This window comes from Burkholderia sp. RF7-non_BP4 (assembly GCF_001521935.1).
GTDB classification, from domain to species: domain Bacteria; phylum Pseudomonadota; class Gammaproteobacteria; order Burkholderiales; family Burkholderiaceae; genus Burkholderia; species Burkholderia diffusa.
In genome coordinates this window covers 1-57,671 of sequence record NZ_LOTA01000055.1, presented here as the reverse complement: position 1 = coordinate 57,671, position 57,671 = coordinate 1, and the positions used below count along the sequence as shown (strand labels likewise).

The window sequence follows — 57,671 nt, the reverse complement described above, 5'->3', positions numbered from 1 at the left end:
ACGCCGGCTCGATTTCGGCCCGCCTCGATCGCCTGCCGCCGACCCGCAGCGTCTGGAAGCTCGTCGTGCTGCTGAGCCTCGGCTTCTTCTTCGAACTCTACGATCTGCTGTACAGCGGCTACGTTGCGCCGGGCCTCGTGAAGAGCGGGATCCTGTCCGCGACGACGCACGGCCTGTTCGGCACCACGGGCGTCGCGAGCTTCATCGCCGCGCTGTTTTCCGGCCTCTTCATCGGCACGATCGCATGCGGCTTCCTCGCGGACCGCTTCGGCCGCCGCGCGATCTTCACGTGGTCGCTGTTGTGGTACACGGCCGCCAACGTCGTGATGGCGTTCCAGGACACGGCGGGCGGCTTGAACTTCTGGCGCTTCGTCGTCGGTCTCGGCCTCGGCGTCGAGATGGTGACGATCGGCACGTACATCTCCGAACTCGTGCCGAAGCAGATCCGCGGCCGCGCGTTCGCGTGCGAGCAGGCGGTCGGCTTCGTCGCGGTGCCGGTGGTCGCGTTCCTCGCGTACCTGCTCGTGCCGCACGCACCGCTCGGCCTCGACGGCTGGCGCTGGGTCGTGCTGATCGGCGCGCACGGCGCGCTGTTCGTGTGGTGGATTCGCCGCGAGTTGCCCGAGAGCCCGCGCTGGCTCGCGCAGCAGGGGCGCGTCGACGAAGCCGATCGCATCATGCGCGCGCTCGAGGCGAAGGTCGAAGCCGAATATGGCCGGCCGCTGCCGCCGCCCTCGCCGGCCGAGCCGGTGCCGCCGCGCGGCAGCTTCCGCGACATGTGGGTGCCGCCGTATCGCAGCCGCACGATCATGATGACGATCTTCAACGTGTTCCAGACGGTCGGTTTCTACGGCTTCGCGAACTGGGTGCCGACGCTGCTGATCAAGCAGGGCATCACGATCACGTCGAGTCTCATGTATTCGAGCGTGATCGCGCTCGCGGCGCCGCTCGGCCCGCTGATCGGCCTCGTGATCGCCGACCGCTTCGAGCGCAAGTCGGTGATCGTCGCGATGGCGGCGGCGATCGTCGTCTGCGGGCTGCTGTTCAGCCAGACGACGGCGGGCGCATTCCTGATCGTGCTCGGCATCGGCCTCACGCTCGCGAGCAACATCATGTCGTACAGCTTCCACGCATATCAGGCCGAGCTGTTCCCGACGTCGATCCGCGCGCGCGCGGTGGGCTTCGTCTACTCGTGGAGCCGCTTCTCGGCGATCTTCTCGTCGTTCGTGATCGCGGCCGTGCTGAAGGGCTTCGGCACGTTCGGCGTGTTCGCGTTCATTGCCGGCGCGATGGTGATCGTGATGGCCGCGATCGGGTTCATGGGGCCGCGCACCAAAGGCATCGCGCTCGAAACCATTTCGAAGTAGACGCCGGTTGCGCACTCGCGTGTCGCGTGCGGCACGCGGGTGACAAGCAAGCGGCAACGAGTTGAAACAAAGCGTGACGAAGCGCAACACCGCCGCGAAACCGGGGGTTCGGCCCTGCCGATTCGTGTCCGCGCGGGTAGAATGAAAGACCTGACGACTCATTAGCCGCCATTGGACCGAACGCGTTGTACTGCGAACGACTCCACCGCGAAGAGGCGTCGGCGCCGGGCACATGCGTGCCGCAGGCGTGTCGATGGCTCGCGCGGGAGATGCGCCGTTCGCCACGTGCGATGGCCGGATCGGCCGATGGCTTCGACCGCATGATGCTCTCCGACCTGACGCGGCGGTTATCCAGGCCGCGTTGCCGTACCCTCGCGTTCGCCACGTATGTGTGGCTCGCGGCCGCTGTCCCGATCTCCGTTCTTGTCGCGCGGCCAGCCGTTGCCGCGTCCGACGTGCCGTCGGCCACTGCTACGTCATCCTCATCAAATGCTTCGGCCGCGCATCCGGCTTCGCCGGCACATGTGTCGTCGGAGGCGGCGCCGGCATCCGCGGCATCCGCCGCGTCCGCGGCCTCTCCGGCATCGGCAGCATCCGCCACACCGGCAAGCGAAGCCGAAGCACCCGCACCGACGCCGCCGCGCCGGCACCCGCCGCTGTCGGCCGAGGAGGCGAGGAGCGCAACCGCGCGTGCGATCGACATGCGCAAGCGCTTCACGCAGGAAGTCACGCGACGCCTGAACGTGCCCGCGAGCGAGCAGCGCGCGTATGGAGATCGTCTTCAGAACGTGCTCGCCGATGCGGATCTCGGCGATCTGGCCGGCGAATACGTTGTGCTCGTCGACCGTGCGCCGAACGTTCAGGCGCTGTTCATCTACTTCCGCGCGACGTCGTCCAATGCGTGGTTGATGATCGGCGCGTCGCCGGTCGGCACCGGCTGGCCCGGCAAATACGATCACTTCCTGACGCCGCTCGGCGTGTTCCACCACTCGCCCGACAACATGGATTTCCGCGCGGAAGGCACGACGAACGACAACGGCATTCGCGGCTACGGCAAGCGCGACATGCGCATCTACGACTTCGGCTGGGTGGACGGCGAGCGGGGGTGGGGCAAGGGCGGCAAGTCGCCGATGCGCTTCCAGATGCACGCAACCGACCCCGATCGCCTCGAACCGCTGCTCGGCATCCGGCATTCGAAAGGCTGCGTGCGGATTCCTGCGTCGCTGAACACGTTCCTCGACACGCACGGCATCCTCGACGACGACTATCAGGCGCGCGTCGAGGCAGGCAAGTCGTTGTGGGTGTTGCGCCGCGATCGCGACATCACGCCGATCGCCGGCCGCTACCTGGCCGTGATCGACAGCGCGCGCAAGACGCGTCCGGCATGGTCGCCGGCGCCGGGGCGCAACGCATGGTCGAAGCTGCCGAAGAACGGCGACACGGCGGACTGACGACAGCCGGTCCGACGAGGGCGATACGGCAGGTGCGTCAGTTCGATGCACTGGCCGCGACGCTGGCCGCGACGCTCGCGGCGGCCTGAGCGCGTTGTCGGCCGTATCCGCCGGCCGGCGCATCGTTCGGGTGCTGACGCAGGTCGCCCGCGAAATCGTACGGCGTGTAGTCGCGGAACGCGAAACGCCACGAGCCGGTGACGCGCTCGAACGCGTCGACGATGCGCGGTGCGAGCCCGGATCGCTTCGTCAAGGATGGCGAAGCATCGTTGCCGAGCAGTGCTCAGCGGAAGATTTTCAGCCAGTCGAACAGGCCGGGGTGCGGATGTCGCTTCGGCACCGGTGCCGGCGCACTGCGCGGCCGGAAGTCGGGCGAGAACTGCGCACGCGGATCGATCGCACGCGCACGCAACGCCGCATCGTAGAACGAGCCGACGATCGGCAGCGCGCTGTGTGCGCCCGCGCCCCAGTAGTCGCTGCGCAGCGTCACGCTACCGTCGTCGAAGCCGACCCACGCACCGGCCACCAGTTGCGGATGCATCAGGATGAACCAGCCGTCCGTGTTGTCCTGCGTCGTGCCGGTCTTGCCCGCGACGTCGACGCGAATCCCGTAGCGCGAGCGGATGTCGGCGCCGGTCCCGTAATCGACGACGCCGCGCATCACGTCGACCAGCGTCTGTGCCGCGGCCACCGGCAGCGCGCGTTCGGGCGGAGCGCTGCCGAACGCGGCGAGCACCTTGCCGTCGCGGTCCTCGATGCGCGTGATCATCTGCGGCGCGACGTATACGCCGCGGTTCGCGATCGTCCCGTACGCCGACACCATTTCCTTCAGCGTGACGGGGCTCGTGCCGAGCGCGAGCGACGGCACCGCGTCGAGCGCGCTGTCGCGCACGCCCATCGCGCGCGCGAGCTGCGCGACCCTGGCCGCGCCTTCGCGCTGCATCACCTGCGCGGTGATGCGATTGCGCGACAGCGCAAGCGCGTCGCGCAACGTCATCGGCGCGTCTGTCGGCGGCTCGGCATCGGTCGGGTGCCACACCGCGTGCGCGCCGATCGGAATCGCGACGGGGCGATCGACGAACGTATCGCCCGGCCGCATGCCGTCCGCGAACGCGGCGCCATAGACGAACGGCTTGAACGTCGAGCCCGGCTGGCGTCGCGCCTGCACGACGTGATCGAACGGCTCGCTGCCGAAATCGGGGCTGCCGACCCACGCTCGAATCGCGCCGTTACGCGGATCGATCGCGACGAAGCCTGCCTGCACCTGCGTCTTGCGCTCGCACAACGCGCGGATGAACGCGCGATTCGCGCCGAGCTGCTTCAGCGCCGCCGCATCGGCGAGCCCCGCGTCGCGCGCGGCGCGATAGTCGGGCGTCTGCCGGATGAAGCCGCGGAACAGGTCGTTGCGCAGCCCGCAGCCGGACGGGTTGTGCCACGCGCTATCGGCGATCGCCTGCAGGCGATCGGTCTGCTGCGTCAGCGCTTGCGTCGCCATGTCCTGCAGTTGCGCATCGAGCGTCGTGCGCACGACGAGGCCGTCGGCGTAAAGATCGTAGTTGTTGCGGTCGGCCCATGCGATCAGCCACTTGCGCAGCTGCACCGCGAAGTGCGGGGCGGGGCCGGGCTGCGCGGTTTGCGGCTCGAAGTCGACGCGCAGCGGCCGGCGCTGCAGTTGCGCGAGCTGCCGCGGCGACAGCATGCCCATCGCCGCCATCCGGGCGAGCACGATGTTGCGGCGCTGTTCCGCGCGCTCGGGGTTCAGCACCGGGTTGTAATAGCTGTTGCCCTTGAGCATCCCGACGAGCGTCGCGCTTTCGACGATGTCGAGCTGGTCCGCCGACTTGCCGAAATAGGTGCGCGCGGCCATCTCGACGCCATACGCGTTGTACAGGAACGGCACCGTGTTCAGGTAGGTCTCGAGAATCTCGTCCTTGCTGTACACCGTCTCGATCTTGAACGCGGTGATCAGCTCCTTCACCTTGCGCGTGAGCGTCGGCGCGCGGCCGACTTCGTCCGGATACAGGTTGCGCGCGAGCTGCTGCGTGATCGTCGAGCCGCCCTGGCGGCTGCCCGAGAACGTGTGCAGCCCGGCCGCGAGCGTGCGGCGCCAGTCGATGCCGTGATGCGCGTAGAAGCGGTGGTCCTCGGTCGCGATCAACGCGTCGACCATGTGCGGCGAGATCTGCTTGAGCGGCACCCATTCGCGATTGACGGGCCGGAATTCGGCGATCAGCTGACCGTCGGCCGACAGCACGCGCGCGGGGCGGTCGATGCGCGCCTTGCGGATGTCGCCGATGCTCGGCGTGAACGGCACGAACGCGAGCAGGACCAGCAAGCCGAGCACCGGTATCGCGGCGAGCGTCAGCGCGACACCGCGGCGCGTCGGATGGCGCAGGCGATGCCAAGCGCCGGCGCCCAGCACGCGGGCGCCGGTGCGGCAGCGAAGCCACAGGTCACGAAGAAACGGCACGAAGCGATTCACGACGGCAGGAGCGCGAGCGGAAAAGGCGCGATCCTAGCAAACCGCGCAGCGTTGCCGGCGGCCAAACAGCCCGTTTTCTTGCAGGATTTACAGACGATTACGTTTGTTTCCCGCGGACAACCTTTGGTCGTGTGCGCTGCCGCGATTCTTCCGATGAAACGGTGCCGGCCGCTTCGCCGACCACATCCGCGAGCCGCTGCGCGGCCGCTTCCATCCGCGCGCGATCGAACCCGCCGAAGCCGAGCACGAGGCCCGGACGCGCGGTGCCCGGCGCGAACATCGGCGACACCGCGCGCACCGCGACGCCCGCTTGCGCGGCGCGCGCCACCACGTCGAGATCGTCGATCCCTTGCGCGAGCCACAGCACGACGTGCATCCCCTGATCGCCCGGCTGCACCCACGCGCGCTCGCGCGGCAGCCGCGCGCCGAGCGTGTCGATCAGCAACGCGCGCTGTTCCGCGTAGACGCCGCGCACCCGGCGAATGTGGCGGTCGAGATGCCCTTCCGCGATGAAGGCGGCGAGCACGTGCTGATCGGCGGTCGGCGCGTGCCGATCCATCAGCGCGCGCGCACCGCAGAACGCGGGCACGAGATCGTCGGGCGCGATCACGTAGCCGAGCCGCAGCGACGGGAACAGGATCTTGCTGAACGTGCCGAGATAGATCACGTGTTCCGGATCCAGACCTTGCAGCGACGGAAACGGATAGCCTTCGTAGCGCAGCTCGCTGTCGTAATCGTCCTCGACCACCCACGCGCGATGCGCGCGCGCCCAGCCGAGCAATGCGTTGCGTCGCGCCATGCTCATCGGCATCCCGAGCGGGTACTGATGCGACGGCGTGACGAATGCCGCGCGTGCGTTCGGCGCGAGACGGATGCCGGCGTCGACGTCGATGCCGTCCGCGTCGACCGGCACGCGGACCATCGCGTCGCTCCGGCCGGTGCTCTCGAGCAGCGCGGTGATGCCGCGATAGGCGGGATTCTCGACCCACGCGCGATCGTTCGGGCCGAGCAGGACCTGGCTCGCGAGGTGCAGCCCCTGTTGCGTGCCGCTCGTGATCACGACCTGATCGGCGCTGCAGCGCACCGAGCGTGAGCGGCGCACGTAATCGGCGATCGCTTCGCGCAGCGGCAGCGCGCCTTGCGGATCCGCGTAACCGGACGGCGCACCGGCGCCGCGGGCGCGCAGGCGGTTGCCGAGCCGGCGCCAGATGTCGTCGGGCGCGGTGAGCCCGACCGGCACCGAGATCGCGAACGGCACGGCCGGCAACGGCCGGAATTCGCGAGCGATCCGCGCGAACGTCGCGGCCGGTTCGGGCAGCCCGGCGGGTGCGGCACGCCGCCGGGCGGCGGGCGGTTCACCGGCCGGCGGAGCGGGCTCGGCCAGCGCGTTCGCGACCCGCGTGCCGGCGCCGCCGCGCGACTCCAGGAAGCCTTCGGCGACGAGCTGCGCATACGCGTCGACGACGGTGCCGCGCGCGATCTGGAGCGACGTCGCGAGCAGCCGCGTGGACGGCAGCGTGTCGCCGGGCCGCATGTCGCCGCGCCGCACCGCGTCCCGCAACGCCTGCGCGAGCTGGCGGCTCAGGTCGCCGGCCGCGCGATCGAGCACGCCGAGCGACGGGATTTCGACGATCCGGGCGGTTCTGGCCATGATTCTGGTCTGCTGAAATTGTTCGAAACCGGCTCTACAGCATAAACCAGTTAGCGATCACAATCTGCGCATGACGGGCCGGTTGCGCCTGTTCCGTCCGAACCCTTTTCGACCGTGGAGCCGCCATGTATGTCCCTGCCGATTTCGCCGAATCCCGCCCCGATGCGCTGCGCGAACTGATCGTCGATCATCCGTTCGGCAGCCTGGTCACGCACGGGAAGGGCGGGCTCGACGCGAACCACCTCCCGTTCGAATTGCTGCCGGGCGACGGCGGCCTCGGCGAGTTGCATGCGCACGTCGCGCGGGCGAATCCGGTCTGGCAGGAGGTCGCGAACGGCGACGAGGTGCTCGTGATCTTCCGCGCCGGCGACGCGTACATCTCGCCGAACTGGTACCCGAGCAAGCATGCGGCGCATCGACAGGTGCCGACGTGGAACTACGTGGTCGTGCATGCATACGGCCGCATCACGGTGCGCGACGACGAGAAGTTCGTGCGCGGCGTGGTCGCGCGGCTGACGCGCACGCACGAGGCGTCGCAGCCGGCGCCGTGGAAGATGACCGACGCGCCGAAGGACTATCTCGACACGATGCTGCAGTCGATCGTCGGGCTGCAGATCGAGATCACGCGGCTCGTCGGCAAGCGCAAGCTCGGGCAGAACAAGGCGGTCGACGATATCCGCGGCGCGGGCGACGCGCTGATCGCGGACGGGAATCTCGCGATCGGGGAGGCGATGCTGGCGGAGGCGGACCGCAAGAAAGAATAGTCTCGCGATCGCGAGGCGCGGCGTCCGTCGCCGAGATCACAGTGTCGTGCGAAGGTCGTTTGCGGTCGGGCAGATTGTTCTCGACGGTTCTCGCACCTTCTCGTATGGCGCAATGCACATGTCGGTGAAGGTAGCTGGCACGTGTCGTGCAGGTCACGTGGTTTACTTCATGACGGAATCGACCATATAAAGCGTGGCGGTCACGATGAGAATGGCGACACTCCACAGTGCCCACTTTCTGGCGGACCACCGCTTCCAGGCAACGGCGTTGAGTGTGCCGAAAGCGATAGCGGGACCAAAAAAATACGAAACCAATACGGGTAAAACCCACCACGGCGTAGGACATTTACCGAGTTCATGGCAGCCCGTTGCGATATGGTCAGGTTTGAACCAGTGAACACGGCTGAGCGTGTACATGAATACCCATGCGACGAGCAACCCGTAAAAGAAGCCGCAGAGTGATATTGCAAACCGTTTCACTTGATTTCCCAAAATAGGATTTGCTTAGCCCCTCCCAGATCGGAATACGATGCGCTGGCCAGTATGGACGCGCCTTGACGGATGGACCCGATGCCAAGATAACGCCCCCATGTCGCGAACCCATTCCAAAATCCGCTGACCGTCAGTCGCGATCCGTTCCACAAATCTATGTGACCACCGCTAGCGTTTTCAGTCGATTCGCCATCGCGCGTCCAGTACCTTGAAAACTGGATGATACCGGTGCGGCCTTTGACCTTCGATGCCCAATCCTCCCCAGTGATGTTTTCGGCTTTGGGAAGACCGGCGAACGGCTGTAGCTGCAACCATGCGCCCAACTCATCGGCACGGGTCGCGGTGGGTTTCCCGTCAAGCAAGATACGGCCGATCGTCTTTGCACCCAACATCGGCCTGACGTTCCTCGCATTGAACGATTTCATTCCGACACCGACACGGTGCAGCGCAACGCTAAGGCGAATGGCGCATTGATTGGTATACGCTGGGTCGTCGTACGGATTGCCGGACGGGAAATTATCCCAAAGTTCCTTGAAGGTGACCCCTGCTAACGGCACCACCTTCTCGGAACCTTTCGTGTTGATAGTACGAACTCTTGTGGGCTCGGTGTGTGGCATCAGTTACTCCCCGTTTTGCTTGGAGAGCGCGTCATCGCCCCAATAGACCATGTAATCGCTTGCCCCGTCTCCGGTATGGATACGGGGCAGTTTTCCGCTTGAATCGAGACGCCCAAAATGCATGCGACCGTCGGAGGTTTCGATATAGTAGGGAAACCCTTCCGTTACCTCCTTGGTCGCCCTTACCCGCTCGTCGAAAGCGCCTTTCCTGATCGATGCGATCTCGCCCGTTAGCGTGCGGCTCGAGATGACTTCTCCGAGACCCTTTATCCCATCATTGCACCAAACTTCTCCGGCAAGCAGTGCAACGATGTGCGGTGGAGTCGTGCAGCCGCACAGGACGATATCGTTGTCCAGAGCGACCTCTCCTTGGAATTTGATTCGGTATGGGCCACCGGATTTTGCGATGGTGCCGAGGCTTTGGCACGCGGTGCAGAATGCGTTACCTCCAATCAGGGCTGCTTGATACCCGTGTACAAGGAACGGCGGACCGCGGTATGGTTCAATTGTCCCGCCGCTTGAAAGACTATCGCCAACGACTGCAATTCTTCTTTTCATTGATCAGCCCTCTCGGAAAGCCGTCATCGTAGCCGCGTGGTGCGATAGCGCATCTCGATATTGAGAGGTTTACTTGGAATGGCAAGTTTGAACCAGCAACAATCACGGGGAAACCGCCCGCTGGGGCATGAATCCGGAGTGCGTGCGTTCGCTGTTTCCGAATCGGTTTCCCTGCGGCCGCACGCGTCATCTATTGCGATCGCTTTTCGCCTTCCCCCGCCTGCGCCAGCGCCCCCCGAATCGCCGCTTCCGTCTTGTCATACCCGCCCTCGCCGTACCGCGTATAGACGACCTTCCCGTTCGCGTCGATCAGGTACAGCGCGGGCCAGTACTGGTTCCCGTACGCACGCCACGTGTCGTAGCGGTTGTCCTGCGCGACCGGATACTGGATGCCGAAGCGCTTGACCGCATCGGCGACGTTCTTCGCGTCGCGTTCGAACGGATACTCGGGCGTATGCACGCCGACCACGACGAGCCCCTGGTCGCGATACTTCCGGTACCAGTCGTTCACGTACGGAATCGTATGGATGCAGTTGATGCACGAGTACGTCCAGAAATCGACCAGCACGACCTTGCCGCGCAACTGGTCGAGCTTGAGCGGCGCGCTGTTGTGCCAGCGCTCGATGCCGGTGAAGTCGGGCGCCGGCGTGCCGGCCAGCGAGGCGGTCATGCCCGCGTCGTCGCGGGTGCCGGCAAACGCGGCGAGCCCGGCCGTGGCGGCGAGGGCGATCACGAGGGCGGCGGTCTTGAATCTGGGCAGCATGGCGGTTCTCCGGTTCGGCCGGCCGCCGCGCGAGTGCGCGGGCCGGACAGGTTTCGACAGTCGTCATTGGGCCGCGCCGACGTATCTGCGGTGTGTCCGGCAAGCCGCGCGTGTGCAATGTTGTGTGTCGTCACGGCGGCGCGATACATTGGGATACAAACGCGCGCCCGCGGTGCGGTATAAAAGCGGACATCACCAGCCGGAACATCACGCCAACGACATCGACTCATGGACAAGATCGACCACGTACTGATCGTCGACGACGATCGCGCGATCCGCGAACTGATCGCGGACTATCTGGAGAAGAACGGCATGCGCGTGTCGCTCGCCGCGAACGGCCGCGAGATGCGCAACGCGCTCGACGACGGCGCGCCGGACCTGATCGTGCTCGATCTGATGATGCCCGGCGAGGACGGCCTCACGCTGTGCCGCGACCTGCGCGCGGGCAAGTTCCGGACGGTGCCGGTGCTGATGCTGACCGCGCGCGGCGAGGAAACCGACCGCATCATCGGCCTCGAGATGGGCGCCGACGACTATCTCGCGAAGCCGTTCGCGGTGCGCGAACTGCTCGCGCGGATCCGCTCTGTGCTGCGCCGCGCGCGCATGCTGCCGCCCGGCATGCAGGTGACGGAGACGGCCGCGATGCTCGCGTTCGGCGAATGGCGGCTCGATACGACGGGGCGTCACCTGCTCGACACCGAAGGCACGCTGGTCGCGTTGAGCGGCGCCGAGTACCGGCTGCTGCGGGTGTTCCTCGACAATCCGCAGCGCGTGCTGACGCGCGACCAGTTGCTCAACCTCACGCAGGGCCGGCAGTCCGATCCGTTCGACCGGTCGATCGACCTGCTCGTGAGCCGGCTGCGGCAGCGTCTGCGCGACGGCGCGCGCGAGCCGCGCTACATCAAGACGCTGCGCAACGAGGGCTACGTGTTCTCGTCGGCGGTGACCGCGGTCGAAGGCGACGCATGAACACGCGCACCCTGTGGCACTGGCCGCGCTCGCTGTTCGCGCGGCTCGCGCTGATCCTGTGCGTGGGCCTCGCGCTCGCGCAGACGCTGTCGTTCTGGCTCACCGTGACCGAGCGCGACCAGGCGACCACCAACCTGATGATGGGCTACATCGAGCGCGAGGTCGCGAGCTCGGTCGCGCTGCTCGACCACCTGCCGCCCGATCAGCGCGCCGCGTGGCTGCCGCGTCTCGCGCGGCGCAGCTACGCGTTCATCCTCGGGCCGGGCGAGACGGGCACGCCGCCGGAGGCGCGGCTCTCGGCGCGCGTCGAGCGTTCGATCTCGGACGGCATCGGCGGCGATTACCCGCTGACCGCGAACGCGCTCCCCGGCGATCGCGAGCATCTGCAAGTGCATCTGCGCCTGACCGACGGCTCGCCGCTGACGATCGACATCCATCCGATGTCGACGGTGCCGCTGTCGGGCTGGCTGCCGGTCGTGCTCGCGCTGCAACTCGCGGTGCTGGCCGCATGCTGCTGGCTCGCGGTGCGGCTCGCGACGCGGCCGCTGAAGCAGCTCGCGCAGGCGGCCGACGCGCTCGGCCCCGACCTGAAGGGCGAACGCCTGAATGAGGACGGCCCGTCCGAAGTCGCGCGCGCGGCCCGCGCGTTCAACGCGATGCAGGACCGCATCGCGCAGTACATGGCCGAGCGCATGCAGATCCTCGCGTCGATCTCGCACGACTTGCAGACGCCGATCACGCGGATGCGCCTGCGCGTCGACGTGATGGACGACGACGCGCAGGGCGCGAAGCTGCGCCAGGACCTGCTCGAGATGGAGCATCTGGTGAAGGAAGGCGTCGCGTATGCGCGCACGCTGCACGGCACGGAAGAGGCCGCGCGCCGCATCGATCTCGACGCGCTGCTCGACAGCATCGTGTGCGACTACACGGATGCGGGGCAGGACGTCGCGCTCCACAGCGGCGGCCCGCTCGCGCTCGTCACGCGGCCGAAGGCGCTGCGCCGGATCGTCGGCAACCTCGTCGACAACGCGCTGAAGTTCGCGGGCGCGGCCGAGATCGACGTGCAGGCGGCACCGGGCGGCGGCGCGGTCATCGCGGTGCGCGATCGCGGGCCCGGCATTCCGGACGATCAGCTCGACGCGGTGTTCGAACCGTTCCGGCGCGTGGAGACGTCGCGCAACCGGGAGACGGGCGGCACGGGGCTCGGCCTCGCGATCGCGCGTCAGCTCGCGCTCGCGATGGGCGGCACGCTCACGTTGCGCAACCGGCCAGACGGCGGCGGGCTCGAAGCGCGGTTGATGCTGGCGAACGCTGCGTGATCGGACGCCGCGTGATGCGGCGTCAAGGGCATTGCGGGCTGCGAGTCGAAGCGGCCCGCGTCACACGCGCTGCAAATGCGCGTCGACAAGCGGTGCAAGCGTATCCGCATGCACCGCCGCGAGATCGTGGCGGCCGCCCGGCACCACATGCAGCTGCGCATCGGGCAGCCGTTCGAGCAGGCGCCGCCCGGCCGCGACCGGACTGATCGGATCGTCGTCACCCCACAGCAGGAGCGTCGGCTGCGCGATGCGGCCGAGGTCATGCGACAGGTCCGCGCGAAACGTCAGGAACCAGTCGGGCAACTGCGGGTTCGCTTCCGCGAAGCCGGCGCGCCAGTCGTGCGCGCCGAGCCCCTGCATGTCGAGGCCGCCGGACGTGACCGTCAGCACCAGATGCGTGACGAGCGGCGCACGTTCGAGCGCCGCGCGCATCGCGATCACGCCGCCCATCGATTGCGCGATCACGGCGGTCGGCCGGTCGATCGCGGTCAGCACATGGCGCACGAGGCCGTCGAAGTCGTCGACGGCCGGATCGCGCGGCGTGTCGCCGAAGCCCGGATAGGCGACGATCCGTCGCGCGGCCGGATGCGCGAGGCGGCTCGCGAGCGGTTGCCAGAACGCGGTGCTGCCCGACGCACCGGGCAGGAAAAGCAGTTGCGATGGAACGGGCATGACGGGTTGGTTTTCCGGGGAGCGAAGCGGGTTGAACGAGGCGTGAAACTGCGTCAGCACCGGCCGGTGCGCAGCGCGACGGTCCAGTCGTCGCGGCCGCGCGATGCCGCGGTGGCGGCGGCCGTATGCCAGTCGTATTCGACCGCATGGAACTCGGCATGCCAGCCGGCCGGCGTGCGCGACACCATCGCATAGCGCGCATGTGGCGAACCGGTTTCGATCCGGTGCGGATGCGGAAGATCGTCCATGTAAGCCTGCAGTCCGACGCTGCCCGGGTTGACGATCACACGTCCGTCGTCGAGCTTCGCGATGCGCGGCACATGCGTGTGGCCGCACAGGATCAGCGACGCCGGCGCGTCGCCCGCGCGCTGCGCGATTTCATCGGGCGTCGCCGCGCGGCAGCCGTCGGGCGTCACCGTTTCGAGGAAATAGACGAGGTCGCTGGCGGGCGTGCCGTGCACCATCAGCACGTCGTCGCCGAGCGTCAGGCGCTCGGGCAGCGCGGCGATCCACGCGCGATGGTCGTCGCGCAGCGTGTCGTGCGCCCAGCGATCGGACAGCCGCATCGCGTCGCGATCGCCGGTCAGCAGTTGCCGTTCATGATTGCCCTTGATGGTCGGCAGGTCGAGCGCGATCAGGCGGTCGGCCGTGTCGGCGGGATGGAGCGCGCCCGACACGATGTCGCCGAGGTTGACGATCACGTCGGCGCCGCGGCGTCGCACGTCGTCGAGCACCGCGTCGAGCGCGGCGAGGTTGCCGTGGATGTCGGACAGCGCGGCGATTTTCATGGTGAGCAAGTCGAGGCGGGGAACGGCGATTGTCGCGAATTCGACGCGGATCGTCCAATCGCATCGATGGCGGGACACGCGTGACGCGCGGCGAGTTTCAGTCGGTCGCGATGCGCGCGTACATCGCGAAATCGCCCGGTACGCCGCGCACCATCCGGAACGCGCGCAACAATCCTTCGTAGCGGTAGCCGCATTTCTGCAGGACGCGCACGGAGCCGGCGTTGCTGGTCAGCACGACGCCCTGGATGCGCATGAAGCCACCTTCGGCGAACGCCCATGCGGTGACGCTCGCGCACAGCGCGCTCGCGATGCCGCGCCCCCAGTGCGATGGCGCGAGGTCGTACGCGATCTCGGCCGAGCGGTTCGCGGTGGACACCGTATGCAGTCCGATCGTCCCCGCAAGCGCGCCCGACGCGTCGTCGACGATCGCGAGACGGCGGATCGAATCCGGATGAGTCGACTCGATGCCGTCGAACAGCGGCAGCAGATCGTCGCGCGCATGCAGGTTCCAGCTCGTGTGGCGGACGACGTCGTGATTCGACAGGTACGCGTACCACGCATCGAGATCCGTGCGGTCGAGCTGCCGGAGCGACAGGCCGGGGAAACCGGAGCGGGGCGGCGCGGCGATCCTCATCGCGCACCCGCCACGCACGCTGCGGCGCGCATGCCGTCGCGCCTACGCGGCATGACGCCGGTACAGCGCGAGCGAACCGGCCAGGGCGAGCAGCATCGCGCCGCACGTGCGTTCGAGCCACAGCGCGCCCGAGCGCTTCAGCAGCCGCACCGCGCGAGCGCCGAGCAGCGCGTAGCCGAACATCACTGCTCCGTCGAGCAGCGCGAACGTGACTGCGAGCGCGACGTATTGCGGCGCGAGCGGCGCGGACGGATCGAGGAACTGCGGCAGGAATGCGGAGAAGAACAGATAGCCCTTGGGATTGGTCACCGCGGTCAGGAAGCTCTTCGCGAAGATCGACGCGTTGCGGCCGTGCGCCGCGCCGCCATGCGCGACGGCGACGTCGAGCGAGCCCTTCGACGTGAGCAGCCGGATGCCGACATACGCGAGATAGGCGGCGCCCAGCCATTTCACCACCGAGAACCAGAATGCCGACGCCATCAGCAGCGCGCCGAGGCCGAGCGCGACCGCGACGATCAGCGCGAAGTCGGACAGCATCGCGCCGGCGAAACCGTAGGCCGCGCGGCGCACGCCGTAGCGCGAGCCGTTGGTCAGTGCGAGCAGCACGGTCGGGCCGGGCGTCGCGATTCCGACGAACGCGACGGCGGCGAAGATCAGCAAGGTCGTTTGATGCATGCCGAAGGCTCCCTGTGCAAGGCGGGTGCTCGATTATCGGGCGCACGTCGTCGCGCTGTACAGCGGCGTTCGATGCGCGAGCGATTATCTCGATTCTCGCAAGAAATTGTTTTCATCATTGCGCTGTCGACGGGAACCGGTTCCAACTACCATGGCGGCCGTGGCGGGCATGCTCGCCGCGACGTCGCGCGCGCGTATCGCACGCGCGCGTTCCCGTATGCGGCCGCGGCCGGCCTCGCATGCCGGCGGATCTCCCTGCCGCACACGCTACTCGCATAGAACAACGGGTTCACCGCCCGGAGACGCTAACAACCATGAACAAGCAACTGATCGCAGCCCCGCTGCTGCTCTCGCTCGCGGGCATCGCATCCGCGCAAAGCTCCGTCACGCTGTACGGCATCGTCGACGCGGGCGTCACCTATCGCAGCAACGACCGGGTCGGCTCGCCGGGCGCCTATACCGGACATTCGAACGTCGGCCTGACCACCGGCAACCTGTCCGGCAGCCGCTGGGGCATCAAGGGTTCCGAGGATCTCGGCGGCGGGATGCGCGCGCTGTTCGTGCTCGAGAACGGCTTCGACATCACCAACGGCACATCGGGCCAGGGCGGTCGCCAGTTCGGCCGGCAGGCCTTCGTCGGCGTCGGCAGCACCCGTTACGGCACGGTCACGCTCGGCCGCCAGTACACGTCGCTCGACGACTTCGTGAGCCCGGTCGGCCCGTCGTCGTTCATCGGCGGCTTCGGCGCGCACCCGGGCGACATCGACGATCTCGACCAGACCGCGCGCGTCGACAGTTCGATCAAGTACACGAGCGCGAACTACTCGGGCTTCACGTTCGGCGCGCTGTACGGCTTCGGCGGCCAGCCGGGCAGCATGAAGCAGCGCAACACATGGAGCGTCGGCGCGGCATACGCGGCGGGGCCGCTGCGCGTGGGTGTCGGCTACGAGCGTTCGGACAACAGCAAGACGGGCGCGACCGACCCGACGGCCGGCAAGTGGCGAAGCACCGACGACGGCCTGTTCAACTCGTCGATCAACGAAGGCTATGCGAGCGCGCAGTCGCAGCAGATCATCGCGACCGGCGCGACGTACGACTTCGGCCCGGCCGTGGTCGGCGTGAACTACAGCAACGTGCAGTACCGCAGCGGTGCGCAGTCGCTGTTCAACGGCCACGCGACCTTCAACGTCGCGGGCGTGTTCACGCGCTGGAACGTGCAGCCGCAGACGCAGCTGTTCGCGGGCTACAGCTACACGCGCGGCAGCGACGTCGACGGCATCGACAACCGCGCGCAGTATCACAACGTCACGCTCGGCGCGGTCTACGACCTGTCGAAGCGCACCAGCGTGTACCTGCTCGGCGCGTACCAGCATGCGTCCGGCACGACGCTCGACGCGCTCGGCCGGCCGGTGGCCGCGACCGCGTCGGTGTCGGACAAGGCGAACGGCCACTCGTCCGACTCGCGGTCGCAGGCGATCGTCAGCCTCGGCCTGCGCCAGAAGTTCTGACGGCACGCGCATGACCGGCGGCCCGCGTTCGATGCGGGCCGCCGGTTGCGTGGCCCGTTGCTTGTCGATGTCTGTTCCGCCGGCAGCGCGCGATCGACATCGTCGATGCGCTGCCATCGCTGCGCGCATCGCTCGTCGCCGCACGCGCGGGACATCTCTCTCCTCATCCGCATCTTCATCGGCAACGGCATTCCGCCGCACATCGCTTTATTTCATATATTCACGACTTTCCCGGCAATGCGGCGTGCGCCGCATAATATTTTTTCTCTTTCATTTTAATTTCGATTTGTAATTATTGAATTGCTTTGTCGGAAATGGGAATTCAATGCATGTAAATCAGAAAAAATGACGCGTCCGTATTGGGTGATTCGGAATTTAGTGCCGGAAAGCGCGCATTGCGAGAGCGCCGCCGGGGCGCGGATCTGCGATATGACACCCGCAGCGGCGTGCCTTCAGTCAGCCGGTGTCGCGTGGTCAAAGAACGTAATGAATCATTCGCGGCGCAATTGAGCCGGTTTTTGAAAAAATCACCAATATTTCATACGCATCGAATTAGAGTGTCGAAAAACGATCGTCCGGGAGCATCATTCATGTTATCGAAACAAATTCGCGCGGCATTGCTTGGATTGTGCATGGCAATGCTGGCGCCGGTCGGTCACGCACAAGCGCAATACACGACGGACTGGCTTGCGAACACGTTCGGCACGCTCGCCGCGCACGTCGGCAACGGTGCGCGCTCGCTGTGGGTCGCGCCCGAGGGCGTGATCTATACGGCGTCGCGCTGGGACGAGAACGCGGGCGGCGTCGCGATCTACCAGAACGGGCAGACGCTCGGCACGATCGGCATCCACGACGAATTCCAGGGTGGCGCGATCACCGGCAACGCGAACTCGCTGTTCGTCGCGCTTGGCTACAACCGCACGTTCGGCAGCGGTTCGGTCGGCCGCTACAACCGCAGCACGAACCAGCGCGACCTGCGCATTCCCGTCAGCACGTGGACGGGCATCCAGTACGCGGACGTGATCACGGGCCTCGCGACGACCGGCAACCTGCTGTACGTGAGCGACTTCTACGGCAACCGCGTGCGCGTCTATACGACGGACGGCGTGTGGCAGCGCGACATCGGCGTGTCGGGCCCCGGCGCGCTGGCGCTCGATGCGGCCGGCAACCTGTGGGTCGCGCGCAAGAGCGCGGGCGTCGTCGCGCAGTTCAGCCCGACGGGCACGGCGATGAACACGATCCAGATGGCCGCCCGCGCGCGGCCGGCGTCGCTGTATTTCGATGCGCCGAGCGGGCAGTTGCTGGTGGGCGACGAAGGCCCCGACATGAACATCAAGATCTACGCGCTCGTGGGTCAGCCCGTGCAGCTCGGCACGTTCGGCGTGCAGGGCGGGTATCTCGACACGACCTCGGGCATCAAGGGGCAGGTCGGCGACAAGCGCTTCACGCGCGTCGCCGGCATCGGCAAGGATGCGGCCGGCAACCTGTACGTGCTGAACAACGCGTGGGGCGGCGGCTGGGATCTCGGGCGCAACGGCAGCACCGACCTACATTCGTACGGCCCGACGGGCGCGCTGCAATGGAAACTGCAGGCGCTGAACTTCGAAGGTGCCGCCGCGCCGGATCCGGCGACCGACGGCGCATTCTTCTACAGCGGCAACAACGTATACACGGGCACCGCGGGCGGCACGTTCGTCGCGAACACGATCGATCCGTTCAGCTATCCGAAGGACCCGCGCCTCGACATGAACGACTACCAGCGCGGCCAGCATTTCGGCCAGCTCGCGCTGGTGAACGGCACCCGGATGCTCGTCGCGACCGGGCAGAACCCGGGCAACTACAACATCTATCACTTCAACGGCGCGAACGGCTACATCGCGATTCCGGACGGCTCGATTCCCGGCAAGCCGTTCAACACGACGCTGCAGGTCACGGCCGGTTTCGCGCTCGACGACAACGGCGACGTATGGGCCGGGCTCGATCGCACCAACAACATTTCGCACTATCCGATGACGGGTTTCGACGCGACCGGGAAACCGACGTGGGGCAAGCCGGTGCAGATCCCGATTCCGCGCACCGTGCTGCCGCTCACGCGAATCATCTACCAGGCCGACAGCGACACGATGATCCTCGCGCAAGGCATCGCGGGCACCTGGGACTGGACCGCGATGAACGGGCACATCGAGGTCTATCGCGGCTGGAAGGCCGGCAACACGAGCACGCCGAACGTCGCGATCAACCTGACGAGCGCGAATCCGAAATCGATGGCGGCGGCCGGCCACTACCTGTTCGTCGGCTACGTGCACACGGTGCCGAACGTCGACGTGTTCGACCTCAACACCGGCAGCCTCGTGACCACGCTGACGAACTCGAACACGTCGGCGATGGACGTCGGCAACGACGTCGACTCGATGTACGGCATCCGTGCGTATCTGCGCTCGACCGGCGAATACGTGATCACGAAGGACAACTACAACGGGTCGAGCGTCGTCGTGTATCGCTGGCGTCCGTGATCGCGCATGCCGCACCGTTCGGACCAGCCCGGTCTCACGGCGCGCCGAGCACGCGGCCGTTCACCTCGCGCCCGTACATCGAGTCGGGCGTGTCGTGGAATTTCGCGCGGGTGTCCTGGACCGAGCCGGTGAAACGCGGGTCCTGCGGGCGCTCGTGACTGCCCATGAAGGTCGCGACGTCCCACGCTTCCTGATCGGTCAGCGTGCCGCCGAGCCCGAGCGGCATGTTGGCCTTCACGAAGCCGGCCGCGTTGCGGATGTCGCCCATCCCCGCGCCCCAGTTGAACGAGCGCGCGCCCCAGAGCGCCGGAAAGACCGGCTTGCCGCCGCTCGATTGCCCCTGGCCGTCCGCGCCGTGACACAGCGCGCAGTGCTGCGTGTAGACGGCGGCGCCACGCGCGTAGTCGGCTTTCTGCGCGGGCGGCGGCAGTTTCGGAAAGCCTTGCCCCGGCAGCTTCGCGCCGACCGGCGCACCCTTCGCGAGCCAGTACGAATAGGTTTCGAGCGCAACGAGGATCGGGTCGCCGGCGGGCGGCGCCTTACCGTTCATGCTGTAGCGAAAGCATCCCTGCAGGCGTTCGGCGAACGTGTTCACATGGCCGTTCTTGATCCGGTAGGCCGGGTACAGCGGGTACGCGGCCCACATCGGGCTCGAATCCGGACGGCGGCCCGCGTCGAGGTGGCAGCTCGCGCAGGTCAGCTTGTTGCCGACGTACTTGCCCGCGTATTCGGGCGTGTGCAGGAAAATCTGCTCGCCGAGCTTCACGGTCTTGCCGAAGTCGTCGGCGGGGATCGCGGATTCGGGCGGCGGCGTGAACGGCTTCGCCGTCGTCGCGGCGGGCAGGGCGGCCGCCGCAGGAGCGGAAGCGGTGGCCGGTGCGTCCTGCGGCGCGGCCGCGCAAGCGAGCGCGGGCATCCAGGCCGCGCCGAGCAGCGCGGCGCGCGCGCCGCGGATCAACGTCGTGCGGTCGATCATCGTTTTTCTCCGTTCGCGGCACCGCCGCGCGCATAGTACGCAGCCACCGCGTCGACATCGGCGTCGGACAGCTTGCCGGCGATCGTCGGCATCAGCGCCATCGGGCCGGGCGCCCGCGTGCCGTGCTTCCAGCCGTTCAACTGGCCCGCGATGTATGCGGCCGGCTGGCCGGCGAGCGGCGGAAACGCGGCGCCGACGCCGAGGCCGCCTGCGCCGTGGCATTGCGCGCACGCGGGCAGGCCCTGCGACCAGCGTCCGCGCGTCGCGAGCCATGCGCCGGTGTTCGCCGGGTCGATCGACGTGGCGTCGGAAGCGGCAATCGCGGGCGGTGCGGGCAGGCTCGCGAAGTACGCGGAAACCGCGTCGCGATCGTGCGCCGACAGCAGCTTCGCGAGCGGCTGCATGACCGGGTTCTGGCGGCTGCCGTCCGCGAACGCGGCGAGTTGCGCGGAAAGATAGGCGGCGTTCGTGCCCGCGAGACGCGGAAAGCCGGCGGCCGCGTTGCCTTCTCCCTGCGCGCCGTGGCAGCCGATGCATGCGGCCGCGCCCGTCGTCGTGCCCTGGGTGGCGATGGTCTTGCCGAGTGCGATGTCGTCCGCGTGGGCATGGCCGGCGAGCAGTGCCGCCGCGGCGAGCAGCAGCCGCGCGGACCGGCGCCGCGGGATGTCGACCGAATCGTTCACGTGTCCCCTCCTTGATGTCTGTCTTATGGCGTGGCCCGGCGTGCACACCCGCGCGGTCAGCCCGCGTCGGGCCCGTCTTGCCGTGGCGCGAGATTCGGCGTCGGTGCCGTCGCGTCGTATTGCCCGAAGCCGTAGCGCGCGAATATCCGGAACGCTTCCGGCGACCGGATGAACGCGAGCCACGCGCGTGCGGCTTCCGGATGCGGTGCGTGCTTCACCATCGCGCCCGCATAGATCGCCGTCGTATTGTGCGCGGCAGGAATGTCGATGTGCATCAGCGGATGCCCGACCTGTTCCTGGAACGCCGCTTCCGATTGCCACAGCACGCCGGCGTCGGCACGCCCCTGCATCAGGAACAGCGCGGTTTCCCGATGATGGATGTGCGTGAGCTCGGTCGTGCCGGCGCGCACCTTGTCGTCGTAGACGATGCGCGCGAGCGCATCGCCGCCGGCCTTCACGAGCGATGCGCGGATCTGCCGCGCGACGCCTTCGAATGCCGGGTTCGGCATCGCGAGCGTCACGTCGGGCCGCGCAAGATCGTTCAGCGACATAATGCGCTTCGGGTTGCCGGCGCGCACCATGATCGTCAACTGGTTCGTTACGTACGGCACGGCCGGGCCTTCGAGCGTGCCGTCCGCGATCAGCTCGCGGATCTTGCCGAGCCCGGCGAAATACGCATCGGGCTTGACCGTCCACGTCATGTTGCCGACGGTGATCGTGCCGCCCGCGTGAATCTGCTTCACGAGCAGGCCGGGCGGGATGGTTTCCCAGTAAATGCGGCCGCGGTATTCGGGATGGTCGGTCTCGAACTTCGCGACGAGCGGTGCCATCGCGAAGAAGTAGTTGCCGCCGACGTACAGCACCAGCTTCGGCGCGGTGAGGTCGCCGTGGAAATCGGCGAGCACGTCGACCTGCGGCACCGTGAATTCGAGGCCGCGGTTCGTCGCGTCGTTGTTGCGGCCGTCCTGCCACGGCGGAAAGATGCTGCGCGACGTGTCGGCCGGTGCGGCGAGCGACAGCATCGACGTGCAGCAAAGCGCGGCCAGCGCGGCATGCAGCGCTGGCTGCCACCGGCGTCGCAACGGAGAACGCGTGCGGAGCGATGTCATCGGGCGCCTCACTTCGCGTAAGTGAAACCGGCGTGCTGCAGTTCGGGCAGCGTGCCGACCGCGCCCGGCGTGACGATCGCCGACGGAATCACGTGGTTGGTGAGATCGGCGGCGAGGGCGTCGAGCGGCAGCTTGTCGGGATTCGCGTTCGCGCCGTCGAGCCGTTCCGCGAGTTCCCAGATCGCGTTGTGGCACGACAGGAACACGACGCCGCGCTGCTGCAGCGCGGCGATGCTGTTGTCGTGCGACGAGAATGCGCCGTCGGCCCGTTCATGGTCGGCGGTGTCTTTCGATTGCGCCGGTTTCGCGGCAAGCAGCGTGTTGGTCGCGAACGCTGCGCCGGCGAATTTCGCGAGGCCGTATTTGTCCCACGCGGCCTGGTCGAACAGCGCGAGATGCGCGGCGCCATGCGTGGCCGATACGACGAGGAAGTCCGGATGACCGAACGCCCAGATCTGCGCGTTCAGCGCGTTGCGCATCAGGTTCAGCCATGGGCCGCCGAGCTCGGTGTTGTCCCACACCTGCTTCGGGCCGCCGCGATAGCCGATCACTTCCATGAGCGCCGCATGATCCCATTGATCGGGGCGCTCGACGATCATCGGCACCGTCTTGAAGTCGCGTCGTCTCGGTATGGCCGCGAGACGGCGGGTGAGGTCGGCGAGGCGCGTCGCGCCGCTGGCGAGCAGCGCGCCGGATTCGGGTGTCGCCGCCTGCGCGACGCGCGAGGCGCCGAGCAGCGCGGTGCCGGCCGCGAGGCCGAGTGTCTTGAGCGCGCCGCGGCGCGCATCCCGGTCGGACATCGAACTCTCCCATATCGTTTTTGTGGGGGCGTGGTGCATCGCCGTGTCGCGGCGATGCGTCGCCATCGCGTAGCCAGTCTAGAGGCGCGCGATCGACGGCGGAAATCGCGATATCGGATGGGAGATATTCGAGGGTCCGATGATTGGCGGAAACGACAAGGCCGCGCGGCGCCGACGTGTGCGGCATCGCGCGGCCTTCGTCAGCCGAGAAAGGTCAGTGCGCGGCGCGTTCGCGCAGCACTTCCGACGGCCGCACGTTGCGCACGAACACGCCGGCCAGCACCGCGCCTGCCAGTGCGATCGCGCCGGCCAGCACGAACGCGGACGCGAACGAGCCGCTGCGCTCGACGATGAAGCCGGTCACGGCCGGCCCGATCACGCCGGAGAGGCTGCCCATGCAATGCAGGAAGCCGCTGACGCCGCCGACGCGCGCCGGATGCACGACGTCCTGCACGATCGCCCAGTAGATCGCGCCCGTCACGTACAGGAAGAACAGCGATACCGACATCAGTGCGACCGCGCCTTGCGTCGACTGCACGGCGCCCGCGACGGCCACGCACGCGCCGGCGCCGAGCAGGCAGGTGACGAGCACGATGCGGCGCGACAGCAGGAGGTTGCCGGTGAGCCGGTACAGCGCATCCGAGATCGCGCCGCCGCACGCGAGGCCGACGGTGCCGACGAGCCAGGGCACGACGGTGGCGATGCTCATCTCCTTGATGTTCAGGTGGTGCGCACGCACGAGGTAGCTCGGGAACCAGCTCAGGAAGAAGAACAACACGTAGTTGTAGCTGAAGAACGCGGCGGCCGTCGCGAGGATGCGCGGCTGGCGCACGTAGTGCGACAGCGTGTGCGCGGGCGTTGCCGTGCCGGCGGCGGCAGGGGCGTGGGCGGGCGTTGCGGCAAGCGTTGCCGCGGGCGCACGCTCGGCATCGCCGACCGGCGTGGCCGGACGGTCCGTCGTCGACATCATCCACACGACGACCCACACGAGCCCGATCGCACACACGATCCAGAACGCCGGTCGCCAGCCGAACTGCGCGGCCAGCAGCCCGACGATCGGCCCGGCGATCGCGCCGCCGAGCGGCGAGCCGGCACTGAGCAGGCCCATCGCGGTCGCGGCGGCGTCGCGCGGCAGCCAGTTGTTGACCATCTTGTTGGCCGCCGAGCACAGCGGCCCTTCGGCCATGCCGAACAGCAGCCGCACGATCAGCAGGCTCACGAAGCCGACGGTGAGCGCGGTCATCCCGCAGAACACCGACCACAGCCCGACCGACAGCACGTACACGAGCTTCGGCCCGAGCCGGTCGGACGCAAGCCCGCCGATGAAATTGAACAGCGCGTAGCCGATGAAGAACGTGCTGAACACGAGGCCCATCTGCGCGGCGTCGATGCCGAGATCGGTCTGCACGATCGGCGCGACGATCGACAGCGCGACGCGGTCGAGATAGTTGATGCCGTACACCAGGAACAGCAGGAATACCGTGAACCATGCCTGCGACTTCTGCTTCATCTCCGTCTCCTTCGTGCCGGTGGGCCGGCCGTCATGTGTTGTCTTGTCGATCGTTTGCCGCGTCGTCGTGGACCTCGGCGGGCAGGGTATTGCGCGGTTCGCGTCGATTGCCGCGAACCGGGTAAACGGTCGTTCAGCGCGCGTGCAATGGCGCGAGCAGCGCATCAGTGCCGCCCGCGCGCAGCGTCGACAGATGCGCGCCGACGCGCGCGATCAATGCGTCGGGCCACGCGGCCGAGCCTACATGCGCGGTGCTGCCGAGTGCGGCCCGAACCGCGCCGGTCGCATCGCCGGCCGCGGACAACGTCGCGCCGAGCGTGGCCGCGCCCGGATCGCTGATCGTGAGCGGTCGGCCCGATTCGTCATGCGCGGTGGCGAGGTAGTGCAGCCACAGCGCGAGCGCGCGTTCCAGGTACGGTCGCTCGGCACCGGCCGCCGCGCTTTCGCCGAGCGCCGGCAGCCAGCGCAGCGGCACCTTCTGCGTGCCGTCCATCGCGATCTGTTCGGTTCGATGCGCGAGCGTCGGATTGCGGAAGCGCTGCACGAGCGTCGCGCAATAGCCGTGCGCGTCGTATCCGGCCGGCACGTCGACGGTCGCGAGCAGGTCGCGCGTCATCACGCCGTCGACGAGTGCCGCGATCGCCGGATCGGCCATCGCATCGGACACGGTCGCGCGGCCGCGCAATTGCCCCGCGTACGCGATCGCCGAATGCGAGCCGTTCAGTAGCCGCAGCTTCATCGTCTCGTAGGGCCGCACGTCGCCGACGAGGTGTGCGCCGGCATCTTCCCAGCGCGGGCGCGGGCCGGCGAAGCGATCCTCGATCACCCATTGCGAGAACGGCTCGCAGACGATCGCGGCCGCGTCGCGCGCGCCGAGATGGGCATGCGCCCAGTCGAGCGATTCGGGCGTCGCGGCCGGCACGATCCGGTCGACCATGCTGTTCGGGAACGCGATGTCGTCGCGGATGCGCCGCGCGAGCGCGCCGTCGATGCGTTCCGCGTAGTCGATCATCAGCGCGCGCAGCGTGTCGCCGTTCGACGTCATGTTGTCGCAGCTGACGACGCTCAGAGGCGCATGGGCCGGCCGCAGCCGCAGGCCGGCGGCGATCACGCCGAGCGCGGTGCGCGGCGCGTCGGGTGTCGCGAGATCGTGGCGGATCGCGGGATCGTCGGCATCGAGACCGCCACTGGGGCGGCGGCAATAACCTTTCTCGGTGACGGTCAGGCTGACGATCGACACGGCCGGATCGGCGATCAGCGCCAGCAGCGCCGGCAGCGATTCGGGTGCGAACAGCGCGCCGTGCACCGCGCCGACGATGTGCGTGCGCGCGCCTTGGCCGTCGCGTTCGGTCACCGTGTACAGGTGATCCTGCGCGGCGAGCAGGTCGACGGTATGACGCCGCCGCAGTTCGACGCCGACGATGCCCCAGCGCAGGTCGCCCTGTTCGAGCACCGTATCCGTATGCAGCGCCTGATGCGCGCGATGGAACGCGCCGAGGCCGAGATGGACGATGCCCGTGCGGACCGCCTGCCGGTCATAACCGGGGCGGCGCGTGCCTGGCGGCGCGGTGCGCAGGAAATCGGGGGCTGATGACATGACGATTGGCAACGAGTTGTACCATGGTAGATGGTGGAGTGCGTGCAGGTTATTTCGAGTTTCACCGCGAAGTTATCGGTGTAAACGCTAGATCGTCTGAATTCGATTGCTTATGTACCATGGTAGACATCGATATCAAGCCAGATCAATCGCAACCATGAGCGAAACGGCAGCACTGGAAGAAGCAGACGTCGTGGTCACGGCGTTGCAGGGGTTCTCGCTGGACGAGAGCCGGTCGTATACGGATCAGGTGCATGCGCTGCTGCGCCACGCGATCGTGCGCGGCGCGTTGCCGCCGCGCACCGCGCTTTCGGAGGCGGTGATCTCCACGACGATCAAGGTCAGCCGCACGCCGGTGCGCGAAGCGTTCGCGCAGCTCGCCGATGAGCGGCTCGTGCAGATCATCCGGAAGGTCGGCACGCTGGTCGCGCCGATTCCTGTGTCGATCCTCGAGGAAGGGCGCTTCGCGCGCAGCACGCTCGAATGCGCGAACCACGTCGAGCTCGCGCAGAAGATCACGCCGGCGCAGCTCGCGGAACTGTCGCGGATCATCGATGCGCAGCGCGAGGCCGTGGCGGCCGGCGATGTCGAAGCGTTCTTCGATCTCGACGAGGCGATGCACGGCCGGATGTTCGCGTTCGCGGGCCGGCCGCACGTGTGGGAAATGCTGCAGCCGATGAAGCGCCAGTTCGACCGCGTGCGCTGGCTGCTGCTCGACCGCGTCGAGGATCACGCGCGCCGCGCGCTGCAGGAACACGAACAGATCCTCGCGCACATCGCGTCGCGCAACATGGCGCTGCTCGGCGCATCGGTCGCGGCGCACGTCGACCGGATCGGCTCGCACCTGCCCGACGTGCGCAGCCGCGCGCCGCATTACTTTGTCGACTGAAACGCCCGCTGGAGGAGCGCAGTGAAAATCGAACGCTTGCAGATCATCGTCACGTGTCCGGGCCGCAATTTCGTGACGGTGAAGATCGTGACCGACGAAGGCGTATACGGCCTCGGCGACGCGACGCTCAACGGGCGCGAGCTCGCGGTGCGCGCGTACCTGGAAGACCACGTGTTCCCGTGCCTCGTCGGCCGCGACCCGCGCAAAATCGAAGACATCTGGCAATACCTGTATCGCGGTGCGTACTGGCGGCGCGGGCCCGTGACGATGACGGCGATCGCCGCGATCGACATGGCGCTGTGGGACATCCTCGGCAAACTCGCGGGCATGCCCGTCTACCAGTTGCTCGGCGGAAAGAGCCGCGACGGCCTGATGGTGTACGGCCACGCGAACGGGCGCGATCACGAGGAAGCGGTCGACGCGGTGCGCGCACACATCGAGGCCGGCTATCGCGCGATCCGCGTGCAGTCCGGCGTGCCGGGGCTCGACAAGGTATACGGCGTCGGCAAGACGGCCGGCGCGTACGAGCCCGCCGAGAAAGGGCTGCCGCCCGAGGAACCGTGGGACACCGCGCTCTACCTGCGCCACACGCCCGAGTTGTTCCGCAAGGTGCGCGACGCGGTCGGAGATGCGCCGCACCTGCTGCACGACGCGCATCACAGGCTCACGCCGATCGAGGCCGCGCGGCTCGGCCGCGATCTCGAGCCGCATCGCTTGTTCTGGCTCGAGGACGCGACGCCCGCGGAGAACCAGGAAGCGTTCCGCCTGATCCGCCAGCACACGACGACACCGCTCGCGGTCGGCGAGGTATTCAACTCGATCTGGGATTGCAAGGACCTGATCCGCGACCAGCTGATCGACTACATTCGCGCGACCATCGTGCACGCGGGCGGCATCACGCACGTGCGGCGCATTGCCGATTACGCGGCGATGTACCAGGTGCGCACCGGCTTCCACGGCGCGACCGACCTGTCGCCCGTGTGCATGGCGGCGGCCGTGAACTTCGGGTTGTGGGCGCCGAACTTCGGCATCCAGGAACTGATGCCGCACAGCGCGCTGACCGATGAAGTGTTTCCGCACAGCTACCGCTTCGAGGACGGCTATCTCGTGATGGACGACGTGCCGGGCCTCGGCGTCGACATCGACGAGACGCTGGCCGCGAAATATCCGTATGAGCGTGCGTACCTGCCGGTTGCCCGGCTGCGCGACGGTTCGATGTGGAACTGGTGAGCGCCGAAGATCCGAGGGAGAGAACCGAAATGTTGAGCGTCGTTGTCGATCGTCCGAACAGCATGGCCGTGCGCGAGGTGCCGCTGCCCGCGCCCGCCGCCGGCGAAGTGCGCGTGAAGGTCCGCTATGCGGGCATCTGCGGGTCGGACCTGCACATCTTTCACGGCAAGAATCCGTTCGTGTCGTACCCGCGCATCATCGGCCACGAGTTCGTCGGCACGATCGAATCGGTCGGCGCGGGCGTCGATGCCGCGCGGCTCGGCGAGACGGTCGCGGTCGATCCGGTGATCAGCTGCGGGCATTGCCATGCGTGCACGATCGGCCGGCGCAACGTCTGCCGGCACCTGACCGTGCTCGGTGTGCATCGCGACGGCGGCTTCAGCCAGTACACGTGCGTGCCGGCCGACAATGCGTACCGGATTCCGGACGCGATTGCCGACACCTGCGCGGCGATCGTCGAGCCGTTCGCGGTGGCCGCAAACGCGACGTCGCGCACCGGCGTGCTGCCGGGCGATGTCGCGCTGATCTACGGCGCCGGCACCGTCGGCCTGACGATCCTGCAGGTGCTCAAGCGCGTGTACGGCATTCGTGCGTTCATCACCGATCGGCTCGACGCGCGGCTGCAGCTCGCGCGCAAATGCGGCGCGGCGGAGGACGAGGTCATCAACACGAGCGTCGAGTCGCTGCCCGACGCGCTGGAAAAGCGCGGCGTCGACGGCGGCCCGACGCTGATCTTCGATGCGGTCTGCCATCCGTCGATTCTCGAGGAGGCCGTGCGGATCGCCGCGCCGGCCGGCCGGATCGGCGTGCTCGGATTCTCGTCGGAGCCGTCGGCGATCGTGCAGGCGGAGCTGACGAAGAAGGAGCTGACGCTCGCGGCGTCGCGGCTGAACTGCGCGATGTTCCCGCAGGTGATCGACTGGATTGCCCGCGGGTTGATCCAGCCGGAGCACATCGTCACGCACAAGGTGGGTTTTCGCGACGTCGCGCAGGCGTTCGAGATGGCCGAGCGCAATCCCGAGAAAAGCTGCAAGATCCTGCTCGATTTCGCGGGCGGCTGATACCGCTTCGTGTAGCCGGCCGGGGCGCGTTGCGCCCGCCCACGGCGGACTAGCCGCGAGCCAGGCCGCGGCCGTCCGCACGAAGATGCGTCAGAACGACACCGTCGTCGTCAGCGTGACGAGCCGCGGCTCGCCGACGGCGACGATCAGATTGCTGTTGCTCGATGGATAGTAGGTCTTGTCGAGCAGGTTCTTCACGTTGAGCTGGATGCGTGTCGGGAACTTGCCGATCGTCGTTTCATAGGCCGCGAATGCGTCGACGGTCACGTAGCCGGGCAGCGTGAAGCTGTTCGCGGTGTCGCCGGGCCGTGCGCCGACGAGCCGCGCGCCGCCGCCGAAGCGCCAGCGTCCGGGCAGGTTCGCGATCGCCGTGTCGTACACCGCGAACAGGCTGCCGGTGTGGCGCGCGACGTTGACGAGCGGCGTGTTGCTGTCGCGGTCGTTCGCGTTCGTGTACGCGTAGCTGCCGATCAGGCTCAGATGGCGCGTGAGCTGCCCCGCGACGTCGAGTTCGATCCCGCGCGAGCGCGCGGTGCCGATCGTCGACGTGATGTCGCCGACCGTGACCGCGACGTTGCGCTTGTCGATCTGGTAGGCCGCGAGCGTGCCGGTGATGCCGGGTTTCAGGCTGAACTTCAGGCCGGCTTCCAGCACGCGGCCGAATTCCGGCGCGAGCGGCGCAGCCACGTTCGACGCGACGTTCGGCTTGAACGAGCGGCTCACGTTCGCATAGGCGGTCAGCGCGGGCGTGAGCGCATAGGCGAGCCCGAACTGCGGCAGCCACACGTTGCCGTGCGAGCGGTCGGCGAACACGAACGGCCGCCCCATCCCCGATTCCTGCTGCCAGTCCTCCCAGCGCAGCCCGCCGACCGCGGTGAGCCGGTCGGTGATCTTTACGGAGTCCTGCACGATCATCGAGTACGTGTGCACCTTCGAAAGCGAATCGCTCTGCTTCGTGCTGATCGTGCCGCCGGGCGCGAGCAGGCCGTAGACGGGATCGTAGAGATTGAAGCCCTTGGTCGCGGCGCCGCGGATCGTGTCGCCGCGGAAGCTGCGCTGGCGCTCGTATTCGCCGCCGATGTAAAGCGCGTGGTTCATCCCCGCGAGCGTCAGGTTGCCGAGCAGGCCGAGCGTCGCGATCTGGTCGGAGTCGTTGCGCCCGAGGTTCGCGTCGGACGTGCGCGACAGCGCGCCGGTCGTGGCGTTGAAGGCGGTCGCGCGGGTGATGTATTGATCGTAGCGGTCGCGGCCCCAGCCGTAAGTCGCGCGCACGCGCCATGTGTCGGAGAGGCGGTGCTCGATGCGCGCGCGCAACGTTTCCTGGATCCCGCCGCTTTGCGCCCACGCTTCCTCGTAGCGGCGATAGCGCAGCGCATCGTCGGGGCGGCCGTTCACGAGCACGGTGCCGCGATCGAACGGCATCGTGTAGTCGACATACTGGTAGCTGACGTCGATCGACGTGTTCGCGTCGTGCCATGAAAGCGCGGGCGCGATCAGCGCGTTGCGTTCGCGGCCGAAGCTGCGCCAGTAGCGGCTCGTATCGTATTCGCCGGTGAGCCGGAACGCGAGCGTGCCGCCCGCGACCTGGCCCGGCTTGCCGAGCGGACCGGTCAGGTCGAACTGAGCGCTGCTGCCGCCGTGGCTCGTGCGCGAGGCCGAGATCGAGCCGCCGAACGTTTCTTCCGGCTTGCGCGTGACGAGGTTGATCACGCCGCCCGGGTCCTGCATCCCGTACAGCAGCGAAGCGGGGCCCTTCAGCACTTCGACGCGGTCGATCGTCGCGAGATAGCTGTGCAGCACCGGTGTGCGCACGCCGTCGACGAGCACGGAGCCGTCGTTGTTCGAGCCGAAGCCGCGCTTGATGAACGCGTCGCGCGTGCCGCCGAGCGTGTTGGTCTGCGTCACGCCGCTGATGTTGCCGAGCACGTCGTCGAGCGAGCGCGCCTGCTGATCCTGCATCACGCTGCTGCTGACGACGGCGACCGATTGCGGAATGTCCTTGAGCGGACGATCGTCGCCGCCGGCGACGCTGCTGGTGCGCGGCTGGTAGCCGACGGTCGGATCGGCGGCCGCCGATGCGCTGACGCTGATCGTCGGCAGTTCGCGTTCGGGCGGCGCGGGCGTCGACGATGGCGAGGACGTGGCCGCCGAAGCCGTGGCGGCAGGGTCGGCATCCGCATGCGCGCCGCTTGCGACGCAAAGAGTGATCAGGGCAGGCAGGCTCGCGCGCCACGGACGCAAGGTCCGCGCGCGGCGGGGCAGTCGACGGGATGGCATGAATCGATGAATGGACGGCGTGCTAAGGATGAAGGCGCGGGCCGCGGCGCTTCACTGATTCGCCGCGGCAGGACGCGCATGATATACGTAATGAGAATCGTTTGCAATTGCGGTGAGGCCGATACGGACCGGGCATCGCGATTACCGGGGCGCAGGCCGTCTGCTGCCGTAGCGGCAAAAATTCCTGTCACGTCGAGCGCGACGTCGCGCTCGACGTGCGGTATCCGGCAATCAGAACTTCTGCTGGATGCCGGCCATCACGCCGAGCTGATTCATCCCGGTGCCGACCGTCCCGCCGGCGGCGACCGCGTTCGCGGCCAGCGTGCTGTTGAACATGTAGCCCACCGACGTGTAGACGGTCGTCCGCTTCGACAGGAAATAGTTCGCTCGGCCGACGAAGAGCGTGGCGTTCGTGCCGCTTTCGCCGTTTTCCCGGCGTTGCAGGTAGCGCACGCCCTGCAGGTCGAGCGCGAGGTAGGGTGTCGCGTAGTACGTGCCGCCGGCGAACACGATATCGGCCTGCAGGTGTGCGGCCGCCGCGAGATTGCGGCGGATCCAGCCCGCGCCGAGTTTCGCGGGGCCGATCTTCACGTAGCCGGCGACGATGTCGCGCGTGTCGGTGTACGCCGGATTGTTCAGCGGCGCGAGCGCGCCGCCGCCGCCGCGCATCACGTCGTGCGACGCGGCGAGCCCGAAACTGCTCGCGTCATAGGCGAGCATCGCCGTGTATTGGCGGCAGGCGACGATGTCGCCGGGCACTTGTCCCGCGCAGCCCGTCGCGGACGGTCCCGCCGGCCCGGCCGCATCGCGGCCGAAGCTGTAGGTCGCGCCGAGCGTCACGCCGTGGAACGTGCCCTTGTAGCCGATCGCGTTGTCGCTGCGCGCGTTCGGCAGATACGAGTCGAAATCGGCCATCGAATGAATCGACGGACCGATCACGTCGGCATTGGTCAGCACGATCATCGACATGTTCATCTGTCGGCCGAGGGTCAGCGCGCCGAAGGGGCTGTTCACGCCCACGTTCGCTTGCCGCCCGAACAGACGCCCGCCGTAGTTCAGCGCGCCGGTGCCGGGCTGGAAGCCGTTTTCGAGCACGAAGAAGGCCTGATAGCCGCCGCCGAGATCCTCCGTGCCGCGCAGGCCCCAGCGTGACGGCACCTCGCCGGTCAGCGTCGGCATGCCGGTGAACGATCCGCCGCGCGCGGCGTTGTTGTAGTAGGACACGCCGGTATCGATGATCCCGTACAGCGTGACGCTGCTTTGCGCACAGGCCGGTCCGGCCAGCGCCATCGCCGTCGCGAATGCGACGCCCAGTTTCGTTTTCATGGTTGTCTCCAAACAGTATGTAGATCTACTTATCGATTTTTCTAATGCCCCGGACATGTCCGGGATGCCGACGGGTATCGGCAGGGCCGCGTGCGTCGCGCGTTACGAGATCGCCGGATCGCGCTGCCGCTGCGGCGCCGCGGCGCGCGCGCCCGCCACGGCGACGGCGATCGCCGCGCCGGCCATCGGCACGAGGAACGCGAGATAGAGATGGGGCACGGACCAGCCGTCGTCGAGCAGCGCGCCGACCGTCATCGGCGACAGGATCGCGCCGAGGCGACCGATGCCGACCGCGAGACCGATGCCGGTCGTGCGGATCTCGGCGGGGTAGGGTGTCGGCGACAACGCATACATGCCGGCCACGCACGCATTGATCACGGCGCCGAGGAACACCGCGACGGTCATCCCGATGCCGAGCGAGCCGGTGTTCGCGCCGAACACGACCATCAGCGCGCCGCCGAGCAGCAGCGTCGCGCCCAGCAGGTTGCGCAGGCCGAACCGGGTCGACAGCAGGCTGAAGAGCGACGCGCCCGCGATGCCGCCGAGGTTGAGCAGCACGCCGCCGGTCACGCCCTGCGATGCCGACAGTCCGGCCTGGACGAGCAGCTTCGGCGTCCAGCTCACGACGAAATAAAAGCTGCCCATCACGAGAAAGAACGCAATCCACAGCGCGATCGTGCGGCGCGCGAGCGGTGCGCGCAGCACGGCCGTCCAGTTCGACGCGGGGCCCGTCGTGTCGATGGACGCCGCCACGGCCGGCAGCGCGTCGATGGGCGCGCGCTTCATTCTCGCGAGGATGCGGTTGATTTTCTGCAGCGCGTCGTCCGGCCGCCGTGCCAGCAGGAAGTCGAGCGATTCCGGCAGCAGTGCGAGCACCATCGGGATCGCCATCAAGGTCAGGATGCCGCCGAACGCGAACACGCTGCGCCATCCCCACGTCGACAGCAGGTAGCCGGCGATGACCCCGCCGGCGGTGGCGCCGATCGCGTAGCCGGTCGACTGCATGCCGATCGCGGCGCTGCGCCATTTGTTCGATGCGTATTCGCCGCTGATGACGGTCAGGCTCGCCAGCATGCCGCCGATGCCGAGCCCCGTGTACGCCCGCGCGATCGCGAGTTGCAGCGTGCTGTGCGTGGCCGCGCAGGCGAGCATCCCGGTCGAGATCACGGCGAGGCAGAGCAGGATGATGCGGCGGCGGCCCACGCGGTCGGCCAGCGGCGCGATCAACACCGAGCCGATGCCCATGCCGGCGAGCCCCGCGCTCAGCAGCAGGCCGATTTCCTTGCCGCTCAGTTTCCACTCTGCAGCCAGGTGCGGCGCGGCAAATGCGATGGCCAGCACGTCGAAGCCGTCGAGCATGTTCAGCACGACGCAGGCCGTGACCGCCATCGTCTGGAACGCGCTCATCGGGGATGCGTCGATCGTATTGCGGATATTTGCACTCACGTCAAAGACCCTTCATAAAAATAGTATGACTAATCGAATGGGAAAAACAGAAGCCGGCTGCAGCAAGCGTGGCGAACGCGAATGCATGTGCCGGCCGCCAACCGCAGGGATGCTTGCAGCCACAAGCCGGCGTCGCTCGCGCGCCAATGCGACGGTTACGCCGGTTCGGGTTGCTGCAGCAGTCGCTCGATCACGCGCCGCGCGCGATTGGGGCCCGCGTCGACGTGAATGTCGATCTGGCGGCCGCCCGGAAACCGCAGCTGATTCCGGTATTGCGCTTCGATCACGGTCTTGTCCTCGTCGAACGTCGCCGCCGATTGCTCGATGACCGTTTGCGCGACGCGTTCGACGTCGTGTTGCGGATTGGTCGCGACGGTCCAGAAATAGTGCGTCGTGGTGTCCGTCTCCGGCGTGATGCCGTGGAAGCCGCGCATGTGAAAGCCGCCGCGCGCTGGGTCGAGCAGGTCGCCGGTGCCGGCATCCATCGCGCCGGTCCAGATCCGGATATGCGACACGTGGAATTCGATTTCCTGCCAGCGATCGACCCGGCCCGCGAACGGCCATGCAGCCGTGTACGTTGGCGGCGGGTCGGAATCCGGCATCCGGCGCACCAGCGTCACCGTGTCGCCGTCGCTGCTGACGCGGGTTTCCGCGCCCATGTGCAGCGGCGCGTTGCCGCCGATCGTTTTCAGATGGACATAGCCGAGGTGGCTCAGGTCCATCAGGTTGTCGTGAATCAGCTGATACGGGGCGTCGTAATGGTAGTTGCCGCCGCCGAACCGATATTGCGGATCCGTGTGGAACGCATAGCGCGGCGGCGCGCAGGTCGGTTGAGCATGCGCGTCGGCGCCGATCCAGATCCACACGATCGCGTCCTGTTCCCGCACCGGATACGACGACACACACGCCTTTGCCGGAATCCGGTCCTGCCCGGGAATCTCCACGCAGGTGCCGTCGCGGTCGAACAGCAGGCCGTGATAGCCGCAGCGCAGGCCGCGCGCTTCGAGCGAACCGCACGACAGCGGCAGCGACTTGTGGCAGCAGCGATCCTCCAGCGCGCCGACTTCCCCGGACGGCATCCGGAACAGCACGACCGGGCGGCCGAGCAGCGTGCGGGCGACGGGTTTGTCCGTCAGTTCGGAAGACAGCGCGGCGACCCACCATTGGTCGACCGGGAACTTAGTAGTATTGATCGGTGGCCGGGCATGTTGCGCCATTGATCGTCTCCAGTATTGTGATTGGCCGCCGCGTGTCGGGCGGTCCGTCTACAGATCTACAGGTCGAGTACCAGCAGATCGCTTCGCGATCGCGAGCAGCACGGCATGAACTGGTCGCCGGCCGCCTGTTCCGCTTCCGTCAGATACGAATCGCGATGATCGGGCTCGCCTTCGAGCACGCGCGTCACGCAGGTGCCGCAGACGCCTTGCTCGCACGACGTGAGCACATCGATGCCGTTGGCCGCCAGCGCGGCGACGACCGTGCATTCGGCCGGCACGTCGATCACCTTGCCGCTGCTCGCGATGCGGACCTGGAACGCGCGATCCGCGCCGGACGACGCAACCGCGCCGCCGAAGAACTCGTAATGCAGCCGCTCGTCGGCCCAGTTGCGCTCGCGCGCGGCGTTCAGCACTGCGTCCATGAAGCCGCGCGGACCGCATACGTACAGGTGGGTGCCGTCAGGCGCCGCGGCGAGCACGGCGGGCAGGTCGAGGCGTTGCGCGGGGTCGCCGTCGTCGACGTGGAAGCGGGCGCGCTCGCGGAACCCGGCTGCGTCGATCCGCTCGACGAAGGCCATGCGATCGGTCGAACGCGCGCAGTAGTGCATGTCGAACGGCGTGCCGGACGAGAACAGCCGCTCCGCCATGCAGAGAATCGGCGTGACGCCGATCCCGCCCGCGAGCAACAGGTGGTGCGGGGCGTCGGGCGCGAGCGGAAATTGATTGCGCGGCATGCCGATCCGTACGGTATCGCCTTGCCGGACTTCGTCGTGAATCGCGCGCGAGCCGCCGCGGCCCTCGGCATCGCGCAGCACCGCGATCTGGTAGCGATCGCCGAGTTCGGGGTGGTTGCACAGCGAGTACTGGCGCACGAGCCCGCCAGGCAAATACACGTCGATATGCGCGCCGGCGTCGAAGCGCGGCAAGGGCGACCCGTCATCGCTGACGAATTCGAAACCGCAGATGTCGCGCGCTTCCTGCCACTTGCGGGCCACCCGGACCGTCAGCGTCGCGGCGCTCATGACGCCTCCTTGATCTGCGCGACCGGAATCACGGGCCGCTGCGGGCTCGACGCGTTTTCGTCGGCGAGCAGCCGCTCGATCACCTTGCGCGACAGCACGCCGCCGGCGTCGATGTTGAGCTTGAGCAGCTTGCGGTCCGGCCACTGCTCGAGGTTGAGTTGCTGGCGCTCGAGCATGTCGAGATCCTCGGCGAAGATCTTGCCCTGGCCTTCGCGGATCTCGGCGGTCAACGCGTGATCGTCGGGCCGGAAGTTGCGCGCCATCCCCCAGAAATACCAGATCGAGGTGTCCGTCTCCGGCGTGATGAAGTCGACCACGATCGACGACGCCTTCAGCTCGGCCGGCGCGTCGTAACCGCCGTGGCCCGCATGCGCGACGCCCACTTCGATCATCACGTGGCTCGGCGGCGTGAAGCGGCAGATCTGCCAGCGGTCGACCGGCACGTCGTCGGCCAGCCCGTTGCCGCGCAGCGCCATCCGCCAGAACGGCGGCGGCATCACGTTCTCCATGAAGCGGCTCGTGACGACTTCGTCACCGTTGGCGGTCGTCTTCGGCGGCGCTTCGTCGATTTCCTTCTGGCCGATGCTCGTCGCATGCACGTAGGTCTCGTGCGTGAGGTCCATCAGGTTGTCGATCATCAGCCGGTAGTCGCAACGGATGTGATACAGGCCGCCGCCGTGTGCCCAGGCCGGATCTTCGGCCCACTGGAGCGCGGGCAACTTGTCGGGATCGGCTACGGACGCATCGCCGGGCCACACCCAGACGAATCCGTACCGCTCGACCGTCGGAAAGCTGCGGATCGGCGGAAAGCCGCCGACGCGCTGGCCCGGCATGCCGGCCGTCTTGCCGTTACAGCCCATTTCCAGCCCGTGATAGCCGCACACGAGCACGCCGTCGCGCACGAATCCCAGCGACAGCGGCGCGCCGCGGTGCGGGCAGAAGTCCTCGAGTGCGGCGACCCGGCCGTCCGCCGCACGGTAGAACACCATCGACTCATTGCAAATCTTGCGGCCGAGCGGCTTGCCGTCGATGTCATCGGGCGTGCACGCCACATACCAAGCGTTCTTGAGAAACACGTTTTTCGTCTCCTTCAGGGCGGTACCGCCGGTGCGCGGCAACTCTTCATTCCGTGTACTGAATGAGATTCAGTGTACGCATCGAGATTGGCCAGGGCAAGGCGAGCGGTATACTGGTTTTCCCGGGAAATGGCGCGACGCAGCGCCATGCCGTCGGCGCACGCAACGGCGTGCGCCGCCTACGTCATCGACTCATTCATGGAAAAAACGAATCCCGCCGACGCGCCGGCTTTCCCGCTCGACCTGTACGACGAACCCGGGCATCTGATCCGGCGCGCGCACCAGATCGCGGTTGCGATGTTCTACGAGAAGCTGGGCCGGGACGTGACGCCGGTGCAGTACGCGGTCCTGCGGATGCTTTATGAGTGTCCGGGGCTCGATCAAGTGACGCTCGCGCAGCGGGTGGCGCTCGACACGTCGACGACCGCGGATCTCGCGGTCCGGCTCGAAGCGAAAGGATTGATCGTCCGCGAAGTGTTGCCGCGGCGTCAGCGGCGCTTGCTGCTGACGCCGGCGGGCGTCGAGCTGCTCACGCATCTGATTCCGTCGGTGCAGGAACTGCGCGCCGGCCTGTTCGACGGCATGGGGGAGGACGATTCGCGGGAACTGATGCGCCTGTTGCGCAAGTTCGTTCATTTGAACAACGAGCAGAGCCGTGCGCCGCTGCGGGTCGGCGAGGAGTCGTAGCGATTGAATGCTGCGCGACGGGGGAGCGATGCGGCAACGCGGCGGCAGGCCGCTCAGCGCCGCCCCTCGGCGTCACGGGCGTGACGTTTCCCCTTCCAGCCGCCGGACCGCTTCCGCGACTTCGTTCCTGAAGCGCACCAGCGCCGCCTGCTCTGGCGCGGGCGGCTGCACGGCCGCCCACAGCATGTCAATGAGCTGCGTGGCCGTCGTTTCCGTATCGAGCTTGCGGTGCCCGAGGATCGCATCCCACAGCACGTGCTCGATCGGCCCGAACACCATCGAGCGCAGCAGGCTCAGCGGCATGTCGCTGCGCACCTGCCCGGCCGCCTGGCCGCGCGCGAGCACGTCCATCAGCGGCGCCGTGTAGCGGCGCTGCAGCGCGGTGAGCTCGTCGCTCAACGCATGCTGCTTCGCCCGCCCCTCCGACAGCACCAGCGCGCACAGCCCCGTGCCGTTCACCAGCATCAGCCGCAGGTGCGTGCGCACGATGAACGCGAACTGCTGCTGCACCGACGCTTCCTGCGGCATCCCGACTTCGAACGCGGCAATGATTTCGTCATACCAGTCGGCGATCACGCGCGCGCACAGCTCGCGCTTGCCGCGGAAGTAGCTGAACACCGTCGCCTCCGATACGCCGATGCGCTGCGCGATCTCGGCGGCCGTCGCATGCTCGTAACCCTTTTCGGCGAACACTTCACGACCGGCGCGCAGGATGTCCTGCACGCGCTGCTGGGACTTGCGCCCGGCGGGTGCGCGCGACGGCTCGGGGCGGTCGGCTTTGGCGGTGGCGGTCATGGTGTCGGCGGTAGCGGCTGTCATGCCGCCATGATATCTGAGTGTCACTCAAAAAACTATTGACGACGAGCTGGACGAGGCGCGAAACTGTGCAAAATTTACGCTGTATTGGCTTAATGAATCGACGCATTGATCCGATTTGAGCGAAACTCAGAAATCGGCGCGTGCGACCCACTTTCTGGAGACGGAGGAGACATGATCAACCTGCCCGGTGTGCAATTCATGCTCGGTGAAGACATCGAGATGCTGCGCGACGCCGTCGCGACGTTCGCGGCCAAGGAAATCACGCCGCGCGCGGCGGAAGTCGACCGTACCGACCAGTTTCCGATGGATCTGTGGAAGAAGTTCGGCGATCTCGGCGTGCTCGGCATGACGGTGGCCGAGGAATACGGCGGCGCGAACATGGGCTACACCGCGCACATGGTCGCGATGGAAGAGATCTCGCGCGCATCGGCGTCGATCGGCCTGTCGTACGGCGCGCACTCGAACCTGTGCGTGAACCAGATCCACCGCAACGGCACCGACGCGCAGAAGCAGAAATATCTGCCGAAGCTCGTGTCGGGCGAACACATCGGCGCGCTCGCGATGAGCGAGCCGAACGCGGGCTCCGACGTCGTCAGCATGAAGCTGCGCGCGGACAAGCGCGGCGACCGCTACGTGCTCAACGGCACGAAGATGTGGATCACCAACGGCCCCGACTGCGACACGCTCGTCGTCTACGCGAAGACGGACATCGACGCCGGCCCGCGCGGCATCACCGCGTTCATCGTCGAGAAGGGGATGAAGGGCTTCTCGGTCGCGCAGAAGCTCGACAAGCTCGGCATGCGCGGGTCGCACACGGGCGAGCTCGTGTTCCAGGACGTCGAGGTGCCGGAAGAGAACATCCTCGGCCAGCTCAACGGCGGCGTGAAGGTGCTGATGAGCGGCCTCGACTACGAACGCGCGGTGCTGTCGGGCGGCCCGACGGGCATCATGGCCGCGTGTCTCGACGCGGTGGTGCCGTATATCCACGACCGCAAGCAGTTCGGCCAGTCGATCGGCGAATTCCAGCTGATCCAGGGCAAGGTCGCCGACATGTACACCACGTTCCAGGCGTGCCGCGCGTACCTGTACGCGGTCGGCCGCCACCTCGATTCGGCCGGCAGCGACCACATTCGCCAAGTGCGCAAGGACTGCGCGGGCGTGATCCTCTACACGGCCGAGAAGGCGACGTGGATGGCCGGCGAGGCGATCCAGATCCTCGGCGGCAACGGCTACATCAACGAATATCCGGTCGGCCGTTTGTGGCGCGATGCGAAGCTGTACGAGATCGGCGCCGGCACGAGCGAGATCCGCCGCATGCTGATCGGCCGCGAGCTGTTCGCGGAAACGATGTAACGCCCCACGTCACGCGAACGGAGCCCCGTCGATGCCGATCATCGAATCGAAACTGAACCCGCGTTCGGAAGACTTCCGCGCGAACGCCGCGGCGCTGGAGGCGGTCGTCGCCGACCTGCGCGCGAAGATCGAACAGCTCGCGCAAGGCGGCGGCCAGGCCGCGCGCGACAAGCACCTGTCGCGCGGCAAGCTGCTGCCGCGCGACCGCATCGCGCAACTGCTCGATCCGGGTGCGCCGTTCCTCGAGCTGTCGCAGCTCGCGGCGAACGGCATGTACAACGACGACGCGCCGGGCGCGGGCGTGATCACCGGGATCGGCCGGATCGCGGGCCGCGAGTGCGTGATCGTATGCAACGACGCGACGGTCAAGGGCGGCACTTACTACCCGATGACCGTGAAGAAGCACGTGCGCGCGCAGGAAATCGCCGCGGAAAACCGGCTGCCGTGCGTGTACCTCGTCGATTCGGGCGGCGCGAACCTGCCGAACCAGGACGACGTGTTTCCCGATCGCGACCACTTCGGGCGCATCTTCTTCAACCAGGCCACGATGTCCGCCGCGGGAATCGCGCAGATCGCGGTCGTGATGGGCTCGTGCACGGCGGGCGGCGCGTATGTGCCGGCGATGAGCGACGAGTCGATCATCGTGAAGAACCAAGGCACGATTTTCCTCGGCGGCCCGCCGCTCGTGAAGGCCGCGACCGGCGAGGAAGTGAGCGCCGAGGATCTCGGCGGCGGCGACGTGCACACGCGCCTGTCGGGCGTGGCCGACCATCTCGCGCAGAACGACGCGCATGCGCTGTCGATCGCGCGCAGCATCGTCGGTCATCTCGCGCCGAAGATCGCGTCGCCGGTGGCGGTGCGCGAGCCGAAGCCGCCGCGCTACGACGCGAAGAGCCTGTACGGCGTGATTCCGGTCGACACGCGCAAGCCGTTCGACGTGCGCGAGGTGATCGCGCGCATCGTCGACGATTCGGAGTTCGATGAATTCAAGGCGCGCTTCGGCACGACGCTCGTCACGGGCTTCGCGCACATCTGGGGCCATCCGGTCGGGATCGTCGCGAACAACGGCATCCTGTTCTCCGAATCGGCCGTGAAGGGCGCGCATTTCATCGAGCTGTGCTGCCAGCGCAAGATTCCGCTCGTGTTCCTGCAGAACATCACGGGCTTCATGGTCGGCCGCAAGTACGAGAACGAAGGCATCGCGCGCCATGGCGCGAAGATGGTGACGGCCGTGTCGAACGCGAAGGTGCCGAAGTTCACGGTGATCATCGGCGGCTCGTTCGGCGCGGGCAACTACGGGATGTGCGGCCGCGCGTTCGGCCCGCGTTTCCTGTGGATGTGGCCGAATGCGCGGATCTCGGTGATGGGCGGCGAGCAGGCGGCATCGGTGCTCGCGACCGTGCGCCGCGACGGCATCGAGGCGAAGGGCGGCACGTGGTCGGCCGAGGACGAGGATGCCTTCAAGCAGCCGATCCGCGACCAATACGAGCGCCAGGGGCATCCGTATTACGCGAGCGCGCGGCTGTGGGACGACGGCGTGATCGACCCCGCGCAGACGCGCGACGTGCTGGGCCTCGGCCTCGCCGCGTCGATGAACGCGCCGATCGACGACACGCGCTTCGGCGTGTTCCGCATGTAACGGCCGGGAGGGCTGACCGATGCGATACGAAACGATCAAGGTAAGCGAAGCCGGCCGCGTGGCGACCGTCACGCTCGCGCGGCCCGACGTGCGCAACGCGTTCAACGAGACGACGATCGCCGAGCTGACCACCGCGTTCGAGTGGCTCGATGCGCACGCCGGCGTGCGCGCGGTCGTGCTAGCGGCGGAAGGCGCCGCGTTCTGCGCGGGCGCGGACCTGAACTGGATGAAGAAGATGGCCGGTTACTCGGACGATGAGAACCGCGCCGACGCGCGCAAGCTCGCGCGGATGCTCGAGGCGATCCATCGCTGCGGCAAGCCGGTGATCGCGCGCGTGCACGGCGACGCGTATGCGGGCGGCGTGGGCCTCGTCGCGGCGGCCGACATCGCGATCGCCGCCGACGGCGCGAAGTTCTGCCTGTCCGAAGCGCGGCTCGGGCTGATTCCGGCAACGATCGCGCCGTACGTCGTGCGCGCGATGGGCGAGCGCGCGGCGCGTCGCTACTTCACGACGGCCGAAGTGTTCGACAGCGCGCGCGCCGCGTCGCTCGGCTTCATTCACGATGCCGTGCCGGCCGAGGCGCTCGACGAAACGGTCGCGAAGCTGGCCGCGACGCTCGTCGCGAACGGCCCCGACGCGGTGCGGGCATGCAAGCGGCTCGTCGCCGACGTGGCCGGCCGGCCGCTCGACGCGACGCTGATCGAGCAGACCGCCGACTGGATCGCGCGGACCCGCGCCGGCGCGGAAGCGCGCGAAGGGATCGCGTCCTTCCTCGAGAAACGCACGCCTTCGTGGCGTGAATGACGGCGTGCCCCTAACTTTCCGGACGACACCGAAGCCATGTTCGACAAGATTCTGATCGCCAACCGCGGCGAAATCGCCTGCCGCGTCGCCGCGACGTGCAAACGTCTCGGGATCGCGAGCGTCGCCGTCTATTCCGACGCGGACGCGAACGCGAAGCACGTCGCCGCGTGCGACGAGGCCGTGCACATCGGCGGCTCGGCGGCCGCGGACAGCTACCTGCGCATCGAGCGCATCATCGAGGCCGCGCGCGCGACCGGCGCGCAGGCCATCCACCCGGGCTACGGTTTCCTGTCCGAGAACGAGGATTTCGCGCATGCGTGCGAAGCGGCCGGCATCGCGTTCATCGGGCCGCCGGTCGACGCGATCGCGGCGATGGGCTCGAAGGCCGCCGCGAAAGCGCTGATGCACGCGGCCGCGGTGCCGCTCGTGCCCGGCTACCACGGCGACGACCAGGACGCGGCCAACCTGCATCGCGAAGCCGACGAGATCGGCTACCCGGTGCTGCTGAAGGCGAGCGCGGGCGGCGGCGGCAAGGGCATGCGCGTGGTCGAGCGCTCCGAGGACTTTCCGGCGGCGCTCGCGTCGTGCCAGCGCGAGGCCGCGAGCAGCTTCGGCAACGATCGCGTGCTGATCGAGAAATACCTGACGCGCCCGCGTCACGTCGAAGTGCAGGTGTTCGGCGACACGCACGGCAACACCGTCTACCTGTTCGACCGCGACTGCTCGGTGCAGCGCCGTCACCAGAAAGTGCTCGAGGAAGCGCCGGCGCCGGGGCTGCATGAAGACGTGCGCCAGGCGATGGGCGAGGCGGCGGTCGCGGCCGCGCGTGCGGTGAATTACGTCGGCGCGGGCACCGTCGAATTCATCATGACGGGCGACGCGTTCTACTTCATGGAAATGAACACGCGCCTGCAGGTCGAGCATCCGGTCACCGAGATGGTCACGGGGCTCGATCTCGTCGAATGGCAACTGCGCGTCGCAGCGGGCGAGCCGCTGCCGCTGCAGCAGGACGAGCTGCGCGTGCAGGGCCACGCGATCGAAGCGCGTCTCTACGCGGAGAATCCGGCGCGCGGCTTCCTGCCGTCCACCGGCACGCTGAAGCACTTGCGGCTGCCGGAAGGCGTCGAATTCGCGATCGGCGCGCCGGTGCGCGTCGACAGCGGCGTGCGCGAAGGCGACGCGATCACGCCGTTCTACGATCCGATGATCGCGAAGCTGATCGTGCACGGCGCGGACCGCGAAGAAGCGCTCGGCCGGATGCTGCGCGCGCTGCGGGCATGCGAGGTGGTCGGCCTGCACACGAACGCCGCGTTCCTGCAGCGGATCGTCACCTGCGCGCCGTTCGCAATTGCCGATCTCGACACGGGCCTGATCGAGCGCAACCATGCTGCGCTGTTCGCGCCGCAACAGCCGCCGCGCGCGACGCTCGCGCTGGCCTGCGCGGCGCTGCTCGCGCGCGAGCGCGATGCGGCCGCACGGGAAGGCGCGTCGCCGTGGCGCGCGCTGCCGGACTGGCGGCTGAACGGCGGCTATCGCCGCACGCTCGAATGGCATGCGCCCGAACGCGAAGCGGACGTGACGGTCACCTACCTGGACGACGGCGGCAGCACGCGCATCGCCACCGGCGACGCGGCCGCGCAGCCGTTCGCATGGGCACGCGGCGCCACGCCGCTCGACTTCGACGTAACGCTCGACGGCGTGCGCAGCAGCGGCCGCGTGTATGCGGACGGCGACAGTTTCCACGTATTCACGCAGGGTGTCGCCGAGACGTTCGAATGGCGCAACGTGCTCGCGCACGCCGGCGATGCCGAACATGGCGGCGGCCGCCTGACCGCGCCGATGCCCGGCAAGGTGATCGCGGTGCTGGTCGAGCCGGGCCAGAAGGTCGAGGCCGGCACGCCGCTGATCGTGATGGAAGCGATGAAGATGGAGCACACGATCGGCGCGCCGGGCGCGGGCGTCGTCGCCGAAGTGCTGTACGGCGTCGGCGACCAGGTCGCGGATGGCGCGCAGTTGCTGATGATGGCGGAAGGCTGACCGGGGCGTGCGTCGCGCACGGGCCGGCGTGGCGCCTCGCGGCGCGACGCCGGCCTTGTCGCATCTGGCGCCGGCGGCGCGCATGGCATGCCGTGCGGTGCACCCGGTCGCCAACCGGCGCCGTTGGCGCCGCGTATGACCATGCATGACAGTCTGGCGGCCGGCGCTCCGCTAGACTGGCGGATTGCTCGCGCGGCCGCGTGCCGCGCGCTACACTGCGACCATTCAACCTCCCATCCCGCCGACGATGACGTCTCCTGTCCTGAACGGCCTGCGCATCGGTATCACGATCGGTCTGCGCACCCCCGACGAAAGCCTGTGGATCAACGGTATCAAGCAGAACGCGCTGTTTCTCGCGAAGCTGCTGATGGCATCACCGCACGGCTACCGCGTGACACTGGTCAACACGACCGACGTGCCGCTGACCGACGCGCTGCCGTGGGATCGCACCGTGTACGACACGCGCGCGTTCGCGGACATGAAGGATGCGCTCGACGTGGTGATCGAACTCGGCGGCCAGATCGACGCCGCGCAGACGGCTTACCTGAAGGCGCGCGGCGCGAAGATCGTCAGCTACTGCTGCGGCGTCGAGTACATCAACGCGATGGAATCGATGCTGTTCGGCCGCCGGCTGTGGGATTCGCTGTTCATCAACCGCGGCTACGACGAGGTGTGGGCGATTCCGCAGATCGCGCCGTCGTCGCTGCCGTTCCTGCAGTCGCTGCGCCGCTGCCCGGGGCGCGTCGTGCCGTTCGTGTGGGATCCGATGTTCCTCGACGCGCGTGCGGCATCGCTGCCCGGGCACGGCGAGTACCGCCCGCGCAGCGAGCCGGGCAAGCGGCTCACGGTGATGGAGCCGAACCACAACGTCGTGAAGTTCTGCGTGTACCCGATGCTGATCATCGACGAAGCGTACCGGCGCGACCCCGATGCGATCTGCTTCGCGCACGTGACGAACGCCGACCGTCTCGCGCACGACAGCCCGGAGTTCGTGATGCTGATGAACTACCTGGACATCGTGCGCGCCGGCAAGGCGAGCTTCGTCGGTCGCTTCGACACGCCGCTGTTCCTGGCCGACCTGACCGACATCGTGGTGTCGCATCAATGGTCGAACCCGCTCAACTACTTCTATTTCGACGTGTGCTGGCAGGGCTATCCGCTCGTGCACAACGCGAGCCTCGCGCCCGATCTCGGCTACTACTACCCGGACAATGACGTGCAGAAGGGCGCGGAGGCGTTGCTGCACGCGCTGCACACGCACGACGACGACTGGGAAGGGTACACGCGGCGCCAGCGCGAGATCCTTGGCCGCTATACGTCGGCGAACCCCGCGCTCGTCGCCGAATACGATGCGCTGCTCGCGAACCTGATCGGCGCGACGGCGGCGTGAGTTGCGCGTGCCGCAAGCCGTCGTCCGGATTGTCTCCGGTTAATGTCTGAAGAAATGGTGCCATTAAAAAAGAAACCGTCGAACCGGGGAAGATTCGACGGTTTTGAAGGCACGAATTTGACGGCTCCGAGGGAAGTCCGTCAGAAATTATTTTAGAGGTTAACGAGTCAGAAAGATTGTTAAACATCTTTCAATCGGCGGCGGTCATATAATTCGGTCGGATATTATCGCCTCTGACTTGTATGATTAATATTCGGTCATTATCAATATCGTTTGAAACGACGGAATTCAATTCTGTCGAGACCGAATGTGCCGTGTCGGGTCATCGGCGGCGCACGATGCGGGCGGCTACGGCGAAATCCGGGTATCGAGCCCGGGTAGTTTTCGCTGGCGGTTATTTGTCATACAAAAATATCGAACATCCGATTTTTGAAACTAGTCGTGCGGTAAATCGATTCACCGAGCGGTGTTCGAGTGGATCAAAATAAACGATATCGATTGGCGTTTTGCAGGTGATTTTGTGTAATCTGCCGCACTGTTGTCGACGTGCCCGCGTGGTGTATTTCCTGTATTTGAATATCGTTGACAATATCGGGTTTGACGGCGCGCTGAAATAAAAAGTACGCTCCCGGAAAAGATCAAAACAAGAGGATGGGCCGGGTAGGCGGTGGCGCGTGTCGTGGTCGGCTCGCGCCATATGTATCGAGAGCGCGGGCCGTCATCGGCGGTCCGACATTTGCCGGAGCGCCGGATGAATGCGGTCGAACCTCGCCTGGAGGCGAACAGCGTTGCGAATCGGGACGAGATCGATCTCGTGTTCGGCGCGCAGGACGATCACCCCGACCTTGCGTCGGTACGCAGTTTCGTCGAAAGCCGGCTCGGATTCGCGCGCGAGCCGGTCTGCCGCGCCGACCTGTCGGGCGGCGTGCTGTATCACGAATGTCTTGCGCGGCTGCGCTGGGGATCGCGCGATGCATTGCCACCGCTCGCGTTCCTGCCGCGCCTCGAATCGCTCGGGCTGATGCGCTGGTTCGACCGCCTCGTGGTGAGTCGGACGATCGACGCGCTGCGCGCCGATCCGAACGCCGTATACGGCTGCAACGTCGCGGCGATGAGCGCGGTGGTGGACGACGCGTGGCTGGCCATTTTCAGGCGGCTCGAGCGCGAGCCGTCGGTCGCGGCGCGGCTGGTCGTCGAGATTACCGAGACGGGGCCGCTGAATCCCGTCGCGGGCCGGTCGTTCGTGAACCGGTTTCGCCAGGCCGGTTGCCGCGTCGCGATCGACGACTTCGGCGTCGGCTTCAGCGCGCTGAACAACCTGGTGGTCGGCAACCCCGATATCGTGAAGCTCGACAGGTCCGTCCTGTCGCTGATCAAGCGCAACGCGATCGGGCGTTACCAGTTTCGCCGGCTGATCGCGTTCGCGCATGAAAGCGCGCGGCACGTCGTCGTCGAAGGCGTGGAGAACGAGATCGACCGGCAGATCATCCTGGATTCCGGCGTCGCCTGGGCGCAGGGCATCCGCTTTACATGGCGGTCGCCGGCCGCCGCATGACGCCGCGGCGCGGGCGCGGCGCGCCGGCATCGGGCAACGAAGGATTGCAAAGGGGCGTGGGTATGGCGGCGACGAAGAAGGCCGGGCACGGAACGGGCACGCAGGCGGTCGATGCGCGCGAACTCGTCGCGATCGCCGAACTGGCCGACATGCTGTGGCAGCTCGGCGCCGAATCGACCGAAGCGCCGCTCGACGTCGCACCGTATCTCGATGGCCTGAAGGCCGTTGCGTATCGTATTCGCCGGATGAAGCCGCTCGACGCCGACGGCCGCGAACTCGCGGCGCGGCACTACTATGCCGGCGTGTTTGCGGGCGCCTGCGGCGACGATTCGGCGATTGCGTGCGGCGTATCCGGCAGCCTCGCGCGGCACGCCGGCCAGGTCAGCCGTGCCGCGCTCCGCTGTTTCGCGGGGCTGGCGCGGATCGGACGCCGCCACGGCCGCCTGTTCGCCACGCACGGCGGCGACCGGGTGCCGCCCTGGCGCCCGCTCGCGCACCGCGCCTGACGTTCGCCGATCGCGGGCGTGCGGCGCTCGGCAAGCGCCCCGTCAGTCTTTTCCGAATCCGCCGAGCACGAGCGCCAGCGCGCGATCGACCGCATCGTCCCATTGACCCGGACGCGCGGCGCGCACGATCCGGATGCCCGGATACAGCGCGGTACGCGAGCCGGTTTCCCAGCGCGCATCGGCTTTCGGGCTCAGCAGCAGGACCGCCGGCACGCCCAACGCGCCGGCCAGATGGATGTGCGCGGTGCAGGTGGTGACCACGGCATCCATCGCGAGCATCAGCGCGGCCAGATCGCTGAAATCGCCGATCGCGTGATGCGGGAACGTGATCGGCAGATTCGACGGCTCGAACTGCGCGGCGGTCAGCACGTTCTCGCTGGCGAGGGTCGCGCGCGCGGCTTCGTCGCGCCGGCCGGCACGCAGCAGCAGCGCCGAGCGCGCGAGTTCGACACGGCCACGCAGCGCGTCGGGTCTTGATCAGCGCTTCGGCCTGCCGCGTGCTGTGCCGGTCGATGACGAACGGACCGTGGATCGAATCGACCACGACGAAATTGCGGGCGGTGTGCTCATGAACGGCTGGCGGACGGATGCGCTCAGCCCAGCGCACGCCCGGCGAACAGGCGCTGGATCTGCTCGGAATACGCGCGAACGTTGTGGTCGGCGAGCGTGTCGACCTGCTGCAGACAGCGGCGGGCCGCCGCGGCGTAATCGTCGAGCCGCGCGTCGTGCGTTTGCGCGGCGGTTGCGATCGCGCGCGCCGCGTCGAAGATCTCGAAGTCCGGGTAGTAATAGCCGACGTCGCGCAGGAACGGCGAGTTGTGCACGAGCGGGTAGTTGCCGTACAGCGCGTCGTACAGCAGGTAGTTCAGGCCGTTTTCCCAGTGGTGCGACACGACGATGTCGGTGTGATGCGCGGCCCAAGCGACGAACGGCGCGCGCACGTCGGCCGTCGCCTTGCCGTCGCGCACCATTTCGAGCCCGAGCGCGAGATGCTTGAAGGCGACGTTTTCCTTCTTGTCGAACGTGTTGGTCATGTACACGTGCTCGACGAGTTCCGGGTGCTCGACGTAGCACGCATTCGCGGCCAGCATCGGCACGATCGAACTCTTCACGACGTTCAGGTTCGGTTCGAAGAACGCGATGCGCTTGGCCGGGCCGTGATTGCGATAGCCGAAGCGCGCCTTCAGTTCGGGATCGGCGTCGAGGCTGCGTTCGATGAAGTACGGCGACCAGATGTGCGGCAGCTCGATCACCGGCGCGCGATACACGGCCTGGAAGTAGGCCGCGCACGTGTGCATGTGCTGCGGGTTGGTCCAGATCTCGTCGAATTGCACGCGGTTCGGGTTCGGCCGCCAGTTGTTCTTCTCGAAGTTGATCGTCTCGACCGCGATCACGTAGTCGTTGCCGAAGCGGTACGACACGCACTTGCCGCCGCGCTGGCGCACCGCGTCCGTGTGCGACGGATCGATGAACGCGTTCATCTCGATCAGCAGGTCGGTCTGGTGGACGATCGACGACAGCGGCCGCAGCGCGTCGCCGAACGCGTCCATCATCAGCGCCTGCGGGTAGTCGGTGATGCCGTCGTCGTGCGCGAGCCACACTTCGCCGATCAGCGGCGAGCGTTTCAGCAGCATGTACAGGTACACGCAATGCTGGTTCGCGCCGTTGTACCAGATCGACTGCGTCGCGTCGCGCTGAACGTTCATCGTAATCGCGACATTGATTTTCATCGGCGGCTCCGGGTGGACGGTTCGCGGTTCAAGGCGTGTCGTTCTGCGACTGGCGCGGCACGTAGCCGGTCAGGTGCCAGCGGCCGTCGTCGAGGCGAAAGCTCAGCTTTTCATACACGGTCGTCCCGGTCCTGAGTGTCGTCGTAAAGTCGACACTCGCATAAAGCCCGTCGGGCATCGACGACGAATTCGTGTAGCGAATGCGCGTGATCTGCGCCCAGCCGCGATGGCTGACCATGCCGACCGACTGGCGCGCGCGCTGCATGTCCACGGCGAACTGGTCCTGCCTGATGCGCGCCTTCACGAACGCGGCGGAGTCGTTCCACACCGCGGCGTACTGGCCGGCGTCGAGCTGTTTGAAGACCGCATCGGCATCGCGCAGCAGCGCGTCGGCCGATTCGCCGTCGGCTTGCGCGTGCGCACCGATCGCGATCGACGCGATGGCGCAGCCGATCAGCCATTTCGTGCGGGCGAGGGGCGGGTGTGCGTTCATGTTGAGGCCCGGAGCAGGCGGCGCGTCATGCGTCGCGATAGAGCGATGCGATCGCGTCGGAATATGCGGCGACGTTGTCGGGGTTGTAGATGCTGACCGAGTCGAGCACGTGCTTCGATTGCTCGCGGTACGCATCGAGGTTCGCATCGTGCTCGGCGAACGCCTGCAGCAGCGCACGGCCGCCGGCCTGGCAATCGAAGTCCGGATAGAAATACCCGGCCTTGCCGAGGAACGGCGAGTTGTGGATCAACGGATAGTCGCCGTACAGCAGTTCGTAGTACAGGTAGTTCTGCGCGTTTTCCCACGTGTGCGACACCACCGCGTCGCCGTAGGCGGCCATGAACTCGTACACCGCATAGCGGCTTTCGAACGTCGTGATGCCGTGGTTGACGATGTCGAGGCTCTTCGCGAAGTGAACGAAGGTCGCATGTTCCTTCAGGTGCAGCGTATTGCACACGCGCACGAACTCGAGGAATTCGGGCTTCGCGCGGTACGCCTCTTCCGTGACCAGCATCGGGATGATGCTCGTCTTCACCATGCAGATGTTCGGCTCGAACATCGTCACGCGCCAGCGCGGCTTGCCGGGCTGATAGCCGAACGACAAACCGGCGCCGAGCGTTGCACGCGCCTTGTCGAACAGCATCGGATGCCAGATGTGCGGAACGATCGTCACCGGCGCGCGCAGGCCCGTCTGGTAATAGTGCAGGCACGAGCGCTCGAATTCGGGAATCGTCCACACCGCGTCGTACGGCGCGCCCGAGAACAGGAAGCCCGACGGCTTGTCGAACATCGCGCGCTCGATGTCGATCACGTAGTCGTTGCCGACCCGCATCGTGACGACCTTGCCGCCGCGGTCGCGGAACGCGCGCAGATAGTCGGCGCCGAACTGCGCGCTCATTTCGATCAGCACGTCGCAGCGCTCGAGCGCTGCGTCCATCGACAGGAGCGGCACGTCCCACTCGCCGAGCATCATCTGCGGATCGGCGACCTGTTCGCCGCCGTTCACCATCACGGCTTCCGCGACGAGCGGCGACTGGCGCAGCAGCAGGATCAGCAGCAGGCAGTTCTGGAAGATGCCGTTTTCCCACAGCGACTGGCCGGCGCCGCGTACGAACAGCGACACGCCGACGACGAGACGCTTGCCCTCGCCGGGCGCTTGACGGGCTTTGGAGTCCGACATGCGTATGCTCCGGTTCAGGCGACCAGGCGCGCGACGAACGCGTCCAGGTTCGCGGGGTTGTCGATCGAGACCGACTGCAGCAGCCGGCCGGCTTTCGCACGATAGTCGTCGAGCCGCTCGTCGTGATGCAGCCATGCATCGCGCAGCGCCTGGCCACCGCCGGCGGAATCGAAATCCGGATAGTAATAGCCGGCATCGCCGAGCAGCGTCGAGTTGTGGATCAGCGGATAGCCGCCGTACAGCACGTCGTAGTACAGATAGTTCTGCGCGTTTTCCCAGTGGTGGGACACGACGGCGTCCGCGTGGCGCGCCATGAAGCCCGGCAGGTCGATGCGCGGCTCGAACGTCGCCTTTTGCTGGCGCACGAGGTCGAGGCTGTTCGCGAAGTGCACGAACGTCGGATGCGCCTTCATCTGCATCGAGTTGACGACGAACAGATGCCGCACCGCGTCCGGCTGTGCGCGGTAGAACTCGTCGCACGCGAGCATCGGGTAGTGGCAGGACTTCACGACCGAGATGTTCGGCTCGAGCGTGGCGAGATTCCACGGACGGCGGCCCGGCCGATAGCCGAACGTCAGGCCTTCGCTCGCCAGCGCGGCGATGCGGCGATCGAGGAAGTACGGCGACCACAGATGCGGAATCGTGAAGACCGGCGCGCGCGTGAGCGTGCGCAACAGCGGCACGTCGATCTTCTGCGACTTCTCGAGCACCCACACTTCGTCGAACTGCGTGCCGTTGAAGACGTGTCCCGACGGTTTGCCGAAGATCGGCGTCTCGGCGAGGCCGCTGTAAGTATGGCCGACATAGCACGCGACGAGCTTCGTGCCGAGCGCCTTCACGTGCCGCATCCATTCGGTCGGCAACTGCGCGCCCATTTCGATCACGACGTCGAGTTCGTGCGTGACGTCGGAAGGCTTCACGAGCGGCACGTCGAGGCCGTCGAGTTCGAGGCCGGTCGGCAGTGCGTTGGCGTCGCCGCCGTTCAGGAAATAGACGGGGCCGACGCGGTCGGAGCGCTTGAGCATCATCGCGAGGTACGCGATGTTCTGGTGAATCCCGTTTTCCCAGATCGCCTGGCCGTCCCGCGCAAACAGCGAGATGCCGACGGCCGGCCGTTGCTTGCGGGTGCCGCCCGAGGCGGCTTGATTGATGTCCGTCACCGGTTGGTTTCCTCTGCGGCGTCGTGCGTTCGGCCGTGGCCGCGAAACGGCGCGCCGTGGATTGTCGTGGTCGCGTTCGCGCCGGCACGCACTGGAATGTGCGTCGAGCGGCGCGGATCGCGAGGCGGCCGCAGGATTCCGGGGTGTCGTCGGGCGAGTCTGGCACGGCGCGCGACGCGGTCGGAACGCTCCGGCAGCTGTCTGCGGCGATTGTGGCACGGAAGGCGCCGTTTTGTGGAGGGGGCTGACGAACTTTGACATAGCCGCCGGCACGGGAGCCGAGACCCCGGCGAAGCGGGGGCGACGGGCTCGGCAGGGTGCCGGCGGGGCAACCGCGCCCTGCCGGGTGAGGGCCGTCGTGCGCAGGCGCGAGGGCGCCCGGGCCGCGACGGCCGGCTGCTCAGCGCTGCAGCGAGATCTCGACGCGGCGGTTGCTCGCGCGGCCTTCGGCCGTCGCGTTGGACGCGACCGGATCGGCGCTGCCGCGGCCCGTGACCGACACGGACTGCGCTTTCAGCCCGTGCGCCTTCAGGTAGCTTGCGACGGTTTCCGCGCGGCGCTTCGACAGCGCGAGATTGGCGGCGTTGCCGCCGACCGAATCCGTATGGCCGGTGACCGTCACCTGCGTGTACGTGCGGTCTTCGCGTTCGCTCAGCAGCTTGTCGAGCGATGCGCGCGCGGCCGGCGTGAGCGTGGCCAGGCCCGTCGCGAACAGCGCGTCGCCCGCGAGGTTCACATGTTCGACCGCCGCGGGCGCGGGGGCCGGCGCCGGCTCGGCGGCCGACGCCGCCGCGGCCGGCGCGGCACCGCACTGGAATACGAGCGTCGCGGGATCCGAGCCGTCGCGCAGCGCACGGGCCGAGTCGACCGTGCGCACCGGCTGGTCGCCGCAGATCTTGCGGGCGGCCTTCATGCAGGTCTGCGGGCCCGACAGCAGGCCGTGGCAATCCACCTGGAAGGTGCGCACGCCGTCGCGCGGCTGCAGTTCGGATGCGCTGAAGGTCGGGCCGGATGCGGTCGAGCACGCGGCGAGGGCCGTTGCGGAAAGTGCGAGCGCAAGAGCGAGTTTGTTCACGATTACGTCCTCAATGCTTGGGTTGACTGAAGCCCGCCACGCGTTGCGCGGCGGGCTCGTCCTGCCGTCGGGGCCGCCCGCCGCCGTCGGGCTCGTGAGCCGGCGGCGTGGCGGCGCGACGCGTTACTTCCACTGGTACAGCATGCCGGCGCCGATCACCTTCTGACCGCCGCTGAAGCCGCCGTTGATCGACGCCTTCAGGTTCTCCGTGATGCGCGCCTGCATGTTGACCGCCATCGCCTTCTGACCGAGGAACGACGCGGTGCCGACACCCATCCCGAAGTTGGCGTCGCGATCGAGCTGCGGGATCGACGCCATCGCGCCGACGGCCGCGATACCCTGCTTCGCCATCTGGTCGGTCTGCTGCAGTTGCGAACCCAGCGAGTTGATCTGCGCCTGCTGGCCCGACAGTGCCGTCGACAGCGTCGTCTGCACCTGCGTCAGCTGGTTCACGTTCACCGCGTCCGTGCCTTGCGTACCCGGCGCGACGTTCGTGATCTGGCGCTGCTGCGTGTCGCTGCCGACCGACACCACGTTCGAACGGCCGCCGTCGGTCGAATTCGCGCCGATCGCCACCGAGTTCGAGCCGGCGGTGACCGTCGGCCGGTCGGAGCCGGTGCCGGTCATGTCGGCCGCGACGGCGGTGTTGTTCAACGTGCGCGTCGTGTTGTTGTTGATCGTGTTCGACAACTGGTTCACCTGATCGCCGAGATTCGTCACGCCGGTCGACAGCGAGGCCACCGTGCTGTTCGTCGTGCTCAGGCCGGTCGACAGCGAGCCGATGCCCGTCGACGTCGACGTGGACAGCGACGTGAGGTTGCTGTTCGTCGAGCTGAGGCCCGTCGACAGCGAGCTGATTGCCGTCGAGGTCGACGTGGACAGCGACGTGAGGTTGCTGTTCGTCGAGCTCAGGCCCGTGGACAGCGAACCGATGCCGGTCGACAGCGACGAGATGTTCGACGCGGTCGACGTCGACAGGCTGTTGACCGCCTGGTTCGTCGCGTTGAGCTGGCTGCCGTTGATCGCGTCCGTGCTGGTGGCCGATACCTGGCCTGCCGCGACGTTCGTGATCTGGCGTTCCGCACCGGGTGCGCCGACGCTGAAGACGCCCACCGGCGAGGTGCCGTAGACCGGGTACGTGATGCCGCCGACCGTGACGCTCGACACGCCGACGGCGTTGCCCGTGGTCGAGTTCGCGCCCATGGCGATCGAGTTCGCGACATTGGCCTGCGCGTTCGTGCCGAAGGCGAGCGCATCCGCGGCGGTGGCCGACGCACCCGAGCCGTAGGCCTGGGCGCCGGTCGCACTCGCGACAGCCTTGTTGCCGAGCGCGATCGTGTTGTCCGCGGTGGCCTGGTTCGAGCTGCCGAGGGCGAGCGCGCTGTTGCCGGTTGCCGTGTTCGCGTTGCCGAGCGCCACTGCGCCGGTGCCGGTCGCCGTGTCGTTCGCGCCCATCGCCACCGCGCCGGTGCCCGTTGCGATGCTCGGGTCGCCGATCGCGACCGCGCCGTCGCCGCTCGCCGTGTTGCCGGAGCCGATCGACACCGCCTTGCCGCCGGTGGCCGAAGCGTTCTGGCCGATGGCGACCGCGCCGGTCGACTGTGCGTTCGAGCCGTCGCCGACCGCGACGCTGCTGGCGCCCGCCGCGCTGGCGTTCACGCCGGCTGCCAGCGAGTTGACGCCCGTCGCGCCGTCGTTGGCGTAGTTGCCTTGCTGCGTGCCGTTGTCGTTGACGCTGTAGTAGTGCGTCTTCGCGGCTTCGATCGCGGTCGACGTCGAGGTGGACAGCGACGTGATCGAGCTGGTTGCCGTCGAGAGACCCGTCGAAGTCGAGGTGGACAGCGACAGCACCGTGCTGTCGGTCGAGCTCAGGCTGGTCGACAGCGAGCTGAGGCCGGTCGAGGTCGAAGTCGACAGTGACGTGACCGTGCTGTCGGTCGAGCTCAGGCCGGTGGACAGCGAGCTGATGCCGGTCGAAGTCGACGTGGACAACGACGTCAGCGAGCTGTTGGTCGAGCTGAGGCTGGTGGACAGCGAGCTGATGCCGGTCGAGGCCGAGGTGGACAGCGACGTGATCGTGCTGTTGGTCGAGCTGAGGCCCGTGGACAGCGAGTTGATGCCGGTCGAGGTCGACGTGGACAGCGAGCTGATCGAGCTGGTTGCCGAGGACAGGCCGGTCGACGTGGAGGTCGACAGCGAAGCCACCGTGCTATCGGTCGAGCTGAGGCCGGTGGACAGCGAGTTGATGCCGGTCGAGGTCGAGGTCGAGAGCGAGCTGATCGAGCTGGTTGCCGACGAGAGGCCGGTCGACGTGGAGGTCGAGAGCGACGCCACCGAGCTGTCGGTCGAGCTGAGGCCCGTGGACAGCGAGCTGATGCCGGTCGAGGTCGACGTGGACAACGAGCTGATCGAGCTGGTTGCCGACGACAGACCCGTCGACGTGGAGGTCGACAGCGAAGCCACTGTGCTATCGGTCGAGCTGAGGCCCGTGGACAGCGAGTTGATACCGGTCGAGGTCGACGTGGACAGCGAGCTGATCGAGCTGGTTGCCGAGGAGAGACCGGTCGACGTGGAAGTCGACAGCGAAGCCACCGTGCTATCGGTCGAGCTGAGGCCCGTGGACAGCGAGTTGATGCCGGTCGAGGTCGACGTGGACAGCGAGCTGATCGAGCTATTGGCCGACGAGAGGCCGGTCGACGTCGAGGTGGACAGGGAGCTGATCGAGCTGGTTGCCGACGACAGACCGGTCGACGTCGAAGTCGAGAGCGAAGCGACCGAGCTATCGGTCGAGCTGAGGCCGGTCGACAGCGAGTTGATGCCAGTCGAAGTCGACGTGGACAGCGAGCCGATCGAGCTATTCGCCGACGACAGACCCGTCGACGTGGACGATGACAGCGAAGCGACCGAGCTGTTGGTCGAGCTGAGGCCAGTCGACAGCGAGTTGATGCCAGTCGAAGTCGAAGTGGACAGCGAGCTGATCGAGCTATTGGCCGACGAGAGACCTGTCGACGTGGAGGTCGACAGCGAAGTCACCGAGCTGTTGGTCGAGCTGAGGCCGGTCGACAGCGAGTTGATACCCGTCGAGGTCGACGTGGACAGCGAGCTGATCGAGCTGTTCGCCGACGAGAGACCCGTCGACGTGGAGGTCGACAGCGAAGCGACCGAGCTGTCGGTCGAGCTCAAGCCCGTGGACAACGAGTTGATGCCCGTCGAAGTCGATGTGGACAGCGAGCTGATCGAGCTATTGGCCGACGAGAGGCCGGTCGAAGTCGAGGTGGACAGAGAGCTGATCGAGCTGGTTGCCGACGACAGACCGGTCGACGTGGAGGTCGACAGCGAAGCGACCGAGCTATCGGTCGAGCTGAGGCCGGTCGACAGCGAGTTGATCCCGGTCGAGGTCGAGGTGGACAACGAGCTGATCGAGCTGGTTGCCGACGAGAGACCGGTCGACGTGGAAGTCGACAGCGAAGCCACCGTGCTATCGGTCGAGCTGAGGCCCGTGGACAGCGAATTGATACCCGTCGAGGTCGAGGTCGAGAGCGACGAAATCGAGCTGGTTGCCGACGAGAGACCGGTCGACGTGGAGGTCGAAAGCGAAGCCACAGAGCTGTTGGTCGAGCTGAGGCCCGTGGACAGCGAGTTGATGCCCGTCGAGGTCGAAGTGGAAAGCGACGAGATCGAGCTGTTCGCCGACGACAGGCCGGTCGATGTGGAAGTCGACAGCGAAGCGACCGAGCTATCGGTCGAGCTGAGGCCTGTGGACAGCGAGTTGATACCCGTCGAGGTCGAAGTCGAGAGCG

Annotated in this window: 49 protein-coding genes (1 of these 49 running past the window's edge); 18 read left to right on the top strand and 31 right to left on the bottom strand. The window is 67.3% G+C overall.

The features are described 5' to 3' along the window. Both WS49_RS20365 and WS49_RS20360 read left to right on the top strand, forming a co-directional pair. A protein-coding gene (locus tag WS49_RS20365) for an MFS transporter (RefSeq protein ID WP_059532600.1) crosses the window boundary here: on the top strand, positions 1-1,367 show its 3' portion. Its footprint begins 52 nt before the window's first position; the window shows 1,367 of its 1,419 coding nt (coding positions 53-1,419); its start codon lies off the left edge, out of view; its stop codon occupies positions 1,365-1,367. Positions 1,368-1,636: 269 nt separating this feature from the next. Next, positions 1,637-2,818: a hypothetical protein gene (locus tag WS49_RS20360; RefSeq protein ID WP_059532590.1), complete on the top strand. Its 1,182-nt coding sequence runs from the start codon at positions 1,637-1,639 to the stop codon at positions 2,816-2,818. 37 nt (positions 2,819-2,855) lie between these two features. On the opposite strand, the gene WS49_RS36140 is transcribed toward WS49_RS20360, so the two are convergent. From WS49_RS36140 to pdxR, 3 genes are all read right to left on the bottom strand, one after another. Further along, positions 2,856-3,071, bottom strand: coding sequence for a hypothetical protein (locus WS49_RS36140; protein ID WP_059532587.1), 216 nt, complete (start codon positions 3,069-3,071; stop codon positions 2,856-2,858). Positions 3,072-3,101: 30 nt separating this feature from the next. Next, a complete protein-coding gene (locus WS49_RS20350) occupies positions 3,102-5,300 on the bottom strand; it encodes a penicillin-binding protein 1A (protein ID WP_059532585.1) in 2,199 nt (732 codons plus the stop codon). 97 nt (positions 5,301-5,397) lie between these two features. Then, the gene (gene pdxR, locus WS49_RS20345; protein WP_059532582.1) at positions 5,398-6,951 is read right to left on the bottom strand and encodes a MocR-like pyridoxine biosynthesis transcription factor PdxR; all 1,554 of its coding nucleotides are present in this window, start codon (positions 6,949-6,951) and stop codon (positions 5,398-5,400) included. Between the two features lie 125 nt (positions 6,952-7,076). On the opposite strand from pdxR, the gene WS49_RS20340 reads away from it, so the two are divergent. Further along, positions 7,077-7,715, top strand: coding sequence for an FMN-binding negative transcriptional regulator (locus WS49_RS20340; protein WP_059532580.1), 639 nt, complete (start codon positions 7,077-7,079; stop codon positions 7,713-7,715). Positions 7,716-7,877: 162 nt separating this feature from the next. Here the strand turns inward: WS49_RS20340 and WS49_RS35175 are convergent, their stop codons facing one another. The 4 genes from WS49_RS35175 to WS49_RS20330 form a co-directional block, all read right to left on the bottom strand. Beyond that, the gene (locus WS49_RS35175) at positions 7,878-8,132 is read right to left on the bottom strand and encodes a hypothetical protein (RefSeq protein ID WP_156436978.1); all 255 of its coding nucleotides are present in this window, start codon (positions 8,130-8,132) and stop codon (positions 7,878-7,880) included. Positions 8,133-8,191: 59 nt separating this feature from the next. Further along, positions 8,192-8,824, bottom strand: a complete 633-nt coding sequence (locus WS49_RS20335) for a type VI secretion system amidase effector protein Tae4 (protein WP_059532577.1) — start codon at positions 8,822-8,824, stop codon at positions 8,192-8,194. A 3-nt stretch (positions 8,825-8,827) separates the two neighbouring features. After that, positions 8,828-9,382 (bottom strand): PAAR domain-containing protein, encoded by a 555-nt coding sequence (locus WS49_RS33900; RefSeq protein WP_082725552.1) that lies wholly within the window; start codon positions 9,380-9,382, stop codon positions 8,828-8,830. 190 nt (positions 9,383-9,572) lie between these two features. After that, positions 9,573-10,145, bottom strand: a complete 573-nt coding sequence (locus tag WS49_RS20330) for a thioredoxin family protein (RefSeq protein ID WP_059532574.1) — start codon at positions 10,143-10,145, stop codon at positions 9,573-9,575. Positions 10,146-10,373: 228 nt separating this feature from the next. Between WS49_RS20330 and WS49_RS20325 the strand changes: the two genes are divergently transcribed. Further along, a complete protein-coding gene (locus WS49_RS20325) occupies positions 10,374-11,114 on the top strand; it encodes a response regulator (protein ID WP_059532572.1) in 741 nt (246 codons plus the stop codon). Then, the gene (locus WS49_RS20320) at positions 11,111-12,433 is read left to right on the top strand and encodes an ATP-binding protein (RefSeq protein WP_059532567.1); all 1,323 of its coding nucleotides are present in this window, start codon (positions 11,111-11,113) and stop codon (positions 12,431-12,433) included. The genes WS49_RS20325 and WS49_RS20320 overlap by 4 nt, the downstream gene beginning before the upstream one ends. A gap of 60 nt (positions 12,434-12,493) precedes the next feature. On the opposite strand, the gene WS49_RS20315 is transcribed toward WS49_RS20320, so the two are convergent. From WS49_RS20315 to WS49_RS20300, 4 genes are all read right to left on the bottom strand, one after another. Then, positions 12,494-13,105 (bottom strand): alpha/beta fold hydrolase, encoded by a 612-nt coding sequence (locus tag WS49_RS20315; RefSeq protein WP_059532564.1) that lies wholly within the window; start codon positions 13,103-13,105, stop codon positions 12,494-12,496. A gap of 53 nt (positions 13,106-13,158) precedes the next feature. After that, entirely contained in the window at positions 13,159-13,893 is a 735-nt protein-coding gene (locus WS49_RS20310) for a metallophosphoesterase family protein (RefSeq protein WP_059532562.1), read from the bottom strand. A gap of 97 nt (positions 13,894-13,990) precedes the next feature. Next, positions 13,991-14,527 (bottom strand): GNAT family N-acetyltransferase, encoded by a 537-nt coding sequence (locus tag WS49_RS20305; protein WP_059532556.1) that lies wholly within the window; start codon positions 14,525-14,527, stop codon positions 13,991-13,993. Positions 14,528-14,569: 42 nt separating this feature from the next. Then, on the bottom strand, positions 14,570-15,202 hold the full coding sequence (locus WS49_RS20300; protein WP_059532553.1) for a LysE family translocator: 633 nt from the start codon (positions 15,200-15,202) through the stop codon (positions 14,570-14,572). 314 nt (positions 15,203-15,516) lie between these two features. On the opposite strand from WS49_RS20300, the gene WS49_RS20295 reads away from it, so the two are divergent. Next, positions 15,517-16,710, top strand: a complete 1,194-nt coding sequence (locus WS49_RS20295) for a porin (RefSeq protein WP_059532550.1) — start codon at positions 15,517-15,519, stop codon at positions 16,708-16,710. Between the two features lie 590 nt (positions 16,711-17,300). Continuing rightward, positions 17,301-19,223, top strand: coding sequence for an SMP-30/gluconolactonase/LRE family protein (locus tag WS49_RS20290; RefSeq protein WP_059532546.1), 1,923 nt, complete (start codon positions 17,301-17,303; stop codon positions 19,221-19,223). A gap of 34 nt (positions 19,224-19,257) precedes the next feature. Here WS49_RS20290 and WS49_RS20285 read toward each other — a convergent pair whose 3' ends face one another. The 6 genes from WS49_RS20285 to WS49_RS20260 all read right to left on the bottom strand — a co-directional run bounded on the left by WS49_RS20285 (position 19,258) and on the right by WS49_RS20260 (position 25,898). Next, entirely contained in the window at positions 19,258-20,199 is a 942-nt protein-coding gene (locus tag WS49_RS20285) for a c-type cytochrome (protein ID WP_059532543.1), read from the bottom strand. Next, the gene (locus WS49_RS20280) at positions 20,196-20,882 is read right to left on the bottom strand and encodes a c-type cytochrome (RefSeq protein WP_059532540.1); all 687 of its coding nucleotides are present in this window, start codon (positions 20,880-20,882) and stop codon (positions 20,196-20,198) included. Before WS49_RS20280 ends, WS49_RS20285 begins: the two co-directional genes overlap by 4 nt. A 56-nt stretch (positions 20,883-20,938) precedes the next feature. Then, positions 20,939-21,991, bottom strand: a complete 1,053-nt coding sequence (locus tag WS49_RS20275; RefSeq protein WP_059532537.1) for a molybdate ABC transporter substrate-binding protein — start codon at positions 21,989-21,991, stop codon at positions 20,939-20,941. Between the two features lie 8 nt (positions 21,992-21,999). Continuing rightward, positions 22,000-22,791, bottom strand: coding sequence for a thiosulfate dehydrogenase (gene tetH, locus WS49_RS20270; protein ID WP_059532666.1), 792 nt, complete (start codon positions 22,789-22,791; stop codon positions 22,000-22,002). 214 nt (positions 22,792-23,005) lie between these two features. Further along, the gene (locus WS49_RS20265; RefSeq protein ID WP_059532534.1) at positions 23,006-24,301 is read right to left on the bottom strand and encodes an MFS transporter; all 1,296 of its coding nucleotides are present in this window, start codon (positions 24,299-24,301) and stop codon (positions 23,006-23,008) included. A gap of 133 nt (positions 24,302-24,434) precedes the next feature. Beyond that, positions 24,435-25,898: a mannitol dehydrogenase family protein gene (locus WS49_RS20260; protein ID WP_156441420.1), complete on the bottom strand. Its 1,464-nt coding sequence runs from the start codon at positions 25,896-25,898 to the stop codon at positions 24,435-24,437. Between the two features lie 157 nt (positions 25,899-26,055). On the opposite strand from WS49_RS20260, the gene WS49_RS20255 reads away from it, so the two are divergent. From WS49_RS20255 to WS49_RS20245, 3 genes are read left to right on the top strand one after another with little or no spacing between them, the layout of a single operon-like run. After that, complete coding sequence (locus tag WS49_RS20255) at positions 26,056-26,787, top strand: GntR family transcriptional regulator (protein WP_059532528.1); 732 nt, start codon at positions 26,056-26,058, stop codon at positions 26,785-26,787. Between the two features lie 21 nt (positions 26,788-26,808). Beyond that, complete coding sequence (manD, locus tag WS49_RS20250; protein ID WP_059532525.1) at positions 26,809-28,017, top strand: D-mannonate dehydratase ManD; 1,209 nt, start codon at positions 26,809-26,811, stop codon at positions 28,015-28,017. Positions 28,018-28,046: 29 nt separating this feature from the next. Continuing rightward, a complete protein-coding gene (locus WS49_RS20245) occupies positions 28,047-29,078 on the top strand; it encodes a Zn-dependent oxidoreductase (RefSeq protein WP_059532522.1) in 1,032 nt (343 codons plus the stop codon). Between the two features lie 90 nt (positions 29,079-29,168). On the opposite strand, the gene WS49_RS20240 is transcribed toward WS49_RS20245, so the two are convergent. From WS49_RS20240 to WS49_RS20215, 6 genes are all read right to left on the bottom strand, one after another. Beyond that, positions 29,169-31,355 carry a TonB-dependent siderophore receptor gene (locus WS49_RS20240; RefSeq protein ID WP_059532518.1) on the bottom strand — a complete coding sequence of 729 codons (2,187 nt, stop codon included), beginning with the start codon at positions 31,353-31,355 and terminating at the stop codon, positions 29,169-29,171. Positions 31,356-31,586: 231 nt separating this feature from the next. Next, the gene (locus WS49_RS20235; RefSeq protein WP_059532506.1) at positions 31,587-32,681 is read right to left on the bottom strand and encodes a porin; all 1,095 of its coding nucleotides are present in this window, start codon (positions 32,679-32,681) and stop codon (positions 31,587-31,589) included. A 102-nt stretch (positions 32,682-32,783) separates the two neighbouring features. Next, positions 32,784-34,127, bottom strand: a complete 1,344-nt coding sequence (locus WS49_RS20230; RefSeq protein WP_059532503.1) for an MFS transporter — start codon at positions 34,125-34,127, stop codon at positions 32,784-32,786. A gap of 155 nt (positions 34,128-34,282) precedes the next feature. Beyond that, entirely contained in the window at positions 34,283-35,344 is a 1,062-nt protein-coding gene (locus WS49_RS20225) for a Rieske 2Fe-2S domain-containing protein (RefSeq protein ID WP_059532501.1), read from the bottom strand. A 56-nt stretch (positions 35,345-35,400) separates the two neighbouring features. Further along, entirely contained in the window at positions 35,401-36,366 is a 966-nt protein-coding gene (locus WS49_RS20220) for a PDR/VanB family oxidoreductase (protein WP_059532499.1), read from the bottom strand. Beyond that, entirely contained in the window at positions 36,363-37,442 is a 1,080-nt protein-coding gene (locus tag WS49_RS20215; protein WP_059532663.1) for an aromatic ring-hydroxylating oxygenase subunit alpha, read from the bottom strand. Before WS49_RS20215 ends, WS49_RS20220 begins: the two co-directional genes overlap by 4 nt. 198 nt (positions 37,443-37,640) lie before the next feature. Here WS49_RS20215 and WS49_RS20210 point away from each other — a divergent pair, with 198 nt between their 5' ends. Then, positions 37,641-38,129, top strand: coding sequence for a MarR family winged helix-turn-helix transcriptional regulator (locus WS49_RS20210; RefSeq protein ID WP_059532660.1), 489 nt, complete (start codon positions 37,641-37,643; stop codon positions 38,127-38,129). 72 nt (positions 38,130-38,201) lie between these two features. Here the strand turns inward: WS49_RS20210 and WS49_RS20205 are convergent, their stop codons facing one another. Next, positions 38,202-38,948 carry a TetR/AcrR family transcriptional regulator gene (locus tag WS49_RS20205; protein ID WP_059532496.1) on the bottom strand — a complete coding sequence of 249 codons (747 nt, stop codon included), beginning with the start codon at positions 38,946-38,948 and terminating at the stop codon, positions 38,202-38,204. 171 nt (positions 38,949-39,119) lie between these two features. Here WS49_RS20205 and WS49_RS20200 point away from each other — a divergent pair, with 171 nt between their 5' ends. The 7 genes from WS49_RS20200 (at position 39,120) to WS49_RS20170 (ending at position 48,233) form a co-directional block, all read left to right on the top strand. Continuing rightward, on the top strand, positions 39,120-40,301 hold the full coding sequence (locus WS49_RS20200) for an isovaleryl-CoA dehydrogenase (protein ID WP_059532493.1): 1,182 nt from the start codon (positions 39,120-39,122) through the stop codon (positions 40,299-40,301). A 31-nt stretch (positions 40,302-40,332) separates the two neighbouring features. Further along, complete coding sequence (locus WS49_RS20195) at positions 40,333-41,940, top strand: carboxyl transferase domain-containing protein (protein ID WP_059532490.1); 1,608 nt, start codon at positions 40,333-40,335, stop codon at positions 41,938-41,940. 19 nt (positions 41,941-41,959) lie between these two features. After that, positions 41,960-42,745: an enoyl-CoA hydratase/isomerase family protein gene (locus tag WS49_RS20190; protein ID WP_059532487.1), complete on the top strand. Its 786-nt coding sequence runs from the start codon at positions 41,960-41,962 to the stop codon at positions 42,743-42,745. 36 nt (positions 42,746-42,781) lie between these two features. Further along, entirely contained in the window at positions 42,782-44,782 is a 2,001-nt protein-coding gene (locus WS49_RS20185; RefSeq protein WP_059532484.1) for an acetyl-CoA carboxylase biotin carboxylase subunit, read from the top strand. A 247-nt stretch (positions 44,783-45,029) separates the two neighbouring features. Then, positions 45,030-46,172 (top strand): DUF2827 domain-containing protein, encoded by a 1,143-nt coding sequence (locus WS49_RS20180; protein ID WP_059532481.1) that lies wholly within the window; start codon positions 45,030-45,032, stop codon positions 46,170-46,172. A 751-nt stretch (positions 46,173-46,923) separates the two neighbouring features. Next, entirely contained in the window at positions 46,924-47,727 is an 804-nt protein-coding gene (locus WS49_RS20175; protein WP_059532478.1) for an EAL domain-containing protein, read from the top strand. 62 nt (positions 47,728-47,789) lie between these two features. After that, a complete protein-coding gene (locus tag WS49_RS20170) occupies positions 47,790-48,233 on the top strand; it encodes a hypothetical protein (protein WP_059532657.1) in 444 nt (147 codons plus the stop codon). A 42-nt stretch (positions 48,234-48,275) separates the two neighbouring features. On the opposite strand, the gene WS49_RS20165 is transcribed toward WS49_RS20170, so the two are convergent. The 7 genes from WS49_RS20165 to WS49_RS35170 form a co-directional block, all read right to left on the bottom strand. Continuing rightward, on the bottom strand, positions 48,276-48,602 hold the full coding sequence (locus tag WS49_RS20165; RefSeq protein WP_059532475.1) for a hypothetical protein: 327 nt from the start codon (positions 48,600-48,602) through the stop codon (positions 48,276-48,278). Positions 48,603-48,826: 224 nt separating this feature from the next. Further along, positions 48,827-49,963: a DUF2827 family protein gene (locus tag WS49_RS20160; protein ID WP_059532471.1), complete on the bottom strand. Its 1,137-nt coding sequence runs from the start codon at positions 49,961-49,963 to the stop codon at positions 48,827-48,829. A 28-nt stretch (positions 49,964-49,991) separates the two neighbouring features. After that, positions 49,992-50,456, bottom strand: a complete 465-nt coding sequence (locus tag WS49_RS20155; protein ID WP_059532468.1) for a DUF4019 domain-containing protein — start codon at positions 50,454-50,456, stop codon at positions 49,992-49,994. A gap of 25 nt (positions 50,457-50,481) precedes the next feature. Continuing rightward, entirely contained in the window at positions 50,482-51,636 is a 1,155-nt protein-coding gene (locus tag WS49_RS20150; RefSeq protein ID WP_059532465.1) for a DUF2827 domain-containing protein, read from the bottom strand. A 14-nt stretch (positions 51,637-51,650) separates the two neighbouring features. Then, a complete protein-coding gene (locus tag WS49_RS20145; RefSeq protein ID WP_059532461.1) occupies positions 51,651-52,796 on the bottom strand; it encodes a DUF2827 domain-containing protein in 1,146 nt (381 codons plus the stop codon). A 400-nt stretch (positions 52,797-53,196) separates the two neighbouring features. After that, on the bottom strand, positions 53,197-53,871 hold the full coding sequence (locus WS49_RS20140) for an OmpA family protein (RefSeq protein ID WP_059532458.1): 675 nt from the start codon (positions 53,869-53,871) through the stop codon (positions 53,197-53,199). 123 nt (positions 53,872-53,994) lie between these two features. Next, positions 53,995-57,671 (bottom strand): YadA-like family protein (locus WS49_RS35170; RefSeq protein WP_179949551.1); only part of this gene is annotated, 3,677 nt, incomplete at its 5' end.

Bases quoted from the DNA above. Each gene is read 5' to 3' on its own strand.
- pdxR (WP_059532582.1), bottom strand. From the start codon at position 6,951: ATGGCCAGAACCGCCCGGATCGTCGAAATCCCGTCGCTCGGCGTGCTC.
- WS49_RS20320 (WP_059532567.1), top strand. From the start codon at position 11,111: ATGAACACGCGCACCCTGTGGCACTGGCCGCGCTCGCTGTTCGCGCGG.
- WS49_RS20265 (WP_059532534.1), bottom strand. From the start codon at position 24,301: ATGAAGCAGAAGTCGCAGGCATGGTTCACGGTATTCCTGCTGTTCCTG.
- WS49_RS20190 (WP_059532487.1), top strand. From the start codon at position 41,960: ATGCGATACGAAACGATCAAGGTAAGCGAAGCCGGCCGCGTGGCGACC.
- WS49_RS20300 (WP_059532553.1), bottom strand. From the start codon at position 15,202: ATGCATCAAACGACCTTGCTGATCTTCGCCGCCGTCGCGTTCGTCGGA.
- WS49_RS20220 (WP_059532499.1), bottom strand. From the start codon at position 36,366: ATGAGCGCCGCGACGCTGACGGTCCGGGTGGCCCGCAAGTGGCAGGAA.
- WS49_RS20285 (WP_059532543.1), bottom strand. From the start codon at position 20,199: ATGATCGACCGCACGACGTTGATCCGCGGCGCGCGCGCCGCGCTGCTC.
- WS49_RS20235 (WP_059532506.1), bottom strand. From the start codon at position 32,681: ATGAAAACGAAACTGGGCGTCGCATTCGCGACGGCGATGGCGCTGGCC.
- WS49_RS20150 (WP_059532465.1), bottom strand. From the start codon at position 51,636: ATGTCGGACTCCAAAGCCCGTCAAGCGCCCGGCGAGGGCAAGCGTCTC.
- WS49_RS20275 (WP_059532537.1), bottom strand. From the start codon at position 21,991: ATGACATCGCTCCGCACGCGTTCTCCGTTGCGACGCCGGTGGCAGCCA.
- WS49_RS20260 (WP_156441420.1), bottom strand. From the start codon at position 25,898: ATGTCATCAGCCCCCGATTTCCTGCGCACCGCGCCGCCAGGCACGCGC.
- WS49_RS20255 (WP_059532528.1), top strand. From the start codon at position 26,056: ATGAGCGAAACGGCAGCACTGGAAGAAGCAGACGTCGTGGTCACGGCG.
- WS49_RS20310 (WP_059532562.1), bottom strand. From the start codon at position 13,893: ATGAAAATCGCCGCGCTGTCCGACATCCACGGCAACCTCGCCGCGCTC.
- WS49_RS20225 (WP_059532501.1), bottom strand. From the start codon at position 35,344: ATGGCGCAACATGCCCGGCCACCGATCAATACTACTAAGTTCCCGGTC.
- WS49_RS20315 (WP_059532564.1), bottom strand. From the start codon at position 13,105: ATGCCCGTTCCATCGCAACTGCTTTTCCTGCCCGGTGCGTCGGGCAGC.
- WS49_RS20295 (WP_059532550.1), top strand. From the start codon at position 15,517: ATGAACAAGCAACTGATCGCAGCCCCGCTGCTGCTCTCGCTCGCGGGC.
- WS49_RS20330 (WP_059532574.1), bottom strand. From the start codon at position 10,145: ATGCTGCCCAGATTCAAGACCGCCGCCCTCGTGATCGCCCTCGCCGCC.
- tetH (WP_059532666.1), bottom strand. From the start codon at position 22,791: ATGTCCGACCGGGATGCGCGCCGCGGCGCGCTCAAGACACTCGGCCTC.
- WS49_RS20340 (WP_059532580.1), top strand. From the start codon at position 7,077: ATGTATGTCCCTGCCGATTTCGCCGAATCCCGCCCCGATGCGCTGCGC.
- WS49_RS20210 (WP_059532660.1), top strand. From the start codon at position 37,641: ATGGAAAAAACGAATCCCGCCGACGCGCCGGCTTTCCCGCTCGACCTG.
- WS49_RS20205 (WP_059532496.1), bottom strand. From the start codon at position 38,948: ATGACAGCCGCTACCGCCGACACCATGACCGCCACCGCCAAAGCCGAC.
- WS49_RS35175 (WP_156436978.1), bottom strand. From the start codon at position 8,132: ATGTACACGCTCAGCCGTGTTCACTGGTTCAAACCTGACCATATCGCA.
- WS49_RS20195 (WP_059532490.1), top strand. From the start codon at position 40,333: ATGCCGATCATCGAATCGAAACTGAACCCGCGTTCGGAAGACTTCCGC.
- WS49_RS20290 (WP_059532546.1), top strand. From the start codon at position 17,301: ATGTTATCGAAACAAATTCGCGCGGCATTGCTTGGATTGTGCATGGCA.
- WS49_RS20175 (WP_059532478.1), top strand. From the start codon at position 46,924: ATGAATGCGGTCGAACCTCGCCTGGAGGCGAACAGCGTTGCGAATCGG.
- WS49_RS20160 (WP_059532471.1), bottom strand. From the start codon at position 49,963: ATGAAAATCAATGTCGCGATTACGATGAACGTTCAGCGCGACGCGACG.
- WS49_RS20325 (WP_059532572.1), top strand. From the start codon at position 10,374: ATGGACAAGATCGACCACGTACTGATCGTCGACGACGATCGCGCGATC.
- WS49_RS20200 (WP_059532493.1), top strand. From the start codon at position 39,120: ATGATCAACCTGCCCGGTGTGCAATTCATGCTCGGTGAAGACATCGAG.
- WS49_RS20170 (WP_059532657.1), top strand. From the start codon at position 47,790: ATGGCGGCGACGAAGAAGGCCGGGCACGGAACGGGCACGCAGGCGGTC.
- WS49_RS20335 (WP_059532577.1), bottom strand. From the start codon at position 8,824: ATGCCACACACCGAGCCCACAAGAGTTCGTACTATCAACACGAAAGGT.
- WS49_RS20360 (WP_059532590.1), top strand. From the start codon at position 1,637: ATGCGCCGTTCGCCACGTGCGATGGCCGGATCGGCCGATGGCTTCGAC.
- WS49_RS20180 (WP_059532481.1), top strand. From the start codon at position 45,030: ATGACGTCTCCTGTCCTGAACGGCCTGCGCATCGGTATCACGATCGGT.
- WS49_RS20305 (WP_059532556.1), bottom strand. From the start codon at position 14,527: ATGAGGATCGCCGCGCCGCCCCGCTCCGGTTTCCCCGGCCTGTCGCTC.
- WS49_RS20155 (WP_059532468.1), bottom strand. From the start codon at position 50,456: ATGAACGCACACCCGCCCCTCGCCCGCACGAAATGGCTGATCGGCTGC.
- WS49_RS20185 (WP_059532484.1), top strand. From the start codon at position 42,782: ATGTTCGACAAGATTCTGATCGCCAACCGCGGCGAAATCGCCTGCCGC.
- WS49_RS20245 (WP_059532522.1), top strand. From the start codon at position 28,047: ATGTTGAGCGTCGTTGTCGATCGTCCGAACAGCATGGCCGTGCGCGAG.
- WS49_RS20240 (WP_059532518.1), bottom strand. From the start codon at position 31,355: ATGCCATCCCGTCGACTGCCCCGCCGCGCGCGGACCTTGCGTCCGTGG.
- WS49_RS33900 (WP_082725552.1), bottom strand. From the start codon at position 9,382: ATGAAAAGAAGAATTGCAGTCGTTGGCGATAGTCTTTCAAGCGGCGGG.